The sequence below is a fragment of the Nocardioides sp. GCM10028917 genome (genome assembly GCF_042666175.1).
Taxonomy (GTDB): Bacteria; Actinomycetota; Actinomycetes; order Propionibacteriales; family Nocardioidaceae; genus Nocardioides.
Window position 1 is genome coordinate 168,849 of sequence record NZ_JBHTFL010000006.1, and the last position, 55,399, is coordinate 224,247.

Genomic DNA, 55,399 nt, shown 5'->3' on the forward strand with positions numbered 1-55,399 from the left:
GTCACCCCACCCGGCATGGTGGGCGCCTACTACGACCGCCTCGGTTTCCGGCGCGAGGGCGACACCTGGGTGCTGCACCTCTAGGTTTCGCATTCTGCCCCCATGCTCGGCGCGGGGCTGGTCGAATATGAGACCACACACCACGGGGGTCCCATGAACGCCGTTTCACTCCGGCGCGCCGCAGCAGTCGGCGCCTCGCTCCTCGCCCTCACCGCATGCAGCGTGCTGTCGCCCGGAAGCGAGTTCCTCGACCAGGGCCCGCGAGGCATGGCAGAGGCCGCCTTCTCTGACATGCGCGAGGTGACGTCGATGCGGGTGCTGGGGAGCCAGGAGGGGGACGTGGGCTTCACCCGGGTGGACCTCAAGGTCGACAAGTCGAGCTGCGTCGGGAGCCTCGATGCCGACGGCGGCGGCATCCAGATCATCAAGAACGCCGACGGGGCCTGGTTCAAGGGGAACGCGAATTTCTGGCTGGCCCGGGGCGCGCCACCGCAGCGGGCGGACCAGCTGTCCGGTGGGTGGCTCGTCATCGAGGGAAAGGACAAGCTCCTCGAGCTGTGTGACCTGGAGGCACTGCTCGAGTCCTTCGAGCTCCACGAGGACGACACGGACGAGACCATCGAGGTCGGTGAGGTTGAGGAGATCGGTGACGCCGATGCCGTGGCGCTGACGGGTCAGGACGGGAAGGAGAGGGTCACCGCCTGGGTCGCTGTGACGACTCCTCACCGAGTGCTCAAGATGGCTCCCGCGGACGACGGCGGAAGGCCGGACGAGCTCTACTTCGAGGAGTTCGGCGTCGACGTGGTGGCTGAGAGCCCGGCCAAGAGGGACATCGTCACCCTTCCTGAAAACTAGTTCCGACCGCGTACGTCTCTGCCAGAATCAACGCCATGGCGTACGGACAACCCAGCTCTACCTTGTCCGTGGTGGCGTTCGTGTGCGCAGCTGCGGCGGTCTTCGGGTACGGCCCCACGCTCGCCATCGTCGGCATGCTGTGCGCAGCGCTGGCCATGGGCCGCGGCGAGGGCCTCGCCGGAGCTGCGGCGATGGTGGCCCTGATGGTTTTAGTGCTGACGTTCGTCCTGCCCACGGGTGCTGTGCTCGGCCACCTCTGACCCGGGACGCAGCTCAAGCCGAGGTCGCCGCCACCCACCGTTCGAGCGCGGCCTTTGCCGCGCCGGAGTCGATCGCCTCCGCGGCCCTCGTTACCCCGGCGGCGAGCGCGGAGTCGACGTCGGAGTCCGGTGAGTCGTAGACAGCCAGCGCGGCGCCCGCGTTGAGCAGCACCGCGTCCCGGACCGGGCCCTGCTCGCCGGCCAGGAGACGTCGTACGACGTCGGCGTTGTGCGCGGCGTCGCCGCCGCGGAGGTCCTCGGTAGTCGCCCGCGCGATGCCGAGGGACGCCGGGTCGACCGACGACTCGATGACCTCGCCCTCGTGGACGCGCCACAGGGTCGAGGTGGTCGTGGTGGTCAGCTCGTCGAGGCCGTCGTCGCCGCGGAAGACCCACGCGTCGACACCCCGGCCGGCCAGGACGCCGGCCATGACCGGCGCCATCCGGGCGTCGGCGCACCCGATGGCCTGCGCCTGCGGCCGCGCGGGGTTCGTCAACGGCCCGAGGATGTTGAACGTCGTGGCGATGCCGAGCTCACGCCGCGGCACGGCCGCGTGGCGCATCGCGGGGTGGAAGGCCGCGGAGAAGCAGAAGGTGATGCCGGCCTCGTCGGCGACCTCCGCGACGCGTGCCGGCGACAGGTCCAGACGGATGCCGAGCGCCTCGAGCACGTCCGCGGACCCGGACTTCGACGAGGCCGAGCGGTTGCCGTGCTTGACCACGCGCGCGCCGGCGCCGGCGGCGACGATCGCGGACATCGTGGAGATGTTGACCGACATGGACCGGTCGCCGCCCGTGCCGACGACGTCGAGCAGGCGGCCGGGCACGGAGATCGGGTTGGCCGCGGCGAGCATCGCGTCGGCGATGCCGGTGACCTCGTCCACGGTCTCCCCCTTGGCGCGAAGTGCCACGACGAGGCCGGTCAGCTGGACGGGCGTCGCCGCGCCGGCGAAGACCTCGTCCATGGCCCATCGCGCCTGCTCGGTCGTCAGGTCGTCACCGGCGACCAGCGTGGAGAGGACGTCGGGCCAGGTGTGGGACATGGACCGAGTGTTTCAGACCCCCGGACCAGTCCGACTCGCGCGTGGCTGGGTTTCGAGACGGTCGCTGCGCGACGTCCTCAACCAGCGGTGAACGGTCAGGAGGTGGCGGGGACCGACGGCCGCAGCAGGGCGATGACGGCCTCGGCGAGCTGGATCGGGTCGATCGGGTGCGGGACGGCCGCCTCGGCGCGCGACCAGGTCGCGAGCCACGCGTCCTGCGGGCGGCCGGTGAGCACCACCACGGGCGGGCACTGGTAGATCTCGTCCTTGAGCTGCTTGGCGATGCCCATGCCACCGGCGGGGACGGCCTCGCCGTCGAGGATCGCGAGCGAGATGTCGCCGCGGTCCATGTTCTGCAGGACGACCGGCTCGGTGGCGACCTCGACGTACTCAAGCTCGGGGAGGTCGGGGTGCGGACGGCGGCCCAGCGCGAGGATGACCTGCTGGCGGGTGTTCACGTCGTCGCTGTAGACGAGGACCTTCAGGGCGCGGTCTGCGGCGGCATCAGTCACGAGACGCATCGTAACCGTCGTCACGGGCCCCGCGTGCCGAGGCATGCGTCACAGCGTCGGCCGGACGCGTACGCCGCTCCGCGAGGTCGAGCCGCCGGTCCTCGCGGGTCGCTTCCTTCATCGACGAGCGCACCCACTGGGTGAAGAGGACGCCGAAGAACACCACGCCGATGAGGTCGCCGGTGGCCCACAGGATCCCGCCGGCCAGGTGCTGGTCCTCGAGCATCGGCGGCAGCCAGGCGCCCATCGGTCCCTCGCGCAGCGCGAGGTAGTGCTCCTCGCCGATGAGCGTCGTCTGGCCCATGATCGTGACGCCCAGGAACGCGTGGAACGGCAGGGTCATGAGCACGAGGAGGACGCGGAACGGGTAGCTGACCCGGCCGGGCACCGGGTCGATGCCCATGAGCGGCCAGAAGAACAGCGTCCCGACCAGCACGAGGTGGATGTGCATCATCTGGTGCACGAACGACGAGCTGAGGCTGGCGTCGTACCACGGGCTGAAGTAGAGCGCCCACGGCGACGACACGTAGAGCACGAACGCCAGCGGCGGGAAGGCCAGCACCTTGGCCACGCGGGAGTGGAGCACCACCAGCAGCCACCGCCGCGGCGTCGCCGGCAGCGTCCGCAGGGCGAGGGTGACCGGTGCGCCGAGCGCCAGGGCGAGCGGCACGACCATCGACAGCACCATGTGCTGCACCATGTGGACGCTCAGCAGCGTGGTGTCGTAGATGCCCAGCCCTGACATGGTGGCGAAGGCGAACGAGCCCATCCCGACGACCACGAAGGCCAGCGTCCGACCGATGGGCCAGCGGTCTCCTCGGCGGTGCAGGACGGCGACACCGAGGCTGTACAGCCCGACCGCCCAGACGGTCACCACGAAGGGGATCGGGTCGATCCCCCAGTCCGTGAGCACGCGTCCGAGCGTGAATCTCGGGAGGACCTCGGCGGCGTCCGCGGAGAGGGTGAGGAGGGCGTTGTGCACGCTGTGAACTTTATGACGGGACAACACAGGGGGTCGGGGTGCCCCTTGTCCCCACCAACGGCCATAATGACTCCGTGGCGACAGCAACTGCGACGATCCCGGCCTCCCGTCTGCACGGGCACGACGACCGACCGAGCATGGTCAGCGTGGGCACCATCATCTGGCTCTCGAGCGAGCTGATGTTCTTCGCGGCGCTCTTCGCGTCCTACTTCACCATCCGCGCGGTCAGCCCCGAGCTGTGGGCGCAGGAGACGTCCAAGCTCAACGTGCCGTTCTCCACCGCCAACACCGCGATCCTGGTGGCGTCGTCCTTCGCCTGCCAGTGGGGCGTGTTCGCGGCTGAGCGCGGCCAGGTCGGACGCACCGGGGGCCTGCTCAACGTCGCCAAGTGGGGCCTGCGCGAGTGGTTCATCCTCACCTACGTCATGGGCGCCGTCTTCATCGGCGGCCAGGCCCTGGAGTACGCCGAGCTGGTCGAGCACGGCGTCACGATCCCGAGCTCCGCCTACGGCTCGATGTTCTACCTGACCACCGGCTTCCACGGCATCCACGTGGCCGGCGGACTGATCGCCTTCCTGTTCGTCCTGGGCCGCACCTACCTGGCCCGACGCTTCACCCACGAGCAAGCCGTCACAGCGATCGTCGTGTCCTACTACTGGCACTTCGTCGACGTGGTCTGGATCGGTCTGTTCTTCACGATCTACGTCATCCAGTAAGCACCGAACCGCAACCGGCAAGGACTCATCTCGTGCGTTTGCTCAACCGAACCGCTGGACGCCTCTCCCGGCATCGTCGGGGACCGCTTGCGGGCCTCGCCGTGCTGCTGCTGGGACTGCTCATCAGTGGCTCCCTCTACACGGTCCTCTCCCCCGCGCAGGCCGACTCGCAGGCGAGCGGGACCGAGCAGGTCGCGAAGGGCAAGGAGCTCTTCCTCGCCAGCTGCGCGTTCTGCCACGGCAAGAACGGCGAGGGCGTGCCCACGGTGCGCGACGGCTACCAGCTCGGCCCCTCGCTCGTCGGCGTCGGCGCTGCGGCCGTGGACTTCCAGGTCGGCACCGGCCGCATGCCGCTCGCCCAGCAGGGCCAGCAGGCGGAGCGCAAGCCCCCCGTGTTCAACGACGAGGAGGTCGCGGCGCTCGCGGCCTACGTCGCCTCGCTCGGCCCCGGCCCGGCCATCCCCGACGAGTCCGACTACTCGATCGAGGGCCTGTCGGAGGAGGAGCGCCAGGAGGCCATCTCCCGCGGCGGCCAGATCTTCCTGACCAACTGCACCGCGTGCCACAACTTCAACGGCGCCGGCGGCGCGATGCCGCGCGGTGGCTACGCTCCCTCGCTGCACGGCGTGGAGCCGAAGTACATCTACGAGGCGATGCTCACCGGACCTCAGCAGATGCCCAACTTCAGCAACGGCAACCTCTCCCCCGACGAGAAGCGGGACGTCATTGCCTACCTGGGTAGCCTCGAGGAGACCCCCGAGTACGCCGGATTCACCCTTGGCGGACTGGGCCCGGTTTCCGAGGGCCTCTTCGCCTGGGTGGTCGGCATCGGCGGACTGGTGGGCGCAGCAGTCTGGATCGCCTCGCACACGACCCGCAGCAAGAAGAGCAAGGTGAACGCGTGAGCAACGACAACCCCTCGACGCCGGCGCACCCCGTCAACGCGCCCGACGGCACGCCGCTGCCGTACGACTCCCACGTGCCCACCCACCGCGAGGGCGAGCCGATCGCCGACCCGGGGCTGCCGGCCCACACGTGGCGCCCCACCGACGTCGACCCCAAGGCCGAGAAGCGCGCCGAGCGCCAGATCGCGGCCATGTTCATCGCCGCGATGATCAGTGCCGTCCTGTTCGTGGTCGCCTACTTCGCCTTCGAGATCGGCGACAACTGGGACACCTTCGCCGGCCTCGGCGCGTCGACGGTCGCCCTCGGTCTGACCCTCGGTGTGAGCCTGCTGCTGATCGGCACCGGCATCATCCACCTGGCCCGCAAGCTGATGGCCGACCACGAGATCATCGAGATGCGCCACCCGGCCGCCTCCCCCCAGGAGGACCGCGACGCGACCGTGCAGGCGCTCAACGACGGGCTCGCCGAGGCCGGCATCGGCCGCCGCCCCCTCGTGCGCAACACCATGCTGGGCGCCGTCGGCGTGCTCGGCCTGCCCGCGGTCGTGCTGCTGCGTGACCTGGCTCCCGGCGACGCCCTCGACACGAGCAAGCTCGCGCACACGATCTGGGAGCCGGGCATGCGCCTGGTGCGCGACGTCGTCGGCACGCCCATCCTCGCGAGCGAGGTCGAGGTCGGCGACCTCATCAACGGCGCCCCGGAGGCGTTGTTCCCGACCGAGGAGAACGGCTACCCCGAGCTCCACGGCGCCGAGGAGCAGGCCGAGAAGGCCAAGGGCGCGATCATCATCGTCAGGATGGACCCCGCCGACATCACCCCGCTCAGGGGCCGCGAGAAGTGGACCGTCGACGGCATCATCTCGTACTCCAAGATCTGCACCCACGTGGGCTGCCCGATCTCCCTCTACGAGCGCACCACCCACCACGTGCTGTGCCCGTGCCACCAGTCGACCTTCGACCTCGCCGACCACGCGAAGGTCGTCTTCGGTCCGGCTGCCCGCCCCCTCCCCCAGCTGCCCATCGCGGTGGATGACGAGGGGTACCTGGTCGCCCAGAGCGACTTCGAAGAGCCCATCGGGGCAAGCTACTGGGAGCGTGAGAAGCAAAAGTGAGCACGGACTCCAGGATCGACACCAGCAAGGTCGCGACGACCAACGGCACCGACGCCGCGACTGGTTCCAAGCCCGGCGCTGCCGGTTCCCTGGCCTCGTGGGCCGACGACCGCCTCGGCCTGGCCACGGCGATGAAGAAGAACCTGCGCAAGGTCTTCCCCGACCACTGGTCGTTCATGCTGGGCGAGATCGCCCTGTGGAGCTTCGTGGTCCTGCTCCTCACGGGCGTCTTCCTGACCCTGTGGTTCAACCCCTCGATGGGTCACGTCACCTACGAGGGCTCCTACGACCAGCTCCGCGGCGTCGGGATGTCGGAGTCGATGGCCTCGACCCTCCACATCTCCTTCGACGTGCGCGGCGGCCTGCTGATGCGCCAGATGCACCACTGGGCCGCGGCGGTATTCATCGCCTCCATGATGGTGCACCTGCTCCGCGTCGCCTTCACCGGCGCCTACCGCAAGCCGCGCGAGCTCAACTGGGTCATCGGCTGCCTCCTGCTGCTGCTCGGCACCCTCGAGGGCTTCACCGGCTACTCCCTGCCCGACGACCTGCTCTCGGGCACCGGCGTCCGGGCCGCTGACGGGTTCCTCAAGGCGACCCCGGTCGTCGGCAGCTACATGTCGTTCCTGCTCTTCGGCGGCGAGTTCCCCGGCGAGGCGATCATCCCGCGCCTCTACATCATCCACGTGCTGCTGATCCCGGGCATCCTGCTCGCGCTGATCGCCGCCCACATGCTGCTGCTCGTCTACCACAAGCACACGCAGTGGCCCGGCCCCGGCCGCACCGAGCAGAACGTCGTGGGCTTCCCGATGCTCCCGGTGTACGCCGCCAAGGCCGGTGGCTTCTTCTTCATGGTCTTCGGCGTCATCGCGATCATGGGCGGCCTGCTGTCGATCAACCCGGTGTGGAAGTTCGGCCCCTACGACCCGACCAAGGTGACGGCCGGCTCGCAGCCCGACTGGTACATGGGCTGGCCCGACGGTCTGCTGCGCATCATCCCGACCGGCTGGGAGTCGGTGATCTTCGGCTACACGATCTCGTGGAACGTGATGCTGCCGATCCTCATCGTGCCCCCGTTGATGCTGGTCGTCCTGATGCTCCTGCCGTTCATCGAGGGTTGGATCACCGGTGACAAGCGCGACCACCACCTGCTCCAGCGCCCCCGCAACGCGCCGACGCGCACGGCCGTCATGGTGGCCCTGATGACCTTCTACGGCCTCGCCTGGGCCGCGGGCGGCAACGACATCATCGCCATCAAGATGGACCTCAGCATCAACCAGATCACCTACTTCATGCGGGTCGCGATCTTCCTCGGGCCGCTCCTGGCGTTCTGGATCACCCGTCGCTGGTGCATCTCGCTGCAGCGTCACGACAACGAGAAGCTGCTGCACGGCTACGAGACGGGCATCATCACCCGCTCCCCGGAGGGGCAGTACGCCGAGCGGCACCTGCCGATCAACGAGACGTCCGCCTACACCCTCACCGCGCGCGACCGGGACGAGATCCACACGGTCGGGAGCGACACCGACGCCTCCGGCGTGGCCGCACCCAACTCGCGCTCGGAGAAGCTGCGGGCCAGGCTCTCGTCGTGGATGTACAGCCACAACGTGCAGAAGCCCACGCGGGCCGAGCTCGAGGAGGCGCACCACCACGCCGAGCACGCGGCCGAGCTGCAGGCGGGCCTCGACCACCCGGTCGACGGTCACCAGTTCGACGACCACCGCCTGCGCGACACCGACGACGTGCCGCTGCGCGACCACTGATCGTCGTACGACACGCACGAGGGCCCGCCGGGATGACTCCCGGCGGGCCCTCTGCTCGTCCGGGGTGGCCGAGCCGGTGGCTCAGTCGCCCTTGACGTTGACCAGCTGCCGCAGCACGTGGCGCACGTCCACGAGGTCGGCCGCGTCGGCCATCACCCGGTCGATGTCCTTGTACGCCGCCGGGATCTCGTCGATGAACGCGTCGGTGTCGCGGTACTCGATCCCCGCCATCGCCGCCCGCAGGTCCTCGGCGGTGAACGTCTTCCGTGCCCGGGTCCGGGAGTACTCCCGACCGGCGCCGTGGGGTGCGGAGTTGAGCGACACGGGGTCGCCCTTCCCGACGACGACGTACGACGCCGTGCCCATCGATCCCGGGATCAGGCCCGGCCGACCCGCCTCGGCATTGATCGCGCCCTTCCGGGACAGCCACACGTCGCGGCCGTAGTGGTGCTCGGGCTCGGTGTAGTTGTGGTGGCAGTTGATCTCCTCCACCCGCTCCACGTCACCGTCGACCCACTCGGCGAGCTGGCGCACGACGCGGTCCATCATCTCCTCGCGGTTGAGCAGCGCGTAGGTCTGCGCCCACCGCATCTCGCGGATGTAGGCGTCGAACTCCTCTGTGCCCTCGGTGAGGTAGGCCAGGTCGCGGTCCGGCAGGTCCTCGCCCGCGCACAGCCCGCGGGCGACCGCGATGTGCTTCTGCGCGATCCGGTTGCCGACCCCTCGCGAGCCCGAGTGGAGGAACAGCCACACTCCCCCGGCCTCGTCGGCCGTGACCTCGATGAAGTGGTTGCCCGACCCGAGGGTGCCCAGCTGCAGGTCCCACCGCGTGGCGTACGACGCCGGGTCGAACCCGGCCTCGGACGCCAGCGCCCGCAGCTGCTCGAGCCGCTGCTCGGTGTGCTCGCGGCTGACCGTGCGGTTCGCGGCGCCGGCGTTGAGCGGGACGGCCCGCTCGATCGCCTGGCGCAGCGGCTTGCGGTCGCTGGGCAGGTCGTCCGTGGCGTACTGGGTGCGCACGGCGATCATGCCGCAGCCGATGTCCACGCCCACGGCGGCCGGGATGATCGCACCGAGGGTCGGGATGACCGACCCGACGGTGGCACCCAGGCCGAGGTGCGCGTCGGGCATCAGCGCGACGTGCGGGTGGATGAACGGCATCGTGGCCGCCTGCTCCGCCTGCGCGCGCGTGTTGTCCTCGAGGATCGACGCCCAGCTGACGAGCGTCGGGGTCAGGTTCTCCATCGTCCTTCCTTCTCTGGGAGGGTCCCGCGCTGGTGCGGGCCGACCCAGGACCCTACGTACCCGGAAACGGCTTGCGCCGCCCATTTCCGGTGCCGTAGGAGCGACGGCGGAGAGGCGCGCGTCAGCTGAGGGCGGAGCCCTGCTTCCAGGCGGCAGGGGCGAGGTTCCAGTCGCCGTAGCCGTTCTCGAGGGTCATCGGACGGTCGGTGCCGGTGTACTCCACGACGTCGCCACGCCGGGTCATGGCGTAGAGCCAGCCGGCGTCGGCGGTCGAAAGGCCGGTGCAGCCGTGGGACACGTTGGCGTAGCCCTGCGAGCCCTCCGACCACGGTGCGGCGTGGATGAACTCGCCCGAGTACGTGACCCGCATCGCCCAGCGCACGTCGTCGATGTCGTACGCCTCGGGGCTGTTGCGGTTGATGCCGACCGTCTCGGAGTTCATCCGGCGGGTCTCGAACTTCTCCATGATCACCTTCACCCCGGAGCGGGTGGTGAAGCCCGGCTTGCCGGTGGTGATCGGGAGCGTGCGGAGCAGCTCGCCGTTGCTGAAGACCTGCATCCGGTGCGTCTGGGCGTTGACCTTGTAGACGTGGGCATCGCCGACGTGGAAGGACAGCTGACGGTCCTCCTGGCCGTAGATGCCGTTGCCGGCGGGGAGGCTGTTGAGGTCGAGGTCGACCGAGACGTCGGTGCCCGCCTTCCAGTAACGGACCGGGCGGAAGTGCGCCTCGTTGTCGCTCAGCCAGTACCACGAGCCCTTCTGGGCAGGGGTGCTGATGACGTTCATGTGCTTCTCGAACAGCGCCCGGTCGGTGACCGGGACGTCGAAGGTGACGACGACCGGCATGCCGACACCGACGGTCTCGCCGTCCAGCGGGGCGATCGAGGGGTAGGTCTGCTGGTCGAGCGTCAGGTCGACGGTGTGGAAGGCCCGGGTGCGCTCGACCGCCTCGCCGTCGGAGCGGGTCGCCGACGCGGAGATCCGGTAGTCGGTGCCGGGCTCGAGCAGCGACGTGGAGGTCCACGTGCCGCCCTCGACCCGGCCCTCGACCGGCCCGGCCGCGGACGTGATGCGGACGTCGGACAGGTCACCGCCCTCGGTCGACACGGTCACCGGCGCGTCGATCGGCACCGACCTGGCGTCGGTGAAGCTGGTTTTCAACCGCACGGGCTCGACCTGGACGGCCTGCGACGCACCCGGGGCGTCGCCGGGACCGTCCGGGGAGGCGTCGTCGTCGGGCGTGGAGGTGCTGCTGCACGCGGCCAGGCCGGCGGAGAGCATCAGCAGCGCCGCCGCGGCCGCCGTACGACGATGCGCGGGACGCGTGGACCTGAGCGCGCGAGTGCGCATGCGACGTGACCCCCATGGAGAGCCGCCCGAACGGGCGGTGGAACAGAAGAACCCGTCCAGCGTACGTCGCGGACGGGTTCTTCTGGAATTCCACACCACGGGCGTGGCACGGGCCTCGCTCAGTGGGCGTGCTCGCCCCGGTAGTACTCGAAGACGAAGCCGCAGGTGACGACGGCACCGGCGGTGAAGCCGATGATGACCAGCCACCAGGCCGACATCGCGGTGCCGTAGACGATCAGGCCGAGGGCGAGGGCGCACCAGAGCGGCCACCAGGAGTATGGCGGGAAGAAGCCCAGCTCACCGGCCCCCTCGGCGATCTCGCCCTCCTTGCGGTCCTCCGGCCGCGGGTCCATGCGCGAGGCGTGGAACCCGAGGTAGAGGGTGATCATCGCGGTGAGCAGGGCGGTCATCACCAGGGCGGAGGTGCCGGTCCAGTCCTCGGAGAGGAACCAGTAGCCCGGAGCGACCACCGCCACGAACACGGTGGTGATCCCGAAGATCCATGCCTCGGCCTTCATCGGTCCCTCTCCTCGTCGGTGCTGTCGGCGGGCAGGCCCGCGCGGTCGCGCAGCATCTCCTCGCGGCCGGCCACCTCGGGCGCGTCGGCCACCTCACCGTCGCGCTCGGCGTCGTTGTCGGCCAGCTCGAGCAGCGCCACCTCCGGGTGGTGCAGGTCGAAGGCGGGCGACTCCGAACGGATGCGCGGCAGCGTGTGGAAGTTGTGGCGCGGCGGCGGGCAGCTGGTCGCCCACTCGAGCGAGCGGCCCCAGCCCCACGGGTCGTCCACGGCCACCTTCGGCGCCCTGGCCGAGAGGTATACGTTGAGCAGGAAGGGCAGCGTCGACGCGGCCAGCAGGAACGAGCCCACCGTGGAGACCTGGTTGAGCGTGGTGAAGCCGTCCTCTGGGAGGTAGTCGGCGTAGCGACGCGGCATGCCCTCGACACCCAGCCAGTGCTGGACGAGGAAGGTGGTGTGGAAGCCGACGAACAGGACCCAGAAGTGCAGCTTGCCGAGGCGCTCGTCGAGCATCCGGCCGGTCATCTTGGGCCACCAGAAGTAGAACCCGGCGAACATCGCGAACACCACGGTGCCGAAGACGACGTAGTGGAAGTGCGCCACCACGAAGTAGGAGTCCGACACGTGGAAGTCCAGGGGCGGGCTGGCCAGGATGACACCGGTGAGGCCACCGAAGAGGAAGGTCACCAGGAAGCCGATCGACCACAGCATCGGGGTGTCGAACGACAGGGACCCGCCCCACATCGTGCCGATCCAGTTGAAGAACTTCACGCCCGTCGGGACGGCGATGAGGAAGGTCATGCCGGAGAAGAACGGCAGGTCGACCGCGCCGGTGACGAACATGTGGTGCGCCCACACGGCCACCGACAGCATCGCGATGCCGAGGGTCGCCGCGACCAGGCCGACGTAGCCGAAGATCGGCTTGCGGCTGAACACCGGCAGGATCTCGGACACGATGCCGAAGAACGGCAACGCGATGATGTAGACCTCCGGGTGGCCGAAGAACCAGAACAGGTGCTGCCACAGGATCGGGCCGCCGTGCGACGGGTCGAACACGTGGGCGCCGAGGATCCGGTCGGCCTCCAGCGAGAGCAGCGCCCCCGCGAGGATCGGGAACACCATGATCACGAGCATGCTGGTGATCAGCGTGTTCCACACGAAGATCGGCATCCGGAACATCGTCATGCCGGGCGCGCGCATGCAGATGATGGTCGTGATGAAGTTGACGCCACCGAGGATCGAGCCGAGACCGGCCATCCAGAGGCCCATGATCCAGAGGTCGCCACCCACACCCGGACTGCGTACGGCGTCGGAGAGCGGCGTGTAGGCGAACCAGCCGAAGTCGGCGGCTCCCGACGGGGTCAGGAAGCCGGACCCGGCGATGAGGCCGCCGAAGAGGAACAGCCAGTAGCTGAACATGTTGAGGCGGGGGAACGCGACGTCGGGCGCACCGATCTGCAGCGGCATGATCACGTTGGCGAAGCCGAAGAACAGCGGCGTCGCGAACAGCAGCAGCATGATCGTGCCGTGCATCGTGAACAGCTGGTTGTAGAGCTGCTCGTTGACGACCTGCTGGCCGGGGTAGGCCAGCTCGGCCCGGATCAGCATCGCCATCAGGCCGGCAGCCAGGAACCAGGCGAACGAGGTGGCGAGGTACATCTTGCCGATCAGCTTGTGATCGGTGGTGGTCAGCATGCGGACGACCTGCTGGCCCAGCGGCTTGCGCTCGGGCGGCGGTGTCGCGGCCTGGGGAGCGGCAGAGGTTGCGGCGGTCACTCCTGGCTTCCTTCCTGGGACTGGCTCTCACCGAGTCCGGTCTGCGTGGTGGCGTCGGAGCCGCCCAGGAGCGGCTCGGCGGCGGTCTGACCGGCGGCCTCGAGCTCCTCGAGGTAGGCCTGGTAGTCCTCCTGGCTCACCACCTCGACGTTGAAGAGCATCCGCGAGTGGTAGACGCCGCAGAGCTCGTAGCACTTGCCGGCGTACGTGCCCTCGACGGTCGGCGTGACCTGGAGCTTGTTGACACGACCCGGGATGACGTCCATGCGGGTCAGGAACGACGGCACGCCGAAGTTGTGGATCACGTCGGGCGAGTGCAGGTTGAACTGGATCCGCTGGTCGACCGGAAGCACCAGCGTCGGGATCTCGTTGCCGTCGCCGACGGTGTAGACGTAGTCCTCGTAGGCGAAGTCGGGCTCACCGTCCACGAAGTCACCGACGGCGTCCGGGTTCTGCTCACCGACGCCGTAGTTGAAGGTCCAGGTCCACTGCTGGCCCATGACCTCCACGGTCACGTCGGGCTCGGTGCCGATCTCGGTCACCACGTCCTGCACGCGCACGGTGTGGAAGAAGAACACGACGCACATCAGGACCGGGGCGATCGTGTAGAAGACCTCGAGCGGCAGGTTGTAGCGCGTCTGCCGCGGCACCTCGTCGTCGCTGCGGCGGCGGAACTTCACCACGGCGTAGAAAATGAGGCCCCAGACGATGACGCCGGTCACCATGGCGGCGACCCACGCCCACTTCCAGAGCTCGTAGGTGTAGGGACCCTGCTCACTGGCCCGGTCGGGCATCGCGAGGTTGCGGATCTGGTGCGTGTCGGCCTCGGAACATCCGGCCAGCACCAGCATCGTCACGCCCAGCAGCGCGACCCTCAGGGTGCGCCGCAGGGACGCACCTGAAAGGTTGGGGACTTGCAGACCCACTGACGAGCCTCTCTCTCGGTCCTTCTCGACACAGAGAGGGTATCCCCATCTGGCAGCGTCGTGCGGGGCAGGGTCGGGTGTCGGCGGATCTGCAGGGGTCGTGGTCCGTCCGCCCGCACGCAGGCGCCTGCGGGTGGCATAAGTTGCCCCTGTGACTGCCACTCCGGCCCGGTCCGCCGACCTCGACAGCGCGTCATCGGCGCCCCTGCACCCGGCGGCGCGCGAGGTCCTCCTGGCGGCTCTCGACCGGGGCTACGCCGACCCGCGCCGGCTGCACGGCTCCGGCCGCGACGCACGGCTGCTGCTCGACAACGCGCGGGAGGCCACCGCCGACGCGCTGGGCGTGCGGCCCGACGAGGTCACCTTCACCCCCAGCGGCACGCACGCCGTCCACCTGGGGCTGCTCGGACTGCTGCGGGGCTCACGACGCGGGAGCGCGGTCGTGCACTCCGCCGTCGAGCACTCGGCCGTGCGCCACGCGGTGGCGTGGGGCGCGCGGCCGGTCGAGGTCGGCGTCATGGGCGACGGCCGGGTCCACGACGGCGACCTCGTCGAGGGCGCCATCGCACCGGAGGTCGGGGTGGTGGCGCTGCAGACGGCCAACCACGAGGTCGGCACCGTCCAGGACGTCGGCGAGCTCGAGCTGCCGAACGACGTCCCGCTGTTCACCGACGCGTGCGCCTCGATGGGCCGGCTGCCCCTTCCCGAGGGCTGGGCGGCGGCCGCGGGCTCGGCCCACAAGTGGGGTGGCCCCGCGGGCGTCGGCGTGCTGCTCGTCCGCAAGCGAGCGAGGTGGCGCAACCCGTTCCCCGGCGACGACCGCGTCGACGAGCGCGCGACCGGCTTCGAGAACGTCCCCGCGGTCCTTGCCGCGGCGGCCGCGCTGCAGGCGGTGGTGGCCGAGCGCGACGAGGTCAACGCCCGCCAGCACGAGCTCGTGGATGTCGTACGCCGACGGGTGGCTGCTGAGGTGCCCGACGTGGAGGTCGTCGGCGACCCCGACCGCCGTCTCCCCCACCTGGTGACGTTCTCCTGCCTGTACGTCGACGGCGAGGCCCTGGTGACCGAGCTCGACAGGCGTGGCTTCGGCATCGCGAGCGGCTCGGCCTGCACCGCCTCGACCCTGACCCCGAGCCACGTGCTGGAGGCGATGGGCGTGCTGACGCACGGCAACGTCCGGCTCTCGCTGCAGCGCGACACCACGCGCGCCGACGTCGACGCCTTCTGCGACGCGCTGCCCGGGCTCGTCGCCGAGATCCGGTCGCGGGTGGGCCTGTGACGGCGTCCGGGTCCGGCTGGCAGGTGGCCCTCGAGCTCGACTGCCGCGACATGCCGTGCCCGATGCCGGTCATCGAGCTCGCGCGCCACCTCGGCGACGTCCAGGTCGGCGACCTGCTGGCGGTGGTTGCCCGGGACCCGGCCGCGGCGGTCGACGTACCGGCCTGGTGCCGGATGAAGGCTCAGGACTACGTCGGGGCCGACACCGCCGACGACGGCGCCCAGCGCTACGTCGTACGACGCCTCAGCTGAGCCGCGTCACGGCCGGATGGTCTGCAGGTGCGGCTGGAAGTCGGCGACGGCCTCGTCGCCGTAGGTCGCCGCACACCGGGCGAGGAAGTCGGCGCGGGAGATCTCGTACTCCTGGGTGCCGACCTGCTCGACGACGTACACGGCGAGCAGGCAGCCGAGCTGGGCGGCGCGCTCGTGGCCGAGGCCCCAGCTGAGGGCGGCGAGGAAGCCGGCGCGGAACGCGTCCCCGACGCCGGTCGGCTCGACCTTCTCGATCTCCGGCACCGCCGCGACGACGACCGACTCCTCGCCCTCGCGGTCGATGCGCACACCGGCGGGACCGAGGGTGACCACCCAGGTGCCGACCCGAGAGAGGACCTCCTCGCGGCTCCAGCCGGTCTTCTGTGTGATCAGGCTGGCTTCGTACTCGTTGGAGAACAGGATCTCGGCCCCGTCGATGAGCGGACGGATCAGGTCGCCGTCACCGAACGCGAGCTGCTGGGAGGGGTCGGCGAGGAACGGGTAGCCGCGCGTGCGGCACTCCTCGGTGTGACGGAGCATGCCCTGCGGGTCGTCGGGGCCGATGATGACGTAGTCCGGGGGGCCGACACGGTCCACGATCGGCTTGAGCTCCATCTCGCGCGACTCGCTCATCGCGCCGGCGTAGAAGCTGGCGATCTGGGCGTGCGCGCTGTCGTTGGTGCACACGAAGCGGGCGGTGTGGCGGGTCTCCGAGACGTGGACGGAGTCGCAGTCGACGTTGTGGCGCTCCAGCCACGCGCGATAGTCGGCGAAGTCCTCGCCGACCGCCCCGACCAGCACCGGGCGCAGGCCCAGGTTGCCGAGTCCGAAGCAGATGTTGGCGGCGCAACCGCCCCGTCGTACCTCGAGGTCCTCGACGAGGAAGGACACCGAGAGCTTGTCGAGCTGGTCGACCACCAGGCTGTCGGCGAACTTGCCCGGGAAGGACATCAGGTGGTCGGTCGCGATCGATCCGGCTACGAGGAGGGACACGCCGCGAGACACTACCCCGCGGTACGGCTCGGGATACGCATCAGTAGCCAATAGCGTCGACCCCATGACGACGTCCCGACGCCCCGCACCCCTCTTCAGCGACGAGCTGGGCACCCCCGCCGAGATGGCCGCCGACGGCCGGGAGACCAGCCGCAACCTCGGTCTGCAGAGCCGCCTCGAGCGCGCCGCCCGGGCCGCCGTCGCCCCCGCCCCCAGCCTGTACTTCGACGACTACCCGGCCGAGGTCGGCAAGCGCGAGATCCGGGTCTCCGACGCGGCGGCCCGCATCGCCAACGCGCTCCACCTGCACCTGGACTAGCAGCCCGCGTACGACGAAGGGCCCCAGCCAAGTCGGCTGAGGCCCTTCGTCATGTCTCGGGTTTCGACGCGGCCGTCGCGACCTCGTTCCTCGGTCGTGGGCCTTGCTCAACCTGGCCGCTCTTCGGGACTTCGCAAGCTCAGCCCCGAGCGTCACATCAGTGGAACGAGTCGCCGCAGGCGCACGAGCCGGTGGCGTTGGGGTTGTCGATCGTGAAGCCCTGCTTCTCGATGGTGTCGACGAAGTCGATCTCGGCACCGTTGAGGTAGGGGACACTCATCCGGTCCACGACCACGGTCACGCCGTCGAAGTCGGTCGTCACGTCGCCGTCGAGGGTGCGCTCGTCGAAGAAGAGCTGGTAGCGGAGGCCCGAGCAGCCACCAGGCTGCACGGAGATCCGAAGGGCCAGGTCGTCACGACCCTCCTGCTCGAGGAGGCTGTTGATCTTGCTGGCGGCGACTGCAGAAAGGTTGATCTGGTCGGTGCGGCGCTCAGTGGTCTCGACCTGCTCGGTCATCTCATCACTCCAGAAGTCTCGGGTACTGCTTGCCTCAATGGTCGCACATCGAGGGTTATTCCCCGAGGTCGCGGGAGCTGCGCGGGACCGCGTCAGCGCGACCAGGTGCGCGCGACGCGGGCGGCGAGGTCGGCGAGGGCGTCGGCGGGGGCGCTGAAGGCGCGCTCCTCCCCCACGAGGTCCACGAGGGAGTACGCCGACTCGATGCCGAGGGCGCGCATCTCGCGCGAGCCGACGAGCACCTGGCCGGCGAGGGCGATGCAGGGACGCAGGGCCTCCGAGGCAACGGCGGCCACGCCGTAGGGCACCTTGCCGGCCCGGCTCGAGAAGTCGAAGGAGCCCTCGCCGGTCACGACCAGGTCGGACGCGCGGGCCCGGTCGGCCAGCGACACCGCGGACGCGACCAGCTCGATGCCCGGCTCCCGGGAGGCGCCGAGGACGAGGAGGGCGTAGCCGATGCCGCCTGCGGCGCCGGCGCCCTTCTCCAGCGACGTACGCCGGTCGGTGGCAGCGGCGAAGGCCTCGAGCCACCCGTCCACCTCGGCGATCCGGTCCTCGGCGACGCCCTTCTGCGGGCCGAAGGTCTTCGTGGCGCCGAAGAGCCCGGTCAGCGGGTTGTCCACGTCACTGGCCGCCACGAGCGTGACTCCGTCCAACCGCGAGCGTGCCGCGGACAGGTCCACCGTCGTCACGGCTCCCAGCGGAGCGGCCCCGCCATCGAGCACGCCGTCGGCCTGCGCCCCGAGGGCGGCCAGCACCCCCGCGCCGCCGTCGTTGGTGCCGGTCCCGCCCAGGCCGACCACGACGGTCGTGGCCCCACCGGCGACCGCGGCCAGCACCAGCTCGCCCACCCCCGCGCTCGAGGCGGTCGCGACAGGACCGGAGACCAGGTGCAGGCCGGCCGCCTGCGCGCTCTCGACGTACGCCGTCGTGCCGACGCGCAGCACCACCGCCGGCACCGGGTCGCCGTGCGGCCCGGCGACCGTCACGGCGTCGAGCGACCCGCCGAGGGCGGCGTGCAGGACGTCGACGAAACCGGGGCCGCCGTCGGCCATCGGAGCGAGGTCGAGCTCGTCGTCCGGGGCGTGCCGGCGCCAGCCGGTGGCGACCGCCTCCGCGGCCTGCACCGCGGTGAGGGTGCCGGCGAACTTGTCGGGGGCGATCAGCACGCGCATGGCTGCATCCTTGCAGCGGTCGCGTCGGGCATGCTTGCCGCATGAGTGTCGAACCCATCACCGCCGAGGTCATGGTCCCGGTGACCCCCACCGAGGCGTTCGTCGGCTTCACCGCCCAGATGGGCGAGTGGTGGGACCCCATGCTCAGCCCCGACCCGCCGACCTTCAACGGCATCGCCATCGATCCCAACGGCCCCGTCGCGTCCGTGCACGGCGACGAGCAGTACGTCTGGGGGCGGGTGCTCGAGTGGGACCCGATCGGTCGCTACACCCAGGAGTTCTGGCTCGGCCACGCCGAGGAGCAGCCGACCAGGCTCGACGTGAGCTTCACCGACGCGGATGGCGGCACCCTGGTGCACCTCGAGCACGGCGGCTGGGTCGACGGCAGCGAGGACGTCCGCGCGACGTACACCCACTGGGACGACCTGCTCCAGCGCTACGCCGCGCACGTGTCGTGACCTCTTCGGTCGTCCGCCCGATGCGCGTGGAGGACCTGGAGGCCTTCGCCGAGATCACCGCGACCTCCTACCACGAGGTCGACACCCGCACCCACCAGCGCGCCTGGCCCGACCCCGTACGCCGTCCCGCCGCCCGCAACGGCCACTGGATCAGACGGACCGGGCAGGCGCTGATCACCGACCCAGGTGGCTGCTGGGTCGCCGAGGTCGACGGCGAGGTGGTCGGCGGCGCGGTGTCGCGGGTCCGCGAGCTGATGTGGATCCTCGCGTCGTTCGCCGTCCGGCCCGAGCACCAGGGGCGCGGCATCGGCACCGAGCTGATGGCGGCGGCCCTGCACCACGGCCGGGGGTGCCTGCGCGGCATGTTCGCCGCCAGCGCGGACCCGGCCGCCGTACGCCGCTACCGGCTCGCCGGCTTCGACCTGCACCCGCAGATGATGCTGACCGGGGTGGTCGACCGGAGCGCGATCCCGGTGGTGGACCGGGTCCGCGAGGGCACGGCCGGCGACGTGGACCTGATGGACTCCGTCGACCGCCGCACGCGCGGCGCGGCCCACCTCGGCGACCACGAGCTGCTGCTCGCCCAGTTCAGGCTGCTCGTCACCGACCACTCGACCGGCTCGGGCTACGCCTACGTCGACGACGACGGCTCGCCGGTGCTGGTGGCGGCCACCAACCGGCGTACGGCGTCGGGGCTGGCGTGGGAGGCGCTGGCGTCCTCGTCGCCGGGCGCGCAGGTGTCGGTCCACCACATCACGGCGGCCAACGGCTGGGCGCTCGACGTGGGGCTGGCCGCACGGATGGCGATCTACACCAACGGCTACCTGTGCCTGCGGCGGATGAAGCCGCCGGCGCCCTACCTGCACCACGGCTCGCTGCTCTAGCCCGCGCCGTCCGGGTGGCGCGTCAGGTGGCCGAGCCCGGCTCCAGTCGCGCGCCTGCGGCCACGGTGCCCGAGACCCGTGAGTCGCGGCCCACGAGCACGAGGTCGTCGTCGTCGGCCACGCGTCGCGACGGCTTCCCGCCGACCCGCGACTTCGCGAGCACCTCGCAGCGCTCGTCGAGCACGGCGGTGCGCACCACCGCTCCCGCCCGGATCACGCAGTCCTGCATCACCACGCTGTCGTGGACCTCCGCGCCCCTCTCCACCACGACGCCGGGGCCCAGCACGCTGCCCGCGACGAGGCCGGCGACGTCCGCCCCCGGCGACAGCATCGAGTCCCGGCACTGCCCCGCCCCCCGGACGCGGGCGGCAGGACGGTCGGGCCAGTGGGAGATGACCGGACGGCCCGGGTGGTCGAAGACGTCGACCCGTCCGGCGAGCAGGTCGCGGTGGGACTGCAGGTAGAGGCTCGGCTGGCCGACGTCGCGCCAGTAGCCGGTGAGCGGGACCGCGACGGTCTTCCCGGTCTCCACCAGGCGCGGGAGGAGGTGCTCCCCGAAGTCACCGATGCCGCTGTCGTCGTCGTCGGTCTCCGCCGACAGCTCGCGACGGAGGTCGCGCAGCGTCGCCAGCAGGACCTCGGTGTCGTAGACGAAGATCTCGGTCGCGACCGTGCCCGCCGAGGGTCGCGACGGCTTGTGCTCCACGCCGGTGACGGTGCCGTCGGGGCCCGCGAGGACGACGACGTTGTCCGAGGCGTCCTTCTTGGTGACCTCGCTGGTCAGCACGGTGGCCACGCGGCCGGCGGCCACGTGCGCCTCGATCACGGGCGCGAGGTCCATGTTGAAGACGTGGTCGGCGCTGCACACCACGAGCGTGCGCGCTCCGAACGCCTCGATGTCGGCCGACATCCGCAGCAGCAGGTCGCCGTTGCCGTGGGCGAAGCCGCTCTCCGTCGCCGGGCCGGTGCCGGTCTGCGGGACGATGCGCCGGAAGCCGCCCCGGTTGCGGTCCAGGCTCCACGGACGCCCCCCGGACAGGTAGTCGTCGATCGAGGTGACCTGGTACTCCAGCGACACCCAGACGTCGGCCAGGTCGGCGTGCACCAGCCCCGACAGGGCGAAGTCGATCAGCCGGTGCACCCCGCCGTACGGCAGCGCGGGCTTGGCCCGCTCGCGCGTCAGCACGTCCATCCGGGACCCCTGGCCCCCGGCCTGCACCAGGGCAAGCACCTCACCGCGTCGTGGCATGGCCGAAGCATGGCACCCGCGGTCACCGTCCCGCGTCCCCTCCTAGGATGAGGTCATGACGTTCACCCCACGACGTTCTTCTCCCCCGCTGCGCTCCTCCCAAGAACGCCGCGGGGACCCCGAGTGAGCGTCGTCGACCTGCCGCTCCTCCCCCTCGGCAAGGGCCGCGACCTCGACGCCGAGCGCGGCGTGGAGTGTCCCGGCGACCTGCCGGCGGCGTCCGACCCCGACCTGGTCGCCAGGGCGCGCGCGGCCAAGGAGGCGCTGGGCGAGCGGGTCTTCGTCCTGGGACACCACTACCAGCGCGACGAGGTCATCCAGTTCGCCGACGTCACCGGCGACTCCTTCAAGCTGGCCCGCGACGCAGCGGCCCGCCCCGACGCGGAGTTCATCGTCTTCTGCGGCGTCCACTTCATGGCCGAGTCCGCCGACATCCTCACCTCGCCGAGCCAGCAGGTGGTCCTCCCCGACCTCGCCGCCGGCTGCTCGATGGCCGACATGGCCCGTCTGCGCCAGGTCGAGGACGCCTGGGACGCGATGGCCGACGCAGGCATCCAGGACTCCGTCGTCCCGGTGACCTACATGAACTCCAGCGCCGACATCAAGGCGTTCTGCGGTCGCAACGGCGGCGTCGTGTGCACCTCGTCCAACGCCGACGTCGCGCTGGACTGGGCATTCGCCCAGAAGGCCCACCTCGACGAGGGCGCCAAGGTGCTCTTCCTGCCCGACCAGCACCTGGGCCGCAACACCGCCGTGCTCCAGATGGGCATCGGCCTCGACGAGTGCGTCGTGTGGGACCCGCTGCAGCCCGGCGGCGGCCTGACCGCGGAGGAGCTCCAGAAGGCGCGGATGATCCTCTGGAAGGGCCACTGCTCGGTCCACGGCCGCTTCTCCGAGGACGTCGTCGACGAGCTGCGTGCCCAGCATCCCGGCATCAAGGTGCTGGTCCACCCCGAGTGCAAGCACGAGGTGGTGCTCAAGGCCGACCTCGTCGGCTCCACCGAGTTCATCATCAAGACCATCGAGGCTGCCGAGCCCGGCACGGTCTGGGCCATCGGCACCGAGCTCAACCTGGTCAAGCGCGTCGCCGACGCCCACCCCGACAAGACGATCGTCTTCCTCGACCGCAACGTCTGCTACTGCTCGACGATGAACCGCATCGACCTCCCGCACCTCGTCTGGGCCCTCGAGAGCCTGGTCGCGGGCACCGTGGTCAACCGGATCACCGTCGACCCCGACACCGAGGCCGATGCCCTCGTGGCGCTCCAGCGGATGCTCGACCTGCCCGGCAAGTCGCACCGCGACTGAGCGACCGGGGCGACGACGATGGCACGGCGACGGATCAGCGACTCCGAGCGCCGCAGCCGGATCGCCGTACGCCACGCGCTGGCGCCCGGGCACCGGCTGACCGACGTCGCCGCGGTGACCCGCTCGATGACGGTCCTGCACGCGACCGAGGCGGCCACCGTGCACCTCGCGGTCGCCGCGCGGGCCGAGGGGGTCAAGCCCGAGGACGTCGACGCGGAGCTGTACGACGCCCGGTCGGTGGTGAAGCAGCTCGCGATGCGGCGGACGCTGTTCGTCTTCCCACGTGAGCTGCTGCCCGCGGCGTGGGGCAGCGCCTCGGCACGGGTGGCGACCTCGGAGCGCAAGAGGATCGCCAAGGCCATCGCTGCCGGCGGCATCGCCCCCGACGGGGAGGCGTGGCTCGACGCCGCCCGCGAGGCGACCCTCGCCCGCCTGGCGGAGGGGCCGGCGACGACCGCCGAGCTGCGGGCCCAGGTCCCGGAGCTGGCCGGGATGGTCGGCGGCACGACGGACAAGGCCTACGACCGGCCGGTGCCGGTGGCCCCGTGGGTGCTCACGCACCTCGGCCTCGAGGGGAAGGTGCTCCGAGGGCGCAACGCCGGGCACTGGCGACTCAACAAGCCGACCTGGACGACCGCCGAGGACTGGCTGGGCGTCGTGGACGAGCCACTCGGCGAGGACGCCGGCTACGCCACGCTGGTGCACCAGTGGCTGACCACCTTCGGCCCGGGCACCGCGGCCGACATCCAGTGGTGGCTGGGCTCGACCAAGACGGCCGTCACCCGGGCCCTGGCAGACATCGGCGCCGTCGAGGTGGACCTCGACGACGGGACGACGGGCTGGGTCCACCCCTCCGACGAGGACGCCGGACCGGTCGAGCCGTGGGCGGCGCTGCTGCCGACGCTCGACCCCACGGTGATGGGCTGGAGGACGCGTGGCTTCTACCTCTCCCAGGAGCACGTGCCGTACCTCTTCGACACCAACGGCAACGCCGGCACCACGGCCTGGTGGGACGGTCGCATCGTGGGCTGCTGGGTCCAGGACCAGGAGGGCGTGGTGCGGCTGTCCCTGCTCGAGGACGTGGGGCCCGACGGGCTCGCCGCCCTCGAGCTCGAGGCGCAACGGCTCACCGCCTGGCTCGACGGCACCGTCATCGGCAACGTCTACGCCTCGCGGCAGATGAAGCAGGCGAGGCTGCCCTGACCCCGGCGCGTCGGCGCCCGACGGGGGTCAGGCGTCGGCGCGGGGCAGCTCGAACCAGAACACGGCCCCGCCACCCTCGCGGTCCTCGACGCCCATCCGGCCGCCGTGGGCCTCGACGATCCGCCGGCACGTCGCGAGCCCGATGCCCGAGCCCTCGACGGTCTTGTCGAGGCGCGCCAGCGGCGCGAAGACCCGCTCGCGCTTCTCCTCCGGGATCCCACGGCCACGGTCGCGCACCTCGACGCGGTGGTGCCCGTCGATCGGCACCGAGTCGACCTCGACGTCGGGCTCCTCGCCCGGGACGGTGAACTTGGCCGCGTTGTCGACGAGGTTCATCAGCACCGACCGCAGCTGCCCGGCGTCGCCGCGCACGAGCGGCAGCTCCCCCACGACCACCTGCTCGCGGGGGATCCGTCCGGTCAGGTCGTCGAGCGCCGACTGCATCTCCACGGCGAGGTCGACGACGTCGTCCCCCGGGGCCTGACCCTGCTGCGCGAACTCCAGCAGGTTGTTGATCAGGTCGGTCATCCGGTCCACGCCGCGGCGCGCCCGGGCCACGGTGTCGAGCTGATCGGGCTCGTCGACGTCGAGCTCGAGGGTCTCGAGCGACAGCGAGATGGACGTGAGCGGGTTCTTGAGGTCGTGGCTGACCTGGCCGGCGAACTGGGCGAGGCGCTCGTTGGAGGTGCTGAGCCGGGCGTTGACCTCGTTGAGGCGGCGCGAGGCGAGCTCGAGCTCGAGGACGTCCACCACGCGGTCGGCGAGCTGGGCCAGCCCCCGTGCCGCCTGGGGCGTCACCTCGTGCGACCGGTCGTCGAAGACGCACAGGGTGCCGATGGTGACGCCGGCGGGCGTCGTGAGCGGGTGGGAGCCGTAGTACTTCACGTCGGCGATCTCGCCCGTCGTCCACGGGTTGTGGGCGAAGCGCACGTCGTCACCGGCGTCCTCGAGCATGATGGGCTTGCCGCCCTCCACCACGAGCCGACACATCGAGTGGTCGATCGGCGAGTCGGCGCCGTCGAAGCCGGACGTCGCGACCTGGTGCTGTGAGTGCGAGCTCAGCAGGTTGACGGCGGCGAACGGCACACCAGCGACCTGGGCAGCGAGCTGCACGAGGGAGTCGAGCTCACGGCGCGGCGCACCGTCGAGGACGCCGTACGCCGCGATCGAGCGGTCGCGCGCCTCTCCGTCCGTCACAGCCCCGGAGCCTTCCAAACCGCCAGCCACCGCTGCAGGTCCGGCTCCATGGGCAGCTCCGCTCCCAGCAGGTCACGCACGGACAGCTCCAGCAGCGTGTCGCGGGTCTGCTCGCCCGAGGGCGCGAAGGGGTAGAACGTGCCCTGCTTGTAGAGGTAGGTGAGACCGAACCGCTGGCCCGACGCGTTGGCGAACGGGACCATCGAGCACAGCAGCCCGGACGCGAACCCGTTGAGCTCCAGCGTGGTGTTGACGGCGTGGAGGTCGGTGCACAGCCCGGGCACGTCCTCCTTGTCGCCGGCGACCACCAGCCAGGTGAAGCCGAAGTCGTCCTGGGTGACCTCGACGTCGGGCGCCTCGGCGTCGTCCCGGATCAGGGCCAGCACGTCGGCCTGGGTCTGGGCGAACGCCGCCCCGGCCGCCGAGCGGTAGCAGACCGACCCGGTGCCGGTGGGCTCGAACCCCAGTGCGGCCTGCAGCGTGATCGCCGCGCTCGGCACGTGGAACAGCGCGTCGAGGTTGTTGCGCTTGGGCTGCGTCCTCGCGCGCATCGCCTCCCAGAGTCCCATCGCCGTCCCCTCAGCCGTTGGGCCGGCTGAGCTCGGCCTGGATCCGGGCGAGCTGCTCGAGCCGCAGCTGGAGCGGCGGGTGGGTGGCCATCAGGCCGCTGATGCCGCCGGCGAACGCCGGGACGATGCACAGCGCGCTCGCCGAGTTGGCCGTGCGCAGGTCCTTCGTCGGGGTGGCGGCGGCCGAGTCGCCGCTGATCTTCTGCAGCGCCGAGGCGAGCGCGGCCGGCTTCATCGTCAGGTAGGCACCCGACCGGTCGGCGCAGAGCTCGCGGTAGCGCGAGAGCACACGCAGCATCACGAAGCTGACGGCGTACACGAGCAGGCTGACGAGCAGCACCACGAGGGCGACCGGCAGGGCGCCATTGTTGTTGCTGCGCGAGCGGCCCAACCCACCGAACTGCGTGAAGCGCATCAGCAGGCCCGCCGCGATGCCGGCCGACGAGGCGATCGTCATGACCAGCACGTCGCGGTGCGCGACGTGGCTCAGCTCGTGGGCCAGCACCGCCTCGAGCTCCTCGGCATCGAGCGTGTGGAGGATCCCGGTCGTCACGCAGACCACCGCACGGTCGGGCGAGCGACCGGTCGCGAACGCGTTGGCGACGGGCAGGTCGGAGACACCGACCCGTGGCTTGGGCATGTCGGCGAGGGCGCAGAGCCGGTCGATCATGCCGTGCAGCTCGGGCGCCTCCTCCGGGCTCACCTCGCGGGCGCGCATCGCACGCATCGCGACCTTGTCGGAGCTCCACCACTGCCAGAAGGCGATGCCGATCGCGATGGCAGCGACCGCGACGGCCCCGCCGGCACTGTTGACGTAGGAGATGACCAGCGCGACGAGGCCCACGAACAGCACCGCGAGCAGGAACATGGTGAGGGTCATCCGGGCGGTCAGCCCGGAGTCCTTGATGAAGCGGGACGTCGCCACGAGTCGGGCAGCTCAGCCAGGGATGAGGCCGTCGTCGCCCAAGAGCTCACGGACCTCGTCGATGGTCGCGTCCGGCGGCGGCAGGATCAGGTCGGACTCGTCGAGCGAGTCGAGCTGGTGGTGCGAGCCGCTCGCGCGGACGGCGGACAGCAGGCCGTGCAGGGCGGTGCGGAACATCGCCTCGTCGCCCGAGTCGATGGCCTGCTCGATCTGGTTGTCGAGACCGTTGAGGGCGTCGAGCGCGTGGTCGTCGAGGTCGTACTGACCCTCGCCGAGGATGCGGACGATCATGCCCGTCCGCCCTCGTTGCTCTCGCCCTCGGCGCGCACGGTCTCGGGCTCGTCGGCAAGGATGTCGCCGCCGGTCTCGGAGGACTCGATGGCCTGCGGGGAGCTCGCGGCCTTGAGCCGCGCCAGCTCGGCCTCCACGTCGGAGCCGGAGCTGAGCGCGTCGAGCTCACGGGAGATGTCGTCGCCGGCGTTGAGCTGGGAGGCGTCGTCGAGCGCGCCGGAGGCGATCAGCTCGTCGATGGCCTGGCCGCGTGCCTGCATCTGGGCGGTCTTGTCCTCGGCGCGCTGGATGGCGAGGCCGACGTCGCCCATCTCCTCGCCGATGCCCGACATCGCCTCGCCGATGCGCGTCTGGGCCTCGGCGGCGGTGTAGGTCGCCTTGATGGTCTCCTTGCGGGTGCGGAAGGCCTCGACCTTGGCCTGCAGCCGCTGCTGCGCGAGGACGAGCTTCTCCTCCTCGCCCTGGAGCGTCGCCTGCTGCTCCTTGAGGGCCGTGATCTGCGAGGCGAGCCCGGACTTGCGGGTCAGGGCCTCGCGGGCGAGGTCCTCACGACCGGCACCGATGGCCTTCTCCGCCTGCCCCTGCAGCTTGGCCGCCTGCTGCTCGAGCTGGTTGACCTGGAGCTCGACGCGCTTGCGGCTGGTGGCCACGTCGGCGACGCCGCGGCGGACCTTGGAGAGGAGCTCGAGCTGCCGCTGGTAGCTGTAGTCGAGGGTCTCGCGGGGGTCCTCCGCCTTGTCCAGGGCCTTGTTGGCCTTGGAGCGGAAGATCAGGCTGATGCGCTTCATGAGACTCATCGGGGTGGAGACCCTCTCTTGGTCATGCGGGGGTGGTGGCTGGGACGACCGGACTGTCGTTCTCACCCTAGAACCAAACCCAAGGCGGAGGTAGGGCATCCCGCGACGCCGCGCCCGGCGGGTCGCGGCGATAGGCTGGTGCGATCGTCCGATCCGTCCACCCATCCCTCTCGTAGCCATGTGAAGGCAGCACGCGTGTTCCGTCGTACCAACTCCGAGCCGGAGACCCCCACCACCGACGTCAAGGCGGGTGGCAAGGGTCGGCCCACGCCGACGCGCAAGGAGGCCGAGGCAGCCGCCCGGGCTCGCGCGAAGGTGCCCCGCACGCGCAAGGAGCAGGCCGCTGCCCAGCGCGCCTCGCGCGGCGACACGTCGCGGAAGATGCGCCAGGCGATGAAGACCGGCGACGAGAAGTACCTGCCGGCCCGCGACCGCGGTCCCGTGCGCCGCTTCATCCGCGACTTCGTCGACTCGCGCTTCTCGTTCATCGAGCTGATGGTCCCGCTGCTGATCGTGTCGATGGTGCTGGGCTACTCCGGCAGCCGGACGATGGTCCAGCTCGGCAACACGGTCCTGTTCACCACCCTGCTGGTCATCGTCTTCGACATCGTGATGCTCAGGATGCGGCTGCGCCGCGAGCTCGCCCGCCGCTTCCCCGACGAGCCGACCAAGGGCACCACGCTCTACGCCGCGATGCGCTCCCTGCAGATGAAGTTCCTCCGCCTGCCCAAGGCGCAGGTCAAGATCGGCGAGAAGCTCCCCGAGACCTACCGATGAGCCCGCGCTGATGTCGCACAGCCACTCCCCCGCCAGCGGGGGGCCGAGTGCCGACGTGTCCGTGCGGGTCGCCTGGGCCGACGACGCGGCGGCGATCGCCGCCGTGCAGGTCCGGGCGTGGCCGGAGCTCTACGCCGGCCTGCTGCCGGCCGAGGTGCTGCCGACCGACGTCGACGCCGTGGCCGACCAGTGGCGCCAGGCGCTCACACGTCCGGCTGACGCGCGCAACCGGGTGCTCGTCGCCCTCGAGCGCAACCGGGTGGTGGGCTTCGCCCTGACCTCGGCGGCCGCCGACCCCGACTGCGACCCGGTCGCCGACGGCGAGCTGGCCGAGGTCACCCTCGACCCCGCGGAGCGGGCGAAGGGCCACGGCTCGCGGCTGCTCCAGGCGGCCGTCGACACCCTTGCCGCCGACCGCTTCACCCGCGCCGTCACCTGGGTCAACGCCGGCGACGACGCCCTGCGGACCTTCCTCACCGACGCCGGCTGGGCACCCGACACGGCCCACCGCGAGCTCGACCTCGACGGGACGGGCGCGACCACCGTCAAGCAGGTGCGCCTCCACACCGCCATCGCCTGACCCCGCCACGTCGCATGACCCGATCGGGGTAATTCACCTGTGCGGTCCTTGCTTTTCGGGTGGGGCACGTCACCATGGAGTGACCGGCCACCTCGCCGGTCCACCCCGGGGGTCCAGATGCTAGGTCCGCTTCCCGCTCTTCACAGGTACCTGCTCGTCGTCGCCGCGCTCGTCGTCTGCGTCGGCATCGGCCTCTGGTTCGGCGCCGTGCCGGAGCTCCCGCTCAACCTGCGGGTGGGGCTCGTCGCCGGCGCCGCAGCGGGTGCCGCCGCGGCGTTCGTGCTCGTCCACGACTTCCACCAGCAGCAGGGCCGCGCCGCCCGCGCACGCCGTCGCCACTGAGCGGCGGGCCCCGGACGGGCTCCGAGCCCGTCCGGCAGATGACCTAGCCTCGGGGCGTGTCCGACGCTGCCCTCAGTCCCGCTGAGCGCTCGGCGATCGTCCGCGACAGCCTGGCGGTCGGCCTGGCCACCGGGGCGTACGGCTTCGGCTTCGGCGCCGTGTCCGTCGCCTCCGGCCTGAGCATCGCCCAGACGTGCGTGCTGTCGCTGCTGATGTTCACCGGCGCCAGCCAGTTCGCCCTCGTCGGTGTCGTGGCCGCCGGCGGCGCCCCGCTGTCGGGTGCGGCGACCGCGCTGCTGCTCGGCACCCGCAACACCCTCTACGGCCTGCGGATGGCGCCGCTGCTGCGCTGGGGCGGGTGGCGACGCGTGGCCGCCGCCCACGTGCTGATCGACGAGTCGACGGCGATGGGGGTCACGCGCGACACCACCGAGGGCACCCGCCTGGGCTTCCTGACCACCGGGGTCTCGGTCTTCGTCCTGTGGAACCTCGCGACCGCCGTCGGGGCAGTCGCGGGCGAGGCCGTCGGCGATCCGCGGACGTTCGGGCTCGACGCCGCCGTGGGCGCCGCTTTCCTCGCCCTGCTGTGGCCGCGGCTCCGTGACCGGCGCAACGTCCTCGTCGGGGTACTCGCCGCGGCCGTCGCGCTCGCTGCCGTGCCGGTGGCCCCCGCGGGCGTACCGGTCCTGGCGGCAGGCGGAGTGGCCGTGCTCGTCGGGGTGCTCGGCAAGCGGCAGGACCCCACCGAGATCCCGGGAGTCGACGACGTGGCAGGGAGGCACCACTGATGTGGACGGCCGTGCTGCTGGCCGGCGTCGGCTGCTACCTGCTCAAGCTGGCGGGGCTGTCACTGCCGGAGCGGGTGCTCGCGCACCCGACGGTCGAGCGCGTCGCCGACCTGATCCCCGTCGCGCTGCTGTCGGCACTGGTCGCGGTGCAGGTCTTCTCGACCGGTCCTGAGCTGGTGCTCGACGCACGTGCGCTCGGCCTCGCCTTCGCCGTGGTGGCCCTGCTGCTCCGCATGCCGTTCCTCGTCGTGGTCGTGGGGGCGGCGGTCGTGGCGGCCGTGGCTCGCCTCGTCTGACGCTCGGTCTCCGCGGGAGTGGCGCGCCGTACGAGGTGGCGGCACATCACACCCCAGCCACCTCCCGACCTGCTGTCTGCCGCCACCCCCGGCACAGCGCCGTACGGACGAGCCGGCGAGGCGCTCAGCCGATGTCGAGGAAGGCGTCGAGCCCGACGGTGAGGCCCGGGTGGTCGCCGATCGCGCGGATGCCGGTGAGCACGCCGGGCGTGAACGAGACCCGGTCGAGGGAGTCGTGGCGGATCGTCAGGGTCTCCCCCGCCGTGCCGAGGAGGACCTCCTGGTGCGCCACGAGGCCGCGGACGCGCAGGCCGTGCACGCGGACGCCGTCGACGTCGGCGCCACGCGCCCCCTCGAGACCGGTGGTGGTCGCGTCGGGCATCGGTGCGCTGCCGGCCTCGCGGCGGGCCGCGGCGATCAGCTCTGCGGTGCGCCGCGCGGTGCCGGACGGGGCGTCGGCCTTGTCGGGGTGGTGCAGCTCGACCACCTCGACCGACTCGAAGAACGGGGCGGCCTGCGCGGCGAAGCGCATCATCAGGATCGCGCCGATGGAGAAGTTGGGGGCGATCAGCACGCCGACACCCGGCGCGTCGGCGAGCCAGGCCTCGAGCTGGTCGAGCCGGGGCTGGTCGAAACCGGTCGTGCCGACGACGGCGTGGATCCCGTGCTCGATGCAGAAGCGCAGGTTGTCCATGACCACGTCGGGGTGGGTGAAGTCCACGACCACCTCGGCGCCCGCCCGGGCGAGCTCCTCGACGTCGTCACCGGCGTCGACCGAGGCCACCAGCTCGGTGTCGGGGGCCGCCTCGACCGCACGACAGACCTCCGAGCCGACCTTGCCGCGGGCTCCCAGCACGCCTACCCGGACCTGTGCCCGGACCTGTGCCTCGTCTCCTGTGCTCACGCGGTCAACCGTATCGGCCCATGGGTCCAGGTGTGTGGCGGTGGCTGACTCGTGAACGGCCGTCTGGCAGGCTGTGGGCCATGCCTGCTTCGACCATCCCGCCGCGCATCAAGTGGGCCGTCGACCTCATGGACGTCCAACCGGCCGACCAGGTCCTCGAGATCGGCTGCGGACCCGGCGCCGGCGCCGAGGCGATCTGCGCCAAGCTGGAGACCGGCAAGCTGTTCGCGATCGACCGATCCGAGTCGGGCGTGGACCGCACCAAGCGCCGCAACCAGAAGTACGTCGACGCCGGCCGGCTCGTCGTACGCCAGATCGACCTCGCCACGCTCCGCGTCCCGGTCAAGCGCCTCAACAAGGTCTTCGCGTTCAACGTCAACCTGTTCTGGGTGCGCCCCTGCGACGACGAGGTCGCCCTCCTCCACGAGCGCGTCGTCCCCGGGGGCGCTGTCTACCTCTTCTACGAGGCCGCCCGCCCCGAGCTGGTGCCCAACATCGTGAAGAAGGCCTCCGAGAACCTCCTGCGCGGCGGCTTCCGGGTCAGCGTCGTGGAGCAGAAGGCTCCCCCGGTCATCGGGATCATCGCGCGCAGGTGACCGTCGTCGGCCGAGCCTGCGAGGCGGCTCGACGGTCGCCAAGCATGGTGGTCGAGTAGCGCGCACGCCTGAGGGACGAAGGCGTGACCGCGCGTATCGAGACCCGGTCAGCCGAGAAGCAGCCCGAACCGGATCGAGGTGGGTCTCGATACGCCTCGCTCGTTCCTCGCTCGCCTACTCGACCGACGAAGAGCTGGGCCCCACGACCGCGAGCAGCTCTGGCTGGGTGAAGAGCTCCCGGGCGAGCGCGGCGACGTCCTCGGTGGTGACGGTCTCGATGCGGTCGACCACCTCGTCGATCGTGAGCAGCTCGTCGTGGACGAGCTCGGCCTTGCCGATGCGCGACATCCGCGAGCCGGAGTCCTCCAGCCCGAGCACGAGGCCGCCCTTGAGCTGGCCCTTGCCGCGCTCGACCTCCTCGTCGGTCAGGCCCTCGGCCGCGACCTTGGCGAGCTCGTTGCGCACGGTCTCGAGCACGGCGGCGTACTTGCCCGGCAGGCAGCCCACCGACACGCCCACGACACCCGCGTCGGCGTGGTGGCTGGCGAAGGAGTAGACGGAGTAGGCCAGGCCGCGCAGCTCGCGCACCTCCTGGAACATCCGTGACGAGGTGCCGCCACCCAGGGCCGTGTTGAGCACGCCGAGGGTGTAGCGGCGGGGGTCGGTGCGGGTCAGCCCCTTGACCCCGAGGACGAGGTTGACCTGCTCCTGCGGGCGGATGGTGCGCGCCTCGCCGGGGTTCACCTTGCGGGCGCGCTCGGACTGCGTCCAGGGGGTCGGGTCGGCGGCGCCGTCGAGGAAGCCGCCGCGGCCGAACGCCTGCCGCACCTGGCGTACGACGGTGGCGTGGTCGATGTTGCCGGCGACGGACACGACCATGTTGTCGGGGCGGTAGTGGCGCCGGTAGAAGCGGTGGATCTGGGCGCGGGTCATCGCGGTGATCGAGGCGTCGGTGCCGGCGATCGGGCGACCGAGCGGGGTGTCGCCCCACGCCTGGTGGGCGAAGAGGTTGTGCACCACGTCGTCGGGGTCGTCGTCGTGCATGGCGATCTCGTCGAGGATGACGTCGCGCTCGGCCTCGACGTCGGCCGCGGTGATCGTCGAGGCGGTGACCATGTCACCGAGCACGTCGACCGCGGTGCCGAGGTCCTGGTCGAGGACCCGCGCGTGGAAGACCGTGTACTCCTTGGTCGTGAAGGCGTTGAACTCGCCGCCGACCGCGTCGAGTGCCACGGAGATGTCCATCGCGGAGCGCTCGGGGGTGCCCTTGAAGAGCAGGTGCTCGAGGAAGTGCGAGCAGCCGTGCAGCGCGGGTGTCTCGTCGCGCGATCCGACCGCGACCCACACGCCGATGCTCGCCGAGCGGGTGCCGGCCATCTGCTCGGTGACGACGCGCAGGCCGCTGGGCAGGACCGTACGTCGCACGCGCGAGGTGACCGCGCCGTCGGCGTCCTTCACGGTGTGGAGGGTGCGGGTGGTGCCGTTCTTCTGCACGGGGGTCCTTCCGGGGCGGAGCATCGTCGAGCGGGGGCGAAGCGCCACGACCGGCCGGCCAGACGGCCGACCGGTCGTGGGTGGAGCAGGAGCGTCAGGTCACTCGGCGACGATGGCCTCGGGGGCGTCGGTCGACTCCTCGGAGTCGCCCTCGGCCTCGTCGACGACGGGGACCAGCGAGAGCTTGCCGCGGTCGTCGATCTCGGCGATCGACACCTGGACCTTCTGGCCCACCGACAGCACGTCCTCGACGGCCTCCACGCGCTTGCCACCGGCCAGGGCACGGAGCTTGCTGATGTGGAGCAGGCCGTCCTTGCCGGGCATCAGTGAGACGAAGGCACCGAAGTTGGTCGTCTTGACCACGGTGCCGAGGTAGCGCTCGCCCACCTCGGGCATCGTCGGGTTGGCGATCGCGTTGACCGCGGCCTTCGCGGCCTCGGCGGCCTCGCCGTTGGTCGCCCCGATGTAGACCGTGCCGTCGTCCTCGATGGACAGCGTCGCGCCCGTGTCGTCCTGGATCTGGTTGATGACCTTGCCCTTGGGACCGATCACCTCGCCGATCTTGTCGACGGGCACCCGGACGGTGATGATGCGCGGCGCGTGCACCGACATCTCCTCCGGGGCGTCGATGGCCTCGGCCATCACGTCGAGGATCGCCAGGCGTGCGTCGCGTGCCTGGTTGAGGGCGGAGGCCAGCACCTCGGCGGGGATGCCGTCGAGCTTGGTGTCGAGTTGGAGGGCCGTGACGAACTCGCGGGTGCCGGCGACCTTGAAGTCCATGTCACCGAACGCGTCCTCGGCCCCGAGGATGTCGGTCAGCGCGACGTACTGGGTCTCACCGTCGACCTCGTCGGAGATGAGGCCCATCGCGATGCCGGCGACAGAGGCCTTCAGCGGCACACCGGCCTGCAGCAGCGACAGGGTCGAGGCGCAGACCGAGCCCATCGAGGTGGAGCCGTTGGAGCCCATGGCCTCGGAGAGCTGGCGGATGGCGTAGGGGAACTCCTCGCGCGAGGGCAGCACGGGCAGGATCGCGCGGCGCGCCAGGGCGCCGTGGCCGACCTCGCGGCGCTTGGGCGAGCCCACGCGACCGGTCTCACCGGTGGAGAACGGCGGGAAGACGTACTTGTGCATGTAGCGGCGGTGCTTCTCCGGCGACAGCGTGTCGAGCTGCTGCTCGAGCTTGAGCATGTTGAGGGTGGTGACGCCCAGGATCTGGGTCTCGCCACGCTCGAACAGCGCCGAGCCGTGGACGCGCGGGATCACGTTGACCTCGGAGTGCAGCGGCCGGATGTCGGCCAGGCCGCGGCCGTCGATGCGGATCTTGTCGCGCAGCACGCGCTGGCGGACCAGCGCCTTGTTGAGCGAGCGGAACGCCGCGCCGATCTCCTTCTCGCGACCCTCGAACTGACCGGAGAGCTTCTCGATCAGCGACGCCTTGATCTCGTCGACCCGGAGCTCGCGCTCCTGCTTGTCGGCGATGGTCATCGCGGCGGCGGTGTCGTCCTTCGCAGCGGCCTCGACGGCGGCGTACACGTCGTCCTCGTAGTCGAGGAAGACGGGGAAGTCCTGGACCGGCTTGGCGGCCTCGGCGGCCAGCTGGGCCTGCGCCTCGACGAGCTGCTTGATGAAGGGCTTGGCGGCGTCGAGGCCACCGGCCACGACCTCCTCGGTCGGCGCCTGGGCGCCGCCCTGCACGAGGGCGATGGTGTCCTCGGGCGCCTCGGCCTCGACCATCATGATGGCGACGTCACCGGACTCGGTGACACGACCGGCGACGACCATGTCGAAGACGGCCGACTCGAGCTGCGAGTGGCTGGGGAACGCGACCCACTGGCCGTCGATCAGGGCCACGCGGACGCCACCGACGGGGCCGGAGAACGGCAGGCCGGAGAGCTGCGTCGACAGCGACGCGGCGTTGATGGCCAGCACGTCGTAGGGCATGTCGGGGTCGAGCGCCATGACGGTGATGACGACCTGGACCTCGTTGCGCAGGCCCTTCTTGAAGGTCGGGCGCAGCGGGCGGTCGATCAGGCGGCAGGTGAGGATCGCGTCCTCGCCCGGGCGCCCCTCGGAGCGGAAGAAGGAGCCGGGGATCTGGCCCACGGCGTACATCCGCTCCTCGACGTCGATCGTGAGCGGGAAGAAGTCGAAGTGGTCCTTGGGCGTCTTGCCCGCGGTGGTCGCCGAGAGCAGCATGGTCTCGTCGTCGAGGTAGGCCGTGACGGAGCCGGCGGCCTGACGGGCGAGCAGACCGGTCTCGAACTTGACCGTGCGCTTGCCGAACTTGCCGTTGTCGAGGACGGTCTCGACAGCGGAGATGATGGGTTCACTCATGGAAGCAGGATCCTGCTTTCTCTTCGCGGAGCGATCCGCGGCGTCCACCCCTCATGTGGTGGACCATCGAAGGTCCCGCGGGGCCGGTCTTCGATCGAGGCCCGCAGATCGACGCGCCCGAGGGCGGGGATCTGAAGGCCACTACCGAGGACCGGGCGACGAGGCGGGTCGCTCCTGTTGGGTGTTGTTTCAGTTGTGCCGGGTCGACCCTAGCGCGGCGCGGCCCGGATGTGAGAGGAGCGGCTCCCCGTGGCGGGGAGCCGCTCCAACACGTCAGCGGCGGAGGCCGAGGCGCTCCACGATGGAGCGGTAGCGCTCGATCTCCGTCTTCTGCAGGTAGTTGAGCAGGCGGCGGCGCTGGCCGACCAGGAGCAGCAGGCCACGACGGCTGTGGTGGTCGTGCTTGTGGGTCTTGAGGTGCTCGGTGAGGTGGGAGATGCGGTGGCTGAGCAGCGCGATCTGGACCTCGGGGGAACCGGTGTCGCCCTCGGTCAGGGCGTACTCGGCGATGATCTTCTTCTTGGTCTCCGCGTCGGTACCAATCGACATGGGGGCTCCTTCGGTTCTCGTTGCGCGGCGCGCCCGGGCCTGTTCACCGGGGCACTCTGGTTCCGCGGCCGTCGTGACGGCGTGTCGCCCTCCCGGGCAACCGGTCGAGCGTACCAACGAGCGGCTCGGCTCCCCCAATCCACGCCCCGACGACGCAGGAGCCCCCGCCGTGTCCCGGCGGGGGCTCCTGCTCGCGTGGACCGCGAGCGGCTCAGTCGGCTCAGACGGCCGGCGGGGGCGGCGGGTCGGACTCGGTGGTCCGCTGCGTCGACGCCTGACGGCCCTGCGCATCGGTGGTGGTGGCGGTCGTGGTGTGCTGCCGCTTGGTGTTCTGCTGGATCAGCGTGAGCACCAGCCACAGCGCCCCGGCGAGGACCAGGATCCATCCCAGGGTGGTGACCTCGAGGGGACCCACCTGCTGCTGGTTGAACGCCAGCGCGAGGATCAGTCCCACGACGATCAGGCCGATCGGCCCTCCGAAACCCATGACGTGCTCCGTTCTGTTGGTGGATGCTGCCCGGCGACCGTGTGGCCCGGCCCGGGCTCGGGAGAGTCTGGCGCGCGACCGGTCCGCTGTCATCCCCCTGTGGGAGGTGCGGCGTGCGACGATCCACACATGGGCGAGCGCAGCGAGCTCATCATCAGACACAGCGCGACATGTGCCTCATGCGCGCACCGAGCGAAGCGAGTACGTGCATGAGCGAGCGCAGGATCGGTGTCTGCAACCTCTGCGAGGCGATCTGCGGCCTCGAGCTGACGATCGAGGGTCGCGACGTCCTCGGCGTGCGCGGCAACCCGGCCGATCCCCTGTCCCGAGGGCACGTCTGCCCGAAGGGGGTGGCGATCGCCGACGTGTACGCCGATCCCGACCGGTTGCGGCGCCCGGTCCGTCGCGTCGGCGAGGGCACCGACGCCCGGTGGCAGGAGATCGGCTGGGACGAGGCGTTCGACCTGGTCGCCGACAACCTCGCGCGGGTGATCAACGAGCACGGCGACGACGCGCTCGGCGTCTACCTGGGCAACCCCAACGCCCACAGCCTGGGGTCGATGACGCACGGCACCGCGATGTTCAAGTCGTTCCGGACGAGGAACCGCTACTCCGCCACCTCGGTCGACCAGCTCCCCCACCAGCTCGTGGCGCACCTCGTCTTCGGCCACCAGCTCTTCCTGCCGATCCCCGACATCGACCGCACGTCGTGGTTCCTGGTGGTCGGCGGCAACCCGATGGCCTCCAACGGCTCGCTGATGACGGTGCCCGACTTCCCGCAGCGGCTCCGCGACCTCCGGGCGCGCGGCGGCAGGATGATCGTCCTCGACCCGCGCCGCACCGAGACCGCCAAGGTGGCCGACGAGCACCACTTCGTCCGACCCGGCACCGATGCGTGGGTGCTGCTCGCGATGCTGCACGTCCTCACCGCCGAGGTCGCACCCGACGACCTGCCCACCGTGGCGTCGTACGTCGACGGGCTCGACACGGTGATCGAGCTCGTCGCCGGGTTCACCCCCGAGCGCGCCGAGGCGGTCAGCGGGTTGCCGGCCGACGAGGTCCGCCGCCTCGCCCGCGAGCTCGCGGCGGCGGACTCCGGTGTCGTCTACAGCCGGATCGGTGTGTCCGCCGGCCCGTGGGGCACCGTGTGCCAGTGGGCGGTCACCTGCCTCAACGTGCTGACCGGGAACCTCGACCGCCCCGGCGGCGCGATGTTCACGACGCCGGCGATCGACGCGGTGGGCACCGGGCTGATCGGCCGCGGGCACCACGACGCCTGGCGCTCGCGGGTCCGCGGGCTGCCGGAGACCGCCGGCGAGCTGCCCGTGGCGGCGCTGCGCGAGGAGATCGAGACGCCCGGCGAGGGGCAGGTGCGGGCCCTGCTCACCGTCGCGGGCAACCCGGTGCTGTCGACGCCCGACGGCGCCCGGCTCGACCGCGCGCTGCGCGGGCTCGACTTCATGGTCGCGGTGGACATCTACGTCAACGAGACCACCCGGCACGCCGACGTGATCCTGCCGCCCACCACGGCTCTCGAGCGCGACCACTACGACCTGGTCTTCCACCTGCTGGCCGTGCGCAACACGGCCCGCTTCACACCGGCGGTGTTCGAGAAGGAGCCTGACCAGCGCCACGACTGGCAGGTCTTCCGCGAGATCACCCTGCGCACGGCCGCGCGCCTGGACCGCAAGGCCCCGCTCAAGAAGCGACTCGTGCAACGGGCTCGGCTGACCGCGACCCCCACCTTCCTCGTCGGGCAGCTGCTCCGCCGCGGGTCGAGCGGCGTCACCCTGACCAAGCTCCGCCGGCGACCGGCCGGCGTCGACCTCGGTCCGCTCCGCGGCGGCCAGCTCCCCGACCGGTTGCCGGCTCGCAGCAAGCGGGTCGACCTCGCGCCCGCCCTCGTGGTGCAGGACGTGGCCCGGCTCGCGAGCGTCCCGGCCCCCGCACGCGACGAGCTGGTCCTCATCGGTCGCCGCCACCAGCGCGACTGCAACTCCTGGATGCACAACTCCGAGCGGCTCACGCGCGGCCGGCCGCGCCACCAGCTGCTGATGAACCCCGGCGACCTGGCGCAGCGCGCCATCGAGGACGGCTCGCGCGTGCGCGTCACCTCGCGGGTCGGGTCGGTGGAGGTCGAGGTGGCCGCGTCGGACGACCTGATGCCGGGTGTGGTGTCGCTGCCCCACGGCTACGGGCACGCGGGCGACGGCGTCCTGATGTCACGCAGCCGCGAGGTGCCGGGCGTCTCCGTCAACGACCTGACCGACCCCGACCTGCTCGACGTGTCGGGCAACGCCGCGCTCAACGGCGTACCCGTCGCCGTCACCGCGGTCTGACCGCGGCCCCGCCGGGTCGCTCGACGACTCAGGCGCTGACGTCGCCCAGGACGGCGAGGACGTCGTCGGGGGTCTGCGCCGCGTCGAGGGCGGCGATGCTGGCGTCGTCGGTGAACGCGCCGGCGAGGGCCTGCAGCACGGTCAGGTGGTCGTCGCCGGCACCCGCGATGCCGACCACGTAGCGGGCCGGGCTGCCCTTCCAGTCGATCGGCTGGTCGTAGCGGACGAACGAGATCGCGGTGTGGCGGATCAGCGCCTTCGCCTCGTTGGTGCCGTGCGGGATGGCGAGCCCGTTGCCCATGAACGTGGAGACCGAGGTCTCGCGCTCGTGCATGGCGTCGACGTACGCCTCGTCGACCGCGCCGCTCGCGACCAGCAGCCGGCCGGCCTCGGTGATCGCTGCGTCCCTGTCCGTGGCCTGGCCGCCGAGCACGATGGCCTCCCTGCTCAGTACGTCGCTCATGTGGCGTCTCTCTTCCTCGCAGTGTCGGGTTTGCTGGAGATCAAGGCTGAAGATCATGGGTGGAAATCATCAGACCACACGCTCGCGGCGGAGGGTGGTCGCCGACGGTCGAGCCAGGCCCCACGGGAGGGCCGGGCTCGACCGGGCGGGGGTCACGTTCGGTTGTTGTCGCGGATCATCTCCACGATCTCGTCGTAGCGTGGACTGGCCATGAAGTTGTCGACCGAGATGTGCTCGGCGGACGGTGTCCTCTGGCGTGCCCGCTCGGTGAGGTCCTGGTGGCTGACCACGAGGTCGTAGCTGTCCTCGAGGCTGGAGATCGCCTTGTTGACGACCGTCACCTCGGGGTGTCCGGCGTTCTGGATCTTCTTGCGGAGCACCGAGGCACCCATGGCCGAGGACCCCATCCCCGCGTCGCACGCGAAGACGATGTTGCGGATCTCGCGGGTGGCGGTGGCGGTGGCCGTGGCCACACCACCCGTCAGGGCACCGGCCACCGACGACTTCTTGCCCTTGTTGGCCTCCATCTGGGCGGTCGCGGCGGTCAGGTCGCCCTCGTCGTCGGACTTGTCCATCTTCAGCAGCAGCGACGCCACGACGAGCGTGACGGCTGCGGCGCCGAAGACGCCTAGGGTGACGCCGAAGTAGTCACCCCTGGCCGTCTGTGCGTACACGGCGAAGATCGAGCCGGGGGCCGCGGGCGCCCGGAGGCCCACGTCGAACGCCACGTTGATCGCGACACCGGTCATGCCGCCGGCGATCATGGCGAGGATCAGTCGCGGCTTCATCAGCACGTAGGGGAAGTAGATCTCGTGGATGCCGCCGAAGAACTGGATGATCGCCGCCCCGGGGGCGGTCGCCTTCGGCACACCGCGGCCGAAGAACGAGTAGGCGAGCAGGAGGCCGAGGCCCGGCCCGGGGTTCGCCTCGAGCAGGAACAGCACCGACTTGCCGGTGTCCGCGGCCTCGGTGAGACCCAGCGGGGTCAGGACGCCGTGGTTGATGGCGTTGTTGAGGAAGAAGACCTTCGCGGGCTCGATGACGATCGAGGTCAGCGGCAGCAGGCTGTTGTCCACCAGCCACTCGACCGCGTTGCCCAGGACCTCCATGACCTCGTTGACCACGGGAGCGACGACCCAGAACCCGACGATCGCCATCACGAACGCCAGGATGCCGGCCGAGAACATGTTGACGAGCATCTCGAAGCCGGCCTTGACCTTGCCGTCCCAGAGGGCGTCGAGCCGCTTCATGATGTAGGCGGTGAGGGGGCCGAGGATCATCGCGCCGATGAACATGTGCACCTGGCCGAGCGGAGCGTCGCCCGCGGGCAGGTCGGCGTTGAAGTTCGCCACGAGCAGGTCGGAGCCGGCGATCGCGCCCATCACCGCGAAGCCACCGACCACGGCACCGCGGTCACCGTGGACCATGCGGCCGCCCGTCGCGGCGATGAGGATCGGCAGGGCGTAGTGGATGATCGGGCCGACCATCGTGGCGAGGTCGGCGTTCGGCAGCCAGCCGACGTCGATGACCAGGGCGGTGAGCAGTCCCCACGCGATCAGTGCCGGGATGTTGGGCATGATCATGTTGGAGAGGAAGGTGCCGAACTTCTGCACGCGCACCCGGGCACCGGAGCCGGTGGGGGCCGTGAATGTTGTGGCCATGCTGATGTCCTCCAGTCGAACGCGGGGGTGACCCCCATCACATGATGCTGCGATTAAACCTCACGTTCGGGCACGTTGCCAAGCATTCGGGCACGATTTGTGCCCGACCGTGTGGCTTTACTGCGTCAACTGCTCAGCTGACTGTCGAAGAGCGCCTTCTCCGCCTCGCCGTTCCACGTGTCGCCGGGTCCCAGCTTCGCGGCGACGTCCGGCAGCCTCTCCTTCAGCTCGTCGAGCCCCAGGAGGGGGAGGTCGTGGATCTGGGGAAAGATCAGCACCTTCCCTGAGTACCGTCCGTCGACCAGTGCCTGGAGACCGTCCTTGGCAGCCCGCATGCCGCCGACGGCGCCCACGATGGATCCCGGGGAGAGCTCACCCTTGTCGGCCAGGTCCACCACCTGCTGCTGGTCGTGGATGGTCAGCCCCGACGTCCCGGTGTACTGGGCGTTGTCCAGGTACACCGCGCTCAGGTTCAGCGGCGCGAGCGTCCCGTTGGGAACACCGGCGAAGAAGACCAGCATGCCGTCGGAGTTCATGAGGGTGTCGGCCTCGGCCATCACGGCGGAGATGGGGACACTGACCACGACGTCGTCGGCCCCCTGGTTGTCGGTGATGCCCATGACGAAGTCGTGGAGGGACTGGTCCGCAGTCTGGGAGTTGAAGGTGAGCAGCTCGCAGTCGTTGCTCTCCGCGAGGTGGCCCAGACGGTCCTCGAGGCTCTTCAGGCGTTCGTCGCTCACCTCGGTGGCGACGATCGTGCGGGGGCCGTCGGGCTGCTGGATGGCCCGCTGCACGTGCATCAGCCCCATGGGGCCGCCGGCACCGACGAAGACCGTCGTGCCCTGCGGACGCAGGTCGCAGCGGTTGCGCGCCTCCCCGTAGGAGGCGGCGATGTCCGGTCCGCGGCCGCCGAGGTAGGCGGTGTAGTCGTAGTGCAGGCGACCCACGTCGGTGTCCACCAGGCCGTCCAGGGCGGTCTCGCCCACCATGTTGAGGGTGCCCCGCCGGGCGATGTGCCGTGCCACGGCACCCACCGTCGAGGCGGAACGAGGATCGAGCATGACGATGTCGTCGAAGCCGGCGCCGTCGGTCAGCTCGTCCACCAGCGCCTGGTAGTCATCGGTGGTGATGCCGTTGCGCACGACGGTGTCGGCCGAGGTGCGCTCCACGAGCTCCGCCACCGAGGCCGGCACGTCGGTCAGCACGATGGTGGCCGGAGCGTCCAGTCCTGAGGAGAAGAGGTAGTCCCGCTCGTCCCCGGGCCGGCCGACGATCCACATGGTGCCGCCGGTCCTGGGCTCCAGCCGGCGACGCTGGGTGTAGGCGGCCATCACGCAACCCCAGGGCTCCAGCGTGGAGGCCTCGGCGTACCCCATCGTGTCGGGGAGCGGCAGCAGGCAGGCACCGTCGTCGGTGTCGAGCATCTCCGAACCCATCAGGTGGTACTGGATCAGTCCGCCGGGGATGGTGTAGCCGTAGGCCGTGCTCTTGCCGTCCTGGTAGATGTCGGGCTGCACGGCCAGCCTCTGGCCGGCGTGATAGCGGTCTGCGAGGTTGTCCCCGACCTCGATGACGGTGAGGCTCACCTCGTGCCCCAGGCGGGTGGGCTCCTTGGACAGGTCCCGGTTGTACAGCTTCGGGTGGCTGCCGCCGGCGCGGAGGATCTTCACGTCGGAGAAGCAGAGTCCCACGCTGTCGATGCGGACCAGCATGTGGTCGGCATCGGGCTCGGGGACGGGAAGCAGCTCGGGCTGGTCGTCCTTGCCCATGTTCTCCTGGCCCGCGCCGTACACGTTCCAGGCCCAGGCGCCTTCCGGCAGGTCGAGATCGGCCGCGCGGTAACGGTCGTACGCTGACGTCATGCTTCCTCCGTTGTGAGCTGGATGGGCTTTCAGTGGCCGAGGAGCTCGCGCACCGCGGCGCGCCCGGCCATCGGGTCGGGTGCGCCGAGGGCGGCCTCGGCCGCGGCCTCGCACGTCTCGAAGGAGACGCGGGAGAGCTGGGCACCGACGGGGCGGACGGCCCGGGCGGCCATCGACAGGGACGTGATGCCCATCCCGATCAGCGCCGTGGCGAGCAGCGGGTCGGCCGCGGCCTCGCCGCAGACGCCGACGGGCTTGCCCGCCTCGGTGCCGGCATGGGCCGTGATCGCGATCAGCTGGAGCACGGCCGGCTGCCAGGGGTCGGTGAGGTGCGCGAGGTCGGTGGCCATCCGGTCGGCGGCCATGGCGTACTGGGTGAGGTCGTTGGTGCCGATCGAGAGGAAGTCGACGACCTCGAGCATCCGGTGCGCGAGCAGCGCAGCGCTGGGGATCTCGACCATCACGCCGGCCTTGAGCCCGCGGGCGCGGACCTTGGCGGCGAAGTCGGCCGCCTCGGCGACCGTGGCGACCATGGGCGCCATCACCCAGGTCTCGGTGCCGGTCTTCTCGGCCGCAGCGGCGATGCCGTCGAGCTGGCGGTCCATCAGGCCGGGGTTGCCGAAGCTGAGCCGCAGACCGCGGACACCGAGGGCGGGGTTCTCCTCACCCTCGTGGGTCGCGAACGCGATCGGCTTGTCGGAGCCGGCGTCGAGGGTGCGTACGACGACGTAGCGGCCGTCGGCGTAGGGCGCGAGGACCGCGCTGTAGATCTCCGCCTGCTCCTCGACGCTCGGCTCCTCCTTCTGGTCGAGGAAGCACAGCTCGGTGCGGAACAGCCCCACTCCTCCGACGGGCTCGGCTCCCGCGGACTCCGCGGAGGCACCGTCGGCGACGTTGGCGAGCAGCTTCACCGGCATCCCGTCGGACGTCGAGGCCGGGCCGCTCCAGCTGGCGAGCTCCTCGCGGAGGCGACGGCTCTCCTCGACCCGCACGCGGGCCTCCGCGGGATCCGCGCCCTGCTCGATGGTGCCGGTCTCGCCGTCGACGACGAGGAAGGCGCCGGCCGGGACATCCATGATGCCGGCCGCGCCGACCACGCACGGGATGCCGAGCTGGCGGGCGATGATCGCCGTGTGGCTGGTGGCACCCCCGCGCTCGGTCACCAGGGCCGTGACCAGCTGGGGGTCGAGGCCGGACGTGTCGCTCGGGGCCAGGTCCTCGGCCACCAGGATCGACGGCTCGCTCGGGGTCGGCACGCCGGGGGCGGGCTCACCCACGAGGTGGGCGACCACGCGCCGCTCGATGTCGCGCAGGTCGGTGACCCGCTCAGCCATCAGGCCGCCCATGGTGGTGAAGATCGTGACGAACTGCTCGACCGCGCCCTGAACCGCGGCGACGGGCCCCTGCCCGGCCTGCAGGTTCTTGGCGACACCCGAGCGCAGGCCCTTGTCGCGGGCCAGTCCGGCGCTGGCGGTGAGCACCTCGGCCGCCGCACCCTGGGCGGAGGCCGCCTTGGTGGTGAAGGTCTCGGCGACCGCGGCCACCGCGTCGTCGTACGCCACCAGGGCGGCGTCGGCATCGGGGAAGTCACCGTCGCCGTAGCGGGCGATGGCGTCGGGCGACACCTCCCCTCGCACGTGGAGGGCGGGTCCGGCGGCGACTCCCGGGACGACCGGGGTCCCGCTGAGCGTGGTCGCGGCTGAGTCGGCGGATGTGGTCATGGACACACCGTAGAACACGGCGTTGTTGACAAGCAACACATTCGGGACTAAAACAACACATACACAGATTGTGGGACGATGCACGTGGAGGTGGACCGGATGTACGCGGAGGAGCGCCAGCAGGCGATGGCCCACCTGATCAGTCGGCGCGGCCGACTCTCGGTCGTCCAGCTGGCCGACCAGTTCGAGGTCACCACCGAGACCGTGCGCCGCGACCTGTCGACGCTCGACCGGATGGGACTGGTCCGACGTGTCCACGGTGGCGCCGTCCCGGCCGGCTCGCTCACCGTCATCGAGTCAGGCATCGGTGAGCGCGACCAGTCCAACACGCAGGCCAAGGAGGCCATCGCCAATGCCGCCGTCTCGCTGCTGCCGCCCCCGGACTCGGTCGTCGTGATCGACGCGGGCAGCACCACCGCACGCTTCGCCGCCGCCCTCCCCCGCGACCACCGGCTCATCGTCATCACCCACGCCGTGCCGGTGGCCACCCGCCTCGCCGGACTCCCCCAGATCGAGCTCCACCTGCTGCCGGGCAAGGTGCGGCCCACGACCCACGCCGCGGTCGGCGCCGAGACCGTGGCGGCCCTGGCAGACCTCCGCGCCGACGTGGCCTTCATCGCCACCAACGGCCTCACCGTCGGACACGGCCTCACCACCCCCGACAGCGACGAGGCGGCGAGCAAGCGGGCGATGATCGCCTGCGCGCGCAAGACCGTCGTGCTGGCCGACTCCACCAAGCTCGGCGTCGAGACGGCTGTGCGGTTCGCTACCCTCGACAGCCTCGACGTGCTCGTCACCGACAGCGACGTGGAGCCCGCAGACCGACGGGCGCTCGAGAGCGCCGGGATCGAGGTGGTGGTCGCATGATCCTCACCCTCACCCCCAACCCCAGCATCGACCGCACGGTGGCGCTCGACGGCGAGCTGTCCCGCGGGCAGGTGCACCGCGTGGCGTCGGTGACCTCGCAGGCGGGGGGCAAGGGCGTCAACATCTCCCGCGCCGCCGTCACCGCCGACATCCCCAGCATCGCCGTCGTGCCCGCCGCCAAGGACGACGCCTTCGTCCTCGAGCTGCTCGGCGCCGGCATCGACTGCCGGCCGGTGCGACCAGCCGGCGACGTACGCGTCAACCTCACCATCACCGAGCCCGACGGCACCACCACCAAGCTCAACTCCCCCGGCGCCGCGGTGCTCCCCCTCCACCTCGAGCTGATGGCGCAGGCCGTGCTCGTCCGCGCCTCGAGCGCCGACTGGACGGTGCTCGCCGGGTCGTTGCCCGCCGGCGCCCCGCCCGAGTTCTACGCGGAGCTCGTACGACGACTGCGCGAGGTGGGCGGCCGCGTGGCCGTCGACACCAGCGACGCCCCGCTGCGGGCCCTGGTCGACGCGCTGCCGGCCTCCGCGCCTGACCTGATGAAGCCCAACGGTGAGGAGCTCGCCTCCTTCACCGGCGGCGACGCCGACGAGCTGGAGTCCGACCCGCACGCCACCGCGGCGGCGGCCCGCCAGCTCATCGAGTGTGGCGTCGGAGCCGTGCTGGCGACCCTCGGCGGCAACGGCGCCGTGCTGGTGACGCCCGACGGTGCCTGGCACGCCACTCCGCCCCCCACCACAGTCGTCAGCACCGTCGGTGCCGGCGACTCCAGCCTCTTCGGCTACCTGCTCGGCGACATCCGGGGGCTGCCCGCCCCCGAGCGCCTGGCACTGGCCGTCGCCTACGGCAGCGCCGCCGCAGGGCTCCCCGGCACGACCATCCCCCGACCGTCGCAGCTCCGCACGGAGCTGGTCGGTGTCACCGCCCTCACCCCCTCAACGGGAGGCACAGCATGACCTCACTGATCACCACCGACCTCGTCCGGCTCGGCGCCGACTGGGGCTCGGACAAGCACGACGTCATCCGCGCCCTCGCCGGCGTGGTCGACGACGCCGGCCGAGCCACCAGCAAGGACCAGCTCATCGAGGACGCGTTCGCGCGCGAGTCCACCTCGGCGACCGGCCTGCCCGGCGGCATCGCGATCCCGCACTGCCGCACGGCCGGCGTCGAGGTGCCGACGCTCGCCTTCGCGCGGCTCGATCCGCCCGTCGACTTCGGCGCCAAGGACGGCCCGGCCGACCTGGCGTTCCTCATCGCCGCGCCGGCCGGCGGCGACGCCGACCACCTCACCATCCTCACCAAGCTGGCCCGCGCCCTGGTCAAGCCGGCCTTCACCGACGCCCTGCGATCGGCGGAGTCGGTCGAGGAGGTCGTGGAGGTCGTCACCCACGAGCTCGGCGAACCGGCGCCGGCGGCCGCCGCCGCTCCTGCCTCCGGGGCGCCGTCGGGAGCAGCCACGCCGGGAGGAGGCGAGACCACGACCCCGACGCAGGCGCCGGGCACCGGTGCCCCGGCCGCGGCGACAGCAGGCGTCGCGACGGCGTCGCCGACCGACACCAGCACCAAGCCGTCGCTGGTCGCGGTCACCGCCTGCCCGACCGGCATCGCCCACACCTACATGGCCGCCGAGGCGCTCGAGGCTGCCGCCGAGCGCGCCGGCGTCGACCTCGCGGTCGAGACGCAGGGCTCGGTGGGCGCCACGCCGCTGCCGCACGACACGATCTCCCGCGCCGGTGCGGTGATCTTCGCCGTCGACGTCGGCGTGCGTGACCGCGGCCGGTTCGCCGGGAAGCCGATGGTGAGCTCGAGCGTGAAGCGCCCGATCGACGATGCCGACGCGATGATCGCGGAAGCACTGCGCTACGCCGCCGATCCTGCGGGATCACCCCGCGTGGAGGGCGAGGCCTCGAGCGGTAGCGAGGCCGGCGGCGACGAGTCGTGGGGCGGCCGGATCCGGCGGGTCCTGATGACCGGCGTCTCCTACATGATCCCGTTCGTGGCCGCGGGCGGTCTGCTGATCGCGCTGAGCTTCCTGCTCGGCGGCTACGAGATCGTCGGCCCCTACGGCGACATCGCGGTGAACTACGGGATCTTCAACCTCCCCGACCCCGCTGCGCTGGGCCTCGACCACGCCCTGTTCGACTCCGGGCTGATGGCCTACCTGGGGGCGCTCTTCTTCATCATCGGCAAGACCGCGTTCGCGCTGTTCCTGCCGGCACTGGGCGGCTACATCGCGTACGCGATCGCCGACCGCCCTGGCATCGCGCCGGGCTTCGTCCTCGGTGGCCTCTCGGCCAACCTGTTCAACGTGCAGTCGTCCGACGGCGTCGCCTACCCGGCCACCGGGTTCATCGGCGCGATGATCGGCGGCGCCCTGGCCGGCATCGCGGCCCACTGGATCGCGAGCTGGAAGGTGCCCACCTGGGCCCGCGGCCTGATGCCGGTCCTGGTCATCCCGCTGTTCGCCTCGGTGCTCGCCGGTCTGGCGATGCTGATCGTGCTCGGCAGGCCGATCTCCTGGCTCATGGACCAGCTGACCGAAGGGCTCAACTCGATGTCGGGAGGCAGCGCGATCCTCCTCGGCGTGATCCTCGGCCTGATGATGGCGTTCGACATGGGCGGCCCGCTCAACAAGGTCGCCTACACCTTCGCCGCCGTCGGTGTCGGCGGCGCGTCGCTGGCCAGCGACGCGCCCGAGCTGCAGATCATGGCCGCGGTCATGCTGGCCGGCATGGTCCCGCCGATCGCCCTGGCGCTGGCCACCGTCCTGCGGCCCGGGCTGTTCAACGTCCCCGAGCGCGAGAACGGGAAGGCCGGCTGGCTGCTGGGACTCTCGTTCATCACCGAGGGTGCCATCCCCTTCGCGGCGGCCGACCCGTTGCGCGTCATCCCGGGCATCATGGCCGGCAGCGCCGTCACGGGCGGGCTGTCGATGGCGATGGAGGTCGGTGTGCGCGCACCGCACGGAGGGATCTTCGTGCTGTTCGCCGTGGAGAACGTCCTCGGCTACCTCATCGCCCTCGCCGCCGGCGTGGTCGTCGGAGCCGTCGCCGTCATCGCCCTCAAGTCGATGGGGTCCCGCGACCCCGATGTCGCGACCGTCTGAGCACTCCACCGTCTGTAGCAACCGACCATCAACCCAAGGAGCACCATGCCCAGCAAGTCCGTCGTCGTCGGCTCCGCCGTCGGCCTCCACGCCCGTCCCGCCGCGATCATCGCCGAGAAGGCCGCCGAGCTCGGCTCGGACGTGACCATCAACGGGGTCGACGCGAGCTCCTCGCTGATGATCATGACCCTGGGTGCCGGCAACGGCGACACGGTCGAGGTCGCCGGTGACGACCAGGCCGCGGTCGACGCGATCGCCGCGCTGGTCGAGCAGGACCTCGACGCCTGAGCGACTCCCCGTCCCGATGGGCGGTGCGTGAGCCACATCCCGGTCGACGGGTTCGTCGCTCACGCACCGCCCATCGGCGGGTGGCGGACGCTCAGGCTGCCGCCCGTCGCAGGGAGCGATAGACGGCTCGGACGCTCACGGCTCGCTCGAGCTCGTGGATGATCGAGGTGAAGAACTGTTTGCGGTAGACCTCGTCAGTGACGGCGTAGACCGTGAAGTAGAGGCCGCTGAAGGCCGCGAGGAACGTCGACACCTGGAGCAGCTGCCAGTTGGCCCGCTCCAGGAACGGGATCCCCTCCGGGCTCTCGCCAGTCCACCCCTCGACGATCGACGGCTCCATCACGAGCAGGCCGAAGACCACGAAGAACACGAAGATCGACGCGCTCAGCAGCAGGACCTGCACGAGCTGGGTGATGAGCAGCATCAGCAGCAGGTTGGCCTTCTGCAGCCCCTCGATCGCGACGTCCTGGGTCAGGTCCTCGTCCTCCGCAAGCCGTACGCCCGCCAGTGGTGTCCCGTCGAGGTGTCGGGCGACCTCGTCAGGCTCGATGTGCTCGTCGAAGCCGGCCAGCTCCTCGGGCAGCCGCACCAGCAGGAAGCCGACGGTGATGACGAGGAAGAGCGCGACGGTCAACCACATCACACCACCGTCGAGTCGCGAGGACACCTCCCACACCTCTGCGTTGATGAAGAGGAACGTGACGAAGAGGAGCAGCAGCGGGAGGGCCCGGGTGACCAGCGGGAACAGCAGGCTGAGGCTCGAGAACGTGCGGTGCCCGGCCCACTTCGCGATGACCCAGGCTCGCAGCGTGAACAGCCCGTAGAGCACGACGCTGAGCAGGCCGACGTTGATGCCCAGCACGAGGCCGTCGTCCCACCGCAGGTCGGGAGCGAGGGCGAATCCGACGGCGACGGCGGCAGCGAGCAGCACCGCGACAAGGGCCACCCGCGCGAGGCGCCCACGGGCCAGGCCGCGGTGCACCTCGGCCCGGATGTCGTCGACGAAGTAGGGCAGGCCGTGGGCGACGAACCACTCCTCCGTCGCAGCCAGGTCGGCGACGGGGCGGCCCGCGGGCTCAACCACCCAGCACCTCGCGCGCGCGACGTACGTCGTCGTGCATGGTCTCGATGAGGGCCTCCATGCCCTCGAACTTGACCATCCCGCGCAGCCGGTCGACGAAGGCGACCTCCACCTCGACGCCGTACAGCTCGAGGTCGTCGCGGTCCAGGACGTAGGACTCCACACGACGGTCCCGCTCGCCGTCGAAGGTCGGGTTGGTGCCCACCGAGATCGCGGCGGGGTAGGTCTCCCCCGTGTCGAGCCGGGTCAGCCTGCCGGCGTACACGCCGTCGGCGGGGGCCGCGTCGACGGGCGGGATCGGCACGTTGGCCGTCGGGTAGCCCATCTCGCGACCACGCTTGTCACCCTCGACGACGGTGCCACGCACGGTGAACGGGCGTCCGAGCGCCTCGGCCGCTCCGGCGACGTCACCGGTGGCCAGGCACTGGCGGACGTAGGTCGAGCTCCACACCTGCGGTCCGCCGTCGAGCGGCACACCGACCGTCTCGAAGTCGCGGGACGCCCCGGCCTCGACCAGCGTCGCCACCTCGCCGGCGGCCTTGGCGCCGAAGCGGAAGTTGGAGCCGACGACGACCGCGCCGGCGTGCAGCGTGTCGACGAGGATCCGGTCGATGAACTCCAGCGGCGACCAGGACGCGATCTCGCGGTCGAAGCCGATGACCAGCATCGCGTCGACGCCGGCGTCCTCGAGCAGGCGGGCGCGCGTGTGGATCGAGGTCAGGGTGGGCGGGGCGTGCTCGGGCCGCAGGACCGCCATCGGGTGCGGGTCGAACGTCACCGCCACGACCGTGTCGATGCCCAAGCGCGCGGCGCTGCTCCGCGCCTCGCGGAGCACGTGGGCGTGCCCGAGGTGGACGCCGTCGAAGTTGCCGATGCTCACCACGGTGCGGCCGAGGTCGGCCGGCACGTCGTCGACGTCTCGCCAGATCTGCACGGGCCGAGCCTACTGGCGGGTCACGCTGAGCCGACGTGCCCACCCTCGTTGCTAGACGAAGACCGCGACCGGCCGGGCCTGCTGCCCGCGCCGCTCGTAGAGCGCGAGGAACTGCCCGTCGGGCGCGAACACGGCGTGCGGGCCGTCGCCTGGCAGCGCCAGGTCGAGGGCGCGACCGAAGCGGACGTGCGCCGCCTGCTCCTCGTCCAGCTCGACGACCGGGAAGGAGGCTCGCGCGGCCTCGGCGATCGGCACGACCGCGAAGTCGTCGGCCAGGTGCTCGAGGGTGCGGGCGACGGAGAGGTCGAAGGACCCGACGGCCGTACGCCGCAGCGCGGTCAGGTGGCCGCCCACGCCGAGCGCCGCCCCGACGTCGCGGGCGATGGCGCGGATGTACGTGCCGGACGAGCACCGCACCGAGATGTCGACGTCGAGCCAGTCACCGGCGACGCGCTGGTCGTGGACCACGAGCGAGTGGATCGTGACCGGGCGGGGCTTCAGCTCGACCTGCTCGCCGTCGCGGACGCGCTGGTAGGCCCGCTTGCCGTCGACCTTGATCGCGGAGACGGCGGTCGGGACCTGGAGGATGTCGCCCACCTGCTCCAGGAACTCGGCCTCGACCAGGCCCGGCTGGTGGAACGAGGCGGGCGTCGTGGCCACCACCTCGCCCTCAGCGTCGTCGGTGGTCGTCGACACCCCGAGCCGGACCGTGGCGTCGTACGCCTTCTCGGTGAGCATGAGGTGGCCGAGCAGCCGCGTGGCCCGCTCGACTCCGAGCACGAGCACGCCCGTGGCCATCGGGTCGAGCGTGCCGGCGTGGCCGACCTTGCGGGTGCCGGCGAGCCGGCGGACCCGAGCCACCACGTCGTGCGAGGTCATGCCCGGGGCCTTGTCGACGACCACCAGACCGGGGTCGACCATCAGGCGCGGTCGTCCCCGCCGTCGAGGTCGTCGAGGTCGTCGTCCTCGTCGTCGAGCTCGTCCTCGGCCACCCGCGGCTTCTTGTACGGGTCGGGCTCGCCGGCGTACGCCTCGACGCGGCGGGCGGCGACCTCCTCGTCCTGCTGCTTCGCGCGCGCCAGCACCTCGTCGAGGGCGCGGGCGTTCTCCGGCAGGGCGTCGGGGATGAACGTCAGCGACGGCACGATGCGCATCCCGAGCTGCTTGGCGACCTCGGAGCGGATCACGCCCTTGGCCGACTCGAGGGCGGCGGCGGTGCTGGCCAGCTCGTCCTCGGCGCCGAGCACCGTGTAGAAGACCGAGGCCTGCTGGGAGTCACCCGTCACGCGGACGTCGGTGATGGTGACGAAGCCGAGGCGGGGGTCCTTGATCCGACGCTCGAGCATCTCGGCGACGATCACCTGGATGCGGTCGGCGATCTTGCGGACGCGGGGATTGGTCATGGCTCCAGTCTCTCCTACTCGTGACCGGGCACTTCCGGCCCGTCACAGACGGTGACCGGGCGCTTCGTTCCCGTGAGTGGGAACGAAGCGCCCGGTCGGTGACGCGGACGGGCACGAAGTGCCCGCTCGGTGATCAGCTGCGCGGGATCTCGCGCATCTCGAACGCCTCGACGATGTCGCCGATCTTGATGTCCTGGAAGTTCCGGAGCACCAGACCGCACTCGAAGCCCTCGCGGACCTCGGACGCGTCGTCCTTCTCGCGGCGCAGCGAGGACAGGTCGAGGTTGTCGGCCACCACCGCTCCGTCGCGCAGGATCCGCACCTTGGCGTTGCGGCGGATGACACCCGAGGTGACCATGCAGCCCGCGATGTTGCCGGCCTTGGACGAGCGGAAGATCTCGCGGATCTCCGCCTGGCCGAGGGTCGACTCCTCGTAGACGGGCTTGAGCATGCCCTTGAGCGCCGCCTCGATCTCCTCGATCGCCTGGTAGATGACCGAGTAGTAGCGGATCTCGACACCTTCCTTGTCGGCCATCTGGCTCGCCTTGCCCTGCGGGCGGACGTTGAAGCCGATGATGATGGCGTCGGAGGCGGCGGCGAGGTCGACGTTGGTCTCGGTGATCGCACCGACACCGCGGTCGATCACGCGGAGGGAGACCTCGTCGCCCACGTCGATCTGCGACAGCGCGTCCTCGAGCGCCTCGACCGAACCGGACACGTCGCCCTTGAGGATGAGGTTGAGCTCCTGGCTCTCGCCCTTCTCCATGGAGGCCATGAAGTCCTCGAGGCTGCGGCGCACGCGACGCTTGGCCTGCATGGCCGCCCGTTCGCGCGCCTCGCGCTTCTCGGCGATCTGACGGGCCATGCGGTCGTCCTCGACCACGATGAAGTTCTGGCCCGCACCCGGCACCGCCGAGAGTCCCAGCACCATCGCCGGACGCGACGGGTCGGCCTCGGTGATCTCCTGGCCGTGCTCGTCGAGCATGGCGCGCACACGACCGTGAGCCGGGCCGGCCACGATCGAGTCGCCCACGCGGAGCGTGCCGCGCTGGACGAGCACCGTGGCGACCGGACCGCGACCGCGGTCGAGGTGTGCCTCGACCACGAGGCCCTGGGCGTCCTGGTCCGGGTTGGCGCGCAGGTCGAGCGACGCGTCAGCGGTGAGCACGACGGCCTCGAGCAGCTTGTCGAGGTTGAGCCCGGCCTTGGCCGAGACGTCGACGAACATGGCGTCGCCGCCGTACTCCTCGGGGATCAGGCCGTACTCGGTGAGCTGGCCACGGACCTTGGTGGAGTCGGCCTCCGGCTTGTCGATCTTGTTGACCGCCACGACGATCGGCACGTTGGCCGCCTTGGCGTGGTTGAGCGCCTCGACCGTCTGCGGCATGACGCCGTCGTCGGCCGCGACGACCAGGATCGCGATGTCGGTGGCCTGGGCACCACGGGCACGCATGGCGGTGAACGCCTCGTGGCCCGGGGTGTCGATGAGGGTGATGCGACGGTCGTCGCCGTCGACCTCGGTGTGGACCTGGTAGGCACCGATGTGCTGGGTGATGCCACCGGCCTCCTTGTCGACCACGTTGGCGTCACGCAGCGCGTCGAGGAGCTTGGTCTTTCCGTGGTCGACGTGACCCATGACGGTCACGACCGGCGGACGGATGACCAGGTCGGACTCGTCGCCCTCGTCGGCACCGAACTCGAGGTCGAACGTCTCGAGCAGCTCGCGGTCCTCGTCCTCGGGCGAGACGATCTGGACGACGTAGTTGAGCTCCTCGGCGAGCAGCTCGAACGTCTCGTCACCCACCGACTGGGTCGAGGTGACCATCTCGCCGAGCGAGAACAGCATCTGCACGAGGGCAGCGGCGTCCACGTTGATGCGCTCGGCGAAGTCGGTCAGCGAGGCGCCACGCGGGAGACGCACGGTCTCCCCGTTGCCCTTGCGGACCCGAACGCCGCCCAGGGTGGGGGCGTCCATGGCCTCGAACTCCTGGCGACGGGCGCGCTTCGACTTGCGACCACGACGCGAGGGGCCACCGGGGCGACCGAAGGCACCCTGGGTCTGGCCGCGCTGGCCGGGACGACCGCCACCGGGGCGACCGCCACCGGACGGGCCGAAGCCACCGGGACGACCGGGAGCACCGCCGGGGGCGCCGGCGCCGGGACGACCCGGAGCACCGCCGCGGCTGGGGGCACCCGGACGGCCGGGGCCGCCACCGGGGCCGCCACCGGGACCGCCACGAGCCGGACGACCGCCCGGACCGTTGCCGAAGGCCGCCGGGGACTTCGGCATCATCGCCGGGTTGGGGCGCGGCATGCCGGGACGGCCCTCGCCGCCGGCCGGCGGACGGGGCGGACGGCTGTCGTCGCCACCGGTGCGCGGGGCGGGGCGCTGGCCCATGCCCTGGCTCGGGGCGAACGGGTTGTTGCCCGGGCGGGGGGCGCCGGGACGACCGACCGGGCGAGGTGCGGGGCTCGGGGCCTTCGCAGCCGGGGCCGCGGGTGCCTCGGGCTCGGCCGGCGTGGCCTTGGGCTCGGCGGCCGGTGCCTTCGGGCCGGGCTTCGGACCGGGCCGAGCAGCGGGCGCTGCCGGCTCGGCGGCCGGGGCCGCGGTCTCGACGGGCGCCTCGGCCGGGGCCTCGGGAGCCGCGGGGGCCTCAGCGACCTCGACGACCTCGGGGGCCTCGGTGACGGCAGGGGCCGGCGCGGGCTTGGGGCCGGGCTTGGGCGCGGCCTTCTTGGCGGCGGGCTTGTCGGCCGCCGCAGTCTCGGCGGGGGCTGAGGCCGCTGCGGCCTTCAGCTCGTCGCCGTACTGCTTCTTGAAGCGCATCTCGACGGGCGGCTCGACAGTCGACGATGCCGACTTGACGAACTCCCCCATCTCCTTGAGCTTCTCGAGAACGAACTTGCTCTCGACTCCGAACTCCTTGGCGAGTTCGTGGACTCGGGTCTTTGCCACGGTTGTTTCTGCTCCTTCTGGTCCGTGACCCCAGAAGGAGAGGGGAAACGGAACAGCTAGTGGGTGTGCACACTCATTACGAGTTACTCATCGAGTGCTCATGAGCTGCGTGCTCCAGTTTCTGGTCGGTGCTGCGGTGAATCGGACTGGTGGATCTGGGCGAGGTGGTCGGCCACCGGCGCGGT

At 71.0% G+C, this 55,399-nt stretch carries 57 protein-coding genes (2 of these 57 only partly in view); 25 read left to right on the plus strand and 32 right to left on the minus strand.

The window, feature by feature from the left end:
• The 3 genes in view from ACFQW6_RS08435 to ACFQW6_RS08445 are tightly spaced (at most 35 nt apart) and all read left to right on the plus strand, a layout consistent with a single transcriptional unit that may run on beyond the window.
• A protein-coding gene (locus ACFQW6_RS08435; RefSeq protein ID WP_378543197.1) for a hypothetical protein crosses the window boundary here: on the plus strand, positions 1-84 show its 3' portion. It extends 540 nt beyond the left edge of the window; 84 of the gene's 624 nt are visible here — the last part of the coding sequence; the start codon falls outside the window, past its left edge; it ends in the stop codon at positions 82-84.
• Between the two features lie 18 nt (positions 85-102).
• Positions 103-855, plus strand: a complete 753-nt coding sequence (locus ACFQW6_RS08440) for a hypothetical protein (protein WP_378543199.1) — start codon at positions 103-105, stop codon at positions 853-855.
• Positions 856-890: 35 nt separating this feature from the next.
• Positions 891-1,115 (plus strand): hypothetical protein, encoded by a 225-nt coding sequence (locus ACFQW6_RS08445; protein WP_378543201.1) that lies wholly within the window; start codon positions 891-893, stop codon positions 1,113-1,115.
• Positions 1,116-1,128: 13 nt separating this feature from the next.
• Here the strand turns inward: ACFQW6_RS08445 and trpD are convergent, their stop codons facing one another.
• The 3 genes from trpD to ACFQW6_RS08460 form a co-directional block, all read right to left on the minus strand.
• Complete coding sequence (trpD, locus tag ACFQW6_RS08450; RefSeq protein ID WP_378543203.1) at positions 1,129-2,157, minus strand: anthranilate phosphoribosyltransferase; 1,029 nt, start codon at positions 2,155-2,157, stop codon at positions 1,129-1,131.
• Positions 2,158-2,252: 95 nt separating this feature from the next.
• Entirely contained in the window at positions 2,253-2,678 is a 426-nt protein-coding gene (locus tag ACFQW6_RS08455; RefSeq protein WP_378543205.1) for a hypothetical protein, read from the minus strand.
• On the minus strand, positions 2,662-3,651 hold the full coding sequence (locus ACFQW6_RS08460) for a cytochrome c oxidase assembly protein (protein ID WP_378543207.1): 990 nt from the start codon (positions 3,649-3,651) through the stop codon (positions 2,662-2,664). Before ACFQW6_RS08460 ends, ACFQW6_RS08455 begins: the two co-directional genes overlap by 17 nt.
• A 146-nt stretch (positions 3,652-3,797) precedes the next feature.
• Here ACFQW6_RS08460 and ACFQW6_RS08465 point away from each other — a divergent pair, with 146 nt between their 5' ends.
• From ACFQW6_RS08465 to ACFQW6_RS08480, 4 genes are read left to right on the plus strand one after another with little or no spacing between them, the layout of a single operon-like run.
• Positions 3,798-4,367, plus strand: a complete 570-nt coding sequence (locus ACFQW6_RS08465; RefSeq protein WP_378543623.1) for a heme-copper oxidase subunit III — start codon at positions 3,798-3,800, stop codon at positions 4,365-4,367.
• Positions 4,368-4,399: 32 nt separating this feature from the next.
• A complete protein-coding gene (locus tag ACFQW6_RS08470) occupies positions 4,400-5,272 on the plus strand; it encodes a c-type cytochrome (RefSeq protein ID WP_378543208.1) in 873 nt (290 codons plus the stop codon).
• Between the two features lie 56 nt (positions 5,273-5,328).
• The gene (locus ACFQW6_RS08475; protein ID WP_378543626.1) at positions 5,329-6,384 is read left to right on the plus strand and encodes a Rieske 2Fe-2S domain-containing protein; all 1,056 of its coding nucleotides are present in this window, start codon (positions 5,329-5,331) and stop codon (positions 6,382-6,384) included.
• A complete protein-coding gene (locus ACFQW6_RS08480; RefSeq protein ID WP_378543210.1) occupies positions 6,381-8,147 on the plus strand; it encodes a cytochrome bc complex cytochrome b subunit in 1,767 nt (588 codons plus the stop codon). Before ACFQW6_RS08475 ends, ACFQW6_RS08480 begins: the two co-directional genes overlap by 4 nt.
• A gap of 81 nt (positions 8,148-8,228) precedes the next feature.
• Here the strand turns inward: ACFQW6_RS08480 and ACFQW6_RS08485 are convergent, their stop codons facing one another.
• The 5 genes from ACFQW6_RS08485 to coxB form a co-directional block, all read right to left on the minus strand.
• Entirely contained in the window at positions 8,229-9,392 is a 1,164-nt protein-coding gene (locus ACFQW6_RS08485) for an RtcB family protein (RefSeq protein WP_378543212.1), read from the minus strand.
• A gap of 121 nt (positions 9,393-9,513) precedes the next feature.
• Positions 9,514-10,743 carry an Ig-like domain-containing protein gene (locus tag ACFQW6_RS08490; RefSeq protein ID WP_378543214.1) on the minus strand — a complete coding sequence of 410 codons (1,230 nt, stop codon included), beginning with the start codon at positions 10,741-10,743 and terminating at the stop codon, positions 9,514-9,516.
• Positions 10,744-10,862: 119 nt separating this feature from the next.
• The gene (locus ACFQW6_RS08495; protein ID WP_378543216.1) at positions 10,863-11,261 is read right to left on the minus strand and encodes a cytochrome c oxidase subunit 4; all 399 of its coding nucleotides are present in this window, start codon (positions 11,259-11,261) and stop codon (positions 10,863-10,865) included.
• Positions 11,258-12,955, minus strand: coding sequence for a cytochrome c oxidase subunit I (gene ctaD / locus ACFQW6_RS08500; protein WP_378543629.1), 1,698 nt, complete (start codon positions 12,953-12,955; stop codon positions 11,258-11,260). Before ctaD ends, ACFQW6_RS08495 begins: the two co-directional genes overlap by 4 nt.
• Positions 12,956-13,032: 77 nt before the next feature.
• Positions 13,033-13,962, minus strand: a complete 930-nt coding sequence (coxB, locus tag ACFQW6_RS08505; RefSeq protein ID WP_378543218.1) for a cytochrome c oxidase subunit II — start codon at positions 13,960-13,962, stop codon at positions 13,033-13,035.
• Between the two features lie 151 nt (positions 13,963-14,113).
• Here coxB and ACFQW6_RS08510 point away from each other — a divergent pair, with 151 nt between their 5' ends.
• Positions 14,114-15,241, plus strand: coding sequence for a cysteine desulfurase family protein (locus ACFQW6_RS08510; protein WP_378543220.1), 1,128 nt, complete (start codon positions 14,114-14,116; stop codon positions 15,239-15,241).
• Entirely contained in the window at positions 15,238-15,492 is a 255-nt protein-coding gene (locus ACFQW6_RS08515; RefSeq protein ID WP_378543222.1) for a sulfurtransferase TusA family protein, read from the plus strand. Before ACFQW6_RS08510 ends, ACFQW6_RS08515 begins: the two co-directional genes overlap by 4 nt.
• 6 nt (positions 15,493-15,498) lie before the next feature.
• Here ACFQW6_RS08515 and ACFQW6_RS08520 read toward each other — a convergent pair whose 3' ends face one another.
• Positions 15,499-16,485 (minus strand): carbohydrate kinase family protein, encoded by a 987-nt coding sequence (locus ACFQW6_RS08520; RefSeq protein WP_378543224.1) that lies wholly within the window; start codon positions 16,483-16,485, stop codon positions 15,499-15,501.
• 64 nt (positions 16,486-16,549) lie between these two features.
• Here ACFQW6_RS08520 and ACFQW6_RS08525 point away from each other — a divergent pair, with 64 nt between their 5' ends.
• A complete protein-coding gene (locus ACFQW6_RS08525; RefSeq protein ID WP_378543226.1) occupies positions 16,550-16,804 on the plus strand; it encodes a hypothetical protein in 255 nt (84 codons plus the stop codon).
• A gap of 157 nt (positions 16,805-16,961) precedes the next feature.
• Here the strand turns inward: ACFQW6_RS08525 and erpA are convergent, their stop codons facing one another.
• Together erpA and ACFQW6_RS08535 are read right to left on the minus strand one after the other, a co-directional pair.
• The gene (gene erpA / locus ACFQW6_RS08530; RefSeq protein ID WP_191196820.1) at positions 16,962-17,321 is read right to left on the minus strand and encodes an iron-sulfur cluster insertion protein ErpA; all 360 of its coding nucleotides are present in this window, start codon (positions 17,319-17,321) and stop codon (positions 16,962-16,964) included.
• 92 nt (positions 17,322-17,413) lie between these two features.
• Positions 17,414-18,496: a glycerate kinase gene (locus ACFQW6_RS08535; protein WP_378543228.1), complete on the minus strand. Its 1,083-nt coding sequence runs from the start codon at positions 18,494-18,496 to the stop codon at positions 17,414-17,416.
• A gap of 41 nt (positions 18,497-18,537) precedes the next feature.
• Here ACFQW6_RS08535 and ACFQW6_RS08540 point away from each other — a divergent pair, with 41 nt between their 5' ends.
• A complete protein-coding gene (locus ACFQW6_RS08540; protein WP_378543230.1) occupies positions 18,538-18,954 on the plus strand; it encodes an SRPBCC domain-containing protein in 417 nt (138 codons plus the stop codon).
• Positions 18,951-19,838 carry a GNAT family N-acetyltransferase gene (locus tag ACFQW6_RS08545; RefSeq protein ID WP_378543232.1) on the plus strand — a complete coding sequence of 296 codons (888 nt, stop codon included), beginning with the start codon at positions 18,951-18,953 and terminating at the stop codon, positions 19,836-19,838. Before ACFQW6_RS08540 ends, ACFQW6_RS08545 begins: the two co-directional genes overlap by 4 nt.
• Before the next feature lie 22 nt (positions 19,839-19,860).
• Here the strand turns inward: ACFQW6_RS08545 and ACFQW6_RS08550 are convergent, their stop codons facing one another.
• Complete coding sequence (locus ACFQW6_RS08550; RefSeq protein WP_378543234.1) at positions 19,861-21,087, minus strand: glucose-1-phosphate adenylyltransferase family protein; 1,227 nt, start codon at positions 21,085-21,087, stop codon at positions 19,861-19,863.
• 123 nt (positions 21,088-21,210) lie between these two features.
• Between ACFQW6_RS08550 and nadA the strand changes: the two genes are divergently transcribed.
• Together nadA and ACFQW6_RS08560 are read left to right on the plus strand one after the other, a co-directional pair.
• Positions 21,211-22,395, plus strand: a complete 1,185-nt coding sequence (gene nadA, locus ACFQW6_RS08555) for a quinolinate synthase NadA (RefSeq protein ID WP_378543236.1) — start codon at positions 21,211-21,213, stop codon at positions 22,393-22,395.
• A gap of 18 nt (positions 22,396-22,413) precedes the next feature.
• Entirely contained in the window at positions 22,414-23,598 is a 1,185-nt protein-coding gene (locus ACFQW6_RS08560) for a winged helix DNA-binding domain-containing protein (RefSeq protein WP_378543238.1), read from the plus strand.
• A gap of 27 nt (positions 23,599-23,625) precedes the next feature.
• On the opposite strand, the gene ACFQW6_RS08565 is transcribed toward ACFQW6_RS08560, so the two are convergent.
• Genes ACFQW6_RS08565 through ACFQW6_RS08585 form a run of 5 tightly spaced genes read right to left on the minus strand, consistent with a single transcriptional unit; the run spans position 23,626 to position 27,377 of the window.
• On the minus strand, positions 23,626-24,795 hold the full coding sequence (locus ACFQW6_RS08565; protein ID WP_378543240.1) for an ATP-binding protein: 1,170 nt from the start codon (positions 24,793-24,795) through the stop codon (positions 23,626-23,628).
• On the minus strand, positions 24,792-25,364 hold the full coding sequence (locus ACFQW6_RS08570; protein WP_378543242.1) for a hypothetical protein: 573 nt from the start codon (positions 25,362-25,364) through the stop codon (positions 24,792-24,794). Before ACFQW6_RS08570 ends, ACFQW6_RS08565 begins: the two co-directional genes overlap by 4 nt.
• A 10-nt stretch (positions 25,365-25,374) precedes the next feature.
• Positions 25,375-26,289 carry a zinc metalloprotease HtpX gene (gene htpX / locus ACFQW6_RS08575; RefSeq protein WP_378543244.1) on the minus strand — a complete coding sequence of 305 codons (915 nt, stop codon included), beginning with the start codon at positions 26,287-26,289 and terminating at the stop codon, positions 25,375-25,377.
• 12 nt (positions 26,290-26,301) lie between these two features.
• Positions 26,302-26,580 carry a hypothetical protein gene (locus ACFQW6_RS08580; RefSeq protein WP_378543246.1) on the minus strand — a complete coding sequence of 93 codons (279 nt, stop codon included), beginning with the start codon at positions 26,578-26,580 and terminating at the stop codon, positions 26,302-26,304.
• Positions 26,577-27,377, minus strand: coding sequence for a PspA/IM30 family protein (locus ACFQW6_RS08585; protein WP_378543248.1), 801 nt, complete (start codon positions 27,375-27,377; stop codon positions 26,577-26,579). The genes ACFQW6_RS08580 and ACFQW6_RS08585 overlap by 4 nt, the downstream gene beginning before the upstream one ends.
• Before the next feature lie 180 nt (positions 27,378-27,557).
• Here ACFQW6_RS08585 and ACFQW6_RS08590 point away from each other — a divergent pair, with 180 nt between their 5' ends.
• The 5 genes from ACFQW6_RS08590 (at position 27,558) to ACFQW6_RS08610 (ending at position 30,160) form a co-directional block, all read left to right on the plus strand.
• A complete protein-coding gene (locus ACFQW6_RS08590) occupies positions 27,558-28,154 on the plus strand; it encodes a DUF3043 domain-containing protein (protein ID WP_378543250.1) in 597 nt (198 codons plus the stop codon).
• Between the two features lie 55 nt (positions 28,155-28,209).
• Positions 28,210-28,734 (plus strand): GNAT family N-acetyltransferase, encoded by a 525-nt coding sequence (locus tag ACFQW6_RS08595; protein ID WP_378543252.1) that lies wholly within the window; start codon positions 28,210-28,212, stop codon positions 28,732-28,734.
• A 117-nt stretch (positions 28,735-28,851) separates the two neighbouring features.
• Positions 28,852-29,076: a hypothetical protein gene (locus ACFQW6_RS08600; protein ID WP_378543254.1), complete on the plus strand. Its 225-nt coding sequence runs from the start codon at positions 28,852-28,854 to the stop codon at positions 29,074-29,076.
• Positions 29,077-29,132: 56 nt separating this feature from the next.
• On the plus strand, positions 29,133-29,864 hold the full coding sequence (locus ACFQW6_RS08605) for an AzlC family ABC transporter permease (protein ID WP_378543256.1): 732 nt from the start codon (positions 29,133-29,135) through the stop codon (positions 29,862-29,864).
• Positions 29,864-30,160, plus strand: a complete 297-nt coding sequence (locus tag ACFQW6_RS08610) for an AzlD domain-containing protein (RefSeq protein ID WP_378543258.1) — start codon at positions 29,864-29,866, stop codon at positions 30,158-30,160. Before ACFQW6_RS08605 ends, ACFQW6_RS08610 begins: the two co-directional genes overlap by 1 nt.
• A gap of 124 nt (positions 30,161-30,284) precedes the next feature.
• On the opposite strand, the gene dapB is transcribed toward ACFQW6_RS08610, so the two are convergent.
• On the minus strand, positions 30,285-31,064 hold the full coding sequence (gene dapB, locus ACFQW6_RS08615; RefSeq protein WP_378543260.1) for a 4-hydroxy-tetrahydrodipicolinate reductase: 780 nt from the start codon (positions 31,062-31,064) through the stop codon (positions 30,285-30,287).
• 80 nt (positions 31,065-31,144) lie between these two features.
• On the opposite strand from dapB, the gene ACFQW6_RS08620 reads away from it, so the two are divergent.
• Positions 31,145-31,660 (plus strand): class I SAM-dependent methyltransferase, encoded by a 516-nt coding sequence (locus tag ACFQW6_RS08620; protein WP_378543262.1) that lies wholly within the window; start codon positions 31,145-31,147, stop codon positions 31,658-31,660.
• A gap of 174 nt (positions 31,661-31,834) precedes the next feature.
• Here the strand turns inward: ACFQW6_RS08620 and ACFQW6_RS08625 are convergent, their stop codons facing one another.
• From ACFQW6_RS08625 to ACFQW6_RS08640, 4 genes are all read right to left on the minus strand, one after another.
• Positions 31,835-33,154 carry a M16 family metallopeptidase gene (locus tag ACFQW6_RS08625; RefSeq protein ID WP_378543264.1) on the minus strand — a complete coding sequence of 440 codons (1,320 nt, stop codon included), beginning with the start codon at positions 33,152-33,154 and terminating at the stop codon, positions 31,835-31,837.
• 99 nt (positions 33,155-33,253) lie between these two features.
• On the minus strand, positions 33,254-35,491 hold the full coding sequence (locus tag ACFQW6_RS08630; protein ID WP_378543266.1) for a polyribonucleotide nucleotidyltransferase: 2,238 nt from the start codon (positions 35,489-35,491) through the stop codon (positions 33,254-33,256).
• A gap of 273 nt (positions 35,492-35,764) precedes the next feature.
• The gene (gene rpsO, locus ACFQW6_RS08635; protein WP_056906479.1) at positions 35,765-36,040 is read right to left on the minus strand and encodes a 30S ribosomal protein S15; all 276 of its coding nucleotides are present in this window, start codon (positions 36,038-36,040) and stop codon (positions 35,765-35,767) included.
• A gap of 220 nt (positions 36,041-36,260) precedes the next feature.
• Positions 36,261-36,527, minus strand: coding sequence for a DUF6458 family protein (locus ACFQW6_RS08640; protein WP_378543268.1), 267 nt, complete (start codon positions 36,525-36,527; stop codon positions 36,261-36,263).
• Between the two features lie 209 nt (positions 36,528-36,736).
• Here ACFQW6_RS08640 and ACFQW6_RS08645 point away from each other — a divergent pair, with 209 nt between their 5' ends.
• Complete coding sequence (locus ACFQW6_RS08645) at positions 36,737-38,866, plus strand: molybdopterin-dependent oxidoreductase (protein WP_378543270.1); 2,130 nt, start codon at positions 36,737-36,739, stop codon at positions 38,864-38,866.
• A 28-nt stretch (positions 38,867-38,894) separates the two neighbouring features.
• On the opposite strand, the gene ACFQW6_RS08650 is transcribed toward ACFQW6_RS08645, so the two are convergent.
• The 4 genes from ACFQW6_RS08650 to ptsP form a co-directional block, all read right to left on the minus strand.
• The gene (locus ACFQW6_RS08650; RefSeq protein ID WP_378543272.1) at positions 38,895-39,329 is read right to left on the minus strand and encodes a PTS sugar transporter subunit IIA; all 435 of its coding nucleotides are present in this window, start codon (positions 39,327-39,329) and stop codon (positions 38,895-38,897) included.
• Between the two features lie 152 nt (positions 39,330-39,481).
• Positions 39,482-40,990: a PTS mannitol transporter subunit IICB gene (locus ACFQW6_RS08655; RefSeq protein WP_378543274.1), complete on the minus strand. Its 1,509-nt coding sequence runs from the start codon at positions 40,988-40,990 to the stop codon at positions 39,482-39,484.
• Positions 40,991-41,115: 125 nt separating this feature from the next.
• Entirely contained in the window at positions 41,116-42,852 is a 1,737-nt protein-coding gene (locus ACFQW6_RS08660) for an alcohol dehydrogenase catalytic domain-containing protein (RefSeq protein WP_378543276.1), read from the minus strand.
• 29 nt (positions 42,853-42,881) lie between these two features.
• Complete coding sequence (gene ptsP / locus ACFQW6_RS08665) at positions 42,882-44,573, minus strand: phosphoenolpyruvate--protein phosphotransferase (protein ID WP_378543278.1); 1,692 nt, start codon at positions 44,571-44,573, stop codon at positions 42,882-42,884.
• A gap of 78 nt (positions 44,574-44,651) precedes the next feature.
• On the opposite strand from ptsP, the gene ACFQW6_RS08670 reads away from it, so the two are divergent.
• Genes ACFQW6_RS08670 through ACFQW6_RS08685 form a run of 4 tightly spaced genes read left to right on the plus strand, consistent with a single transcriptional unit; the run spans position 44,652 to position 48,840 of the window.
• Positions 44,652-45,440: a DeoR/GlpR family DNA-binding transcription regulator gene (locus ACFQW6_RS08670; protein WP_378543280.1), complete on the plus strand. Its 789-nt coding sequence runs from the start codon at positions 44,652-44,654 to the stop codon at positions 45,438-45,440.
• Positions 45,437-46,402, plus strand: a complete 966-nt coding sequence (locus tag ACFQW6_RS08675; RefSeq protein WP_378543282.1) for a 1-phosphofructokinase family hexose kinase — start codon at positions 45,437-45,439, stop codon at positions 46,400-46,402. The genes ACFQW6_RS08670 and ACFQW6_RS08675 overlap by 4 nt, the downstream gene beginning before the upstream one ends.
• Complete coding sequence (locus tag ACFQW6_RS08680; protein WP_378543284.1) at positions 46,399-48,552, plus strand: fructose-specific PTS transporter subunit EIIC; 2,154 nt, start codon at positions 46,399-46,401, stop codon at positions 48,550-48,552. The genes ACFQW6_RS08675 and ACFQW6_RS08680 overlap by 4 nt, the downstream gene beginning before the upstream one ends.
• Before the next feature lie 45 nt (positions 48,553-48,597).
• A complete protein-coding gene (locus ACFQW6_RS08685; RefSeq protein ID WP_378543286.1) occupies positions 48,598-48,840 on the plus strand; it encodes an HPr family phosphocarrier protein in 243 nt (80 codons plus the stop codon).
• Positions 48,841-48,931: 91 nt separating this feature from the next.
• Here ACFQW6_RS08685 and ACFQW6_RS08690 read toward each other — a convergent pair whose 3' ends face one another.
• The 6 genes from ACFQW6_RS08690 to ACFQW6_RS08715 all read right to left on the minus strand — a co-directional run.
• The gene (locus ACFQW6_RS08690; RefSeq protein ID WP_378543288.1) at positions 48,932-49,924 is read right to left on the minus strand and encodes a hypothetical protein; all 993 of its coding nucleotides are present in this window, start codon (positions 49,922-49,924) and stop codon (positions 48,932-48,934) included.
• On the minus strand, positions 49,917-50,855 hold the full coding sequence (locus ACFQW6_RS08695; RefSeq protein ID WP_378543290.1) for a bifunctional riboflavin kinase/FAD synthetase: 939 nt from the start codon (positions 50,853-50,855) through the stop codon (positions 49,917-49,919). The genes ACFQW6_RS08690 and ACFQW6_RS08695 overlap by 8 nt, the downstream gene beginning before the upstream one ends.
• Before the next feature lie 51 nt (positions 50,856-50,906).
• Positions 50,907-51,776, minus strand: coding sequence for a tRNA pseudouridine(55) synthase TruB (truB, locus tag ACFQW6_RS08700; RefSeq protein WP_378543292.1), 870 nt, complete (start codon positions 51,774-51,776; stop codon positions 50,907-50,909).
• Entirely contained in the window at positions 51,776-52,258 is a 483-nt protein-coding gene (gene rbfA, locus ACFQW6_RS08705) for a 30S ribosome-binding factor RbfA (protein ID WP_378543294.1), read from the minus strand. The genes truB and rbfA overlap by 1 nt, the downstream gene beginning before the upstream one ends.
• A 133-nt stretch (positions 52,259-52,391) precedes the next feature.
• Positions 52,392-55,214: a translation initiation factor IF-2 gene (gene infB / locus ACFQW6_RS08710; RefSeq protein WP_378543296.1), complete on the minus strand. Its 2,823-nt coding sequence runs from the start codon at positions 55,212-55,214 to the stop codon at positions 52,392-52,394.
• A gap of 98 nt (positions 55,215-55,312) precedes the next feature.
• A protein-coding gene (locus ACFQW6_RS08715) for a YlxR family protein (RefSeq protein ID WP_378543632.1) crosses the window boundary here: on the minus strand, positions 55,313-55,399 show its 3' end. 291 nt of this gene lie beyond the right edge of the window; 87 of the gene's 378 nt are visible here — the last part of the coding sequence; its start codon lies off the right edge, out of view; the stop codon is at positions 55,313-55,315.

What these genes read in the sequence shown, in the direction of transcription:
- ACFQW6_RS08685 (WP_378543286.1), top strand. Translation starts at nt 48,598, where the DNA reads ATGCCCAGCAAGTCCGTCGTCGTCGGCTCCGCCGTCGGCCTCCACGCC.
- ACFQW6_RS08645 (WP_378543270.1), top strand. Translation starts at nt 36,737, where the DNA reads ATGAGCGAGCGCAGGATCGGTGTCTGCAACCTCTGCGAGGCGATCTGC.
- ACFQW6_RS08455 (WP_378543205.1), bottom strand. Translation starts at nt 2,678, where the DNA reads ATGCGTCTCGTGACTGATGCCGCCGCAGACCGCGCCCTGAAGGTCCTC.
- ACFQW6_RS08600 (WP_378543254.1), top strand. Translation starts at nt 28,852, where the DNA reads ATGCTAGGTCCGCTTCCCGCTCTTCACAGGTACCTGCTCGTCGTCGCC.
- ACFQW6_RS08655 (WP_378543274.1), bottom strand. Translation starts at nt 40,990, where the DNA reads ATGGCCACAACATTCACGGCCCCCACCGGCTCCGGTGCCCGGGTGCGC.
- ACFQW6_RS08630 (WP_378543266.1), bottom strand. Translation starts at nt 35,491, where the DNA reads ATGAGTGAACCCATCATCTCCGCTGTCGAGACCGTCCTCGACAACGGC.
- ACFQW6_RS08445 (WP_378543201.1), top strand. Translation starts at nt 891, where the DNA reads ATGGCGTACGGACAACCCAGCTCTACCTTGTCCGTGGTGGCGTTCGTG.
- ACFQW6_RS08610 (WP_378543258.1), top strand. Translation starts at nt 29,864, where the DNA reads ATGTGGACGGCCGTGCTGCTGGCCGGCGTCGGCTGCTACCTGCTCAAG.
- ACFQW6_RS08490 (WP_378543214.1), bottom strand. Translation starts at nt 10,743, where the DNA reads ATGCGCACTCGCGCGCTCAGGTCCACGCGTCCCGCGCATCGTCGTACG.
- ACFQW6_RS08675 (WP_378543282.1), top strand. Translation starts at nt 45,437, where the DNA reads ATGATCCTCACCCTCACCCCCAACCCCAGCATCGACCGCACGGTGGCG.
- ACFQW6_RS08440 (WP_378543199.1), top strand. Translation starts at nt 103, where the DNA reads ATGCTCGGCGCGGGGCTGGTCGAATATGAGACCACACACCACGGGGGT.
- ACFQW6_RS08640 (WP_378543268.1), bottom strand. Translation starts at nt 36,527, where the DNA reads ATGGGTTTCGGAGGGCCGATCGGCCTGATCGTCGTGGGACTGATCCTC.
- truB (WP_378543292.1), bottom strand. Translation starts at nt 51,776, where the DNA reads ATGGTCGACCCCGGTCTGGTGGTCGTCGACAAGGCCCCGGGCATGACC.
- ACFQW6_RS08560 (WP_378543238.1), top strand. Translation starts at nt 22,414, where the DNA reads ATGGCACGGCGACGGATCAGCGACTCCGAGCGCCGCAGCCGGATCGCC.
- ACFQW6_RS08570 (WP_378543242.1), bottom strand. Translation starts at nt 25,364, where the DNA reads ATGGGACTCTGGGAGGCGATGCGCGCGAGGACGCAGCCCAAGCGCAAC.
- ACFQW6_RS08620 (WP_378543262.1), top strand. Translation starts at nt 31,145, where the DNA reads ATGCCTGCTTCGACCATCCCGCCGCGCATCAAGTGGGCCGTCGACCTC.
- ACFQW6_RS08535 (WP_378543228.1), bottom strand. Translation starts at nt 18,496, where the DNA reads ATGCGCGTGCTGATCGCCCCCGACAAGTTCGCCGGCACCCTCACCGCG.
- ACFQW6_RS08550 (WP_378543234.1), bottom strand. Translation starts at nt 21,087, where the DNA reads ATGCCACGACGCGGTGAGGTGCTTGCCCTGGTGCAGGCCGGGGGCCAG.
- ACFQW6_RS08585 (WP_378543248.1), bottom strand. Translation starts at nt 27,377, where the DNA reads ATGAGTCTCATGAAGCGCATCAGCCTGATCTTCCGCTCCAAGGCCAAC.
- ACFQW6_RS08650 (WP_378543272.1), bottom strand. Translation starts at nt 39,329, where the DNA reads ATGAGCGACGTACTGAGCAGGGAGGCCATCGTGCTCGGCGGCCAGGCC.
- ACFQW6_RS08680 (WP_378543284.1), top strand. Translation starts at nt 46,399, where the DNA reads ATGACCTCACTGATCACCACCGACCTCGTCCGGCTCGGCGCCGACTGG.
- ACFQW6_RS08540 (WP_378543230.1), top strand. Translation starts at nt 18,538, where the DNA reads ATGAGTGTCGAACCCATCACCGCCGAGGTCATGGTCCCGGTGACCCCC.
- trpD (WP_378543203.1), bottom strand. Translation starts at nt 2,157, where the DNA reads ATGTCCCACACCTGGCCCGACGTCCTCTCCACGCTGGTCGCCGGTGAC.
- ACFQW6_RS08525 (WP_378543226.1), top strand. Translation starts at nt 16,550, where the DNA reads ATGACGACGTCCCGACGCCCCGCACCCCTCTTCAGCGACGAGCTGGGC.
- ACFQW6_RS08495 (WP_378543216.1), bottom strand. Translation starts at nt 11,261, where the DNA reads ATGAAGGCCGAGGCATGGATCTTCGGGATCACCACCGTGTTCGTGGCG.
- ptsP (WP_378543278.1), bottom strand. Translation starts at nt 44,573, where the DNA reads ATGACCACATCCGCCGACTCAGCCGCGACCACGCTCAGCGGGACCCCG.
- ACFQW6_RS08660 (WP_378543276.1), bottom strand. Translation starts at nt 42,852, where the DNA reads ATGACGTCAGCGTACGACCGTTACCGCGCGGCCGATCTCGACCTGCCG.
- rbfA (WP_378543294.1), bottom strand. Translation starts at nt 52,258, where the DNA reads ATGACCAATCCCCGCGTCCGCAAGATCGCCGACCGCATCCAGGTGATC.
- ACFQW6_RS08485 (WP_378543212.1), bottom strand. Translation starts at nt 9,392, where the DNA reads ATGGAGAACCTGACCCCGACGCTCGTCAGCTGGGCGTCGATCCTCGAG.
- ctaD (WP_378543629.1), bottom strand. Translation starts at nt 12,955, where the DNA reads ATGCTGACCACCACCGATCACAAGCTGATCGGCAAGATGTACCTCGCC.
- ACFQW6_RS08580 (WP_378543246.1), bottom strand. Translation starts at nt 26,580, where the DNA reads ATGATCGTCCGCATCCTCGGCGAGGGTCAGTACGACCTCGACGACCAC.
- ACFQW6_RS08670 (WP_378543280.1), top strand. Translation starts at nt 44,652, where the DNA reads ATGCACGTGGAGGTGGACCGGATGTACGCGGAGGAGCGCCAGCAGGCG.
- erpA (WP_191196820.1), bottom strand. Translation starts at nt 17,321, where the DNA reads ATGACCGAGCAGGTCGAGACCACTGAGCGCCGCACCGACCAGATCAAC.
- rpsO (WP_056906479.1), bottom strand. Translation starts at nt 36,040, where the DNA reads ATGTCGATTGGTACCGACGCGGAGACCAAGAAGAAGATCATCGCCGAG.